The organism is Hydrotalea sp. AMD, from assembly GCF_004100315.1.
Taxonomy (GTDB): Bacteria; Bacteroidota; Bacteroidia; order Chitinophagales; family Chitinophagaceae; genus Hydrotalea; species Hydrotalea flava.
This window is the reverse complement of record NZ_SCKY01000008.1, coordinates 1-57,671: the sequence shown is the minus strand read 5'-3', so window position 1 is coordinate 57,671 and position 57,671 is coordinate 1. Positions and strand designations below refer to the sequence as shown.

The 57,671-nt window shown below is 36.0% G+C and carries 55 protein-coding genes (1 of these 55 running past the window's edge); 23 read left to right on the top strand and 32 right to left on the bottom strand.

Features of this window, described 5'->3' with window-relative positions; genetic code table 11:
• Positions 1–456, top strand: partial view of a Gfo/Idh/MocA family protein gene (locus EO766_RS07545; RefSeq protein ID WP_074421192.1) — the 3' end only. Its footprint begins 546 nt before the window's first position; only the last 456 of its 1,002 coding nucleotides appear in the window; the start codon falls outside the window, past its left edge; its stop codon occupies positions 454–456.
• Positions 457–557: 101 nt separating this feature from the next.
• Complete coding sequence (locus tag EO766_RS07540; RefSeq protein WP_081299136.1) at positions 558–926, top strand: hypothetical protein; 369 nt, start codon at positions 558–560, stop codon at positions 924–926.
• A gap of 49 nt (positions 927–975) precedes the next feature.
• On the opposite strand, the gene EO766_RS07535 is transcribed toward EO766_RS07540, so the two are convergent.
• Positions 976–1,899 carry a LysR family transcriptional regulator gene (locus EO766_RS07535; protein WP_074420568.1) on the bottom strand — a complete coding sequence of 308 codons (924 nt, stop codon included), beginning with the start codon at positions 1,897–1,899 and terminating at the stop codon, positions 976–978.
• Between the two features lie 86 nt (positions 1,900–1,985).
• Here EO766_RS07535 and EO766_RS07530 point away from each other — a divergent pair, with 86 nt between their 5' ends.
• From EO766_RS07530 to leuB, 5 genes are all read left to right on the top strand, one after another.
• Positions 1,986–3,422 (top strand): NADP-dependent isocitrate dehydrogenase, encoded by a 1,437-nt coding sequence (locus EO766_RS07530; RefSeq protein ID WP_074420567.1) that lies wholly within the window; start codon positions 1,986–1,988, stop codon positions 3,420–3,422.
• A gap of 303 nt (positions 3,423–3,725) precedes the next feature.
• Positions 3,726–5,132 carry a 3-isopropylmalate dehydratase large subunit gene (gene leuC / locus EO766_RS07525; protein WP_074420394.1) on the top strand — a complete coding sequence of 469 codons (1,407 nt, stop codon included), beginning with the start codon at positions 3,726–3,728 and terminating at the stop codon, positions 5,130–5,132.
• A 21-nt stretch (positions 5,133–5,153) separates the two neighbouring features.
• Positions 5,154–5,750, top strand: coding sequence for a 3-isopropylmalate dehydratase small subunit (gene leuD / locus EO766_RS07520; protein WP_074420395.1), 597 nt, complete (start codon positions 5,154–5,156; stop codon positions 5,748–5,750).
• Positions 5,751–5,805: 55 nt separating this feature from the next.
• Positions 5,806–7,332: a hydroxymethylglutaryl-CoA lyase-like TIM-barrel protein gene (locus tag EO766_RS07515; protein ID WP_074420396.1), complete on the top strand. Its 1,527-nt coding sequence runs from the start codon at positions 5,806–5,808 to the stop codon at positions 7,330–7,332.
• A 15-nt stretch (positions 7,333–7,347) separates the two neighbouring features.
• Positions 7,348–8,427 carry a 3-isopropylmalate dehydrogenase gene (gene leuB, locus EO766_RS07510; RefSeq protein WP_218836751.1) on the top strand — a complete coding sequence of 360 codons (1,080 nt, stop codon included), beginning with the start codon at positions 7,348–7,350 and terminating at the stop codon, positions 8,425–8,427.
• 93 nt (positions 8,428–8,520) lie between these two features.
• Here leuB and EO766_RS07505 read toward each other — a convergent pair whose 3' ends face one another.
• From EO766_RS07505 to recA, 3 genes are all read right to left on the bottom strand, one after another.
• Positions 8,521–9,030: a GNAT family N-acetyltransferase gene (locus EO766_RS07505; protein WP_074419617.1), complete on the bottom strand. Its 510-nt coding sequence runs from the start codon at positions 9,028–9,030 to the stop codon at positions 8,521–8,523.
• A 57-nt stretch (positions 9,031–9,087) separates the two neighbouring features.
• Positions 9,088–9,555 carry a methylglyoxal synthase gene (locus EO766_RS07500; RefSeq protein ID WP_074419618.1) on the bottom strand — a complete coding sequence of 156 codons (468 nt, stop codon included), beginning with the start codon at positions 9,553–9,555 and terminating at the stop codon, positions 9,088–9,090.
• 133 nt (positions 9,556–9,688) lie between these two features.
• A complete protein-coding gene (gene recA / locus EO766_RS07495; RefSeq protein ID WP_074420397.1) occupies positions 9,689–10,714 on the bottom strand; it encodes a recombinase RecA in 1,026 nt (341 codons plus the stop codon).
• Positions 10,715–10,957: 243 nt separating this feature from the next.
• Here recA and EO766_RS07490 point away from each other — a divergent pair, with 243 nt between their 5' ends.
• From EO766_RS07490 to pdxH, 5 genes are all read left to right on the top strand, one after another.
• The gene (locus EO766_RS07490; protein ID WP_074419620.1) at positions 10,958–11,935 is read left to right on the top strand and encodes a c-type cytochrome; all 978 of its coding nucleotides are present in this window, start codon (positions 10,958–10,960) and stop codon (positions 11,933–11,935) included.
• A 318-nt stretch (positions 11,936–12,253) separates the two neighbouring features.
• On the top strand, positions 12,254–13,228 hold the full coding sequence (locus EO766_RS07485; RefSeq protein WP_074420398.1) for a nitrilase family protein: 975 nt from the start codon (positions 12,254–12,256) through the stop codon (positions 13,226–13,228).
• A gap of 180 nt (positions 13,229–13,408) precedes the next feature.
• Positions 13,409–14,467, top strand: coding sequence for an efflux RND transporter periplasmic adaptor subunit (locus tag EO766_RS07480; protein ID WP_074419621.1), 1,059 nt, complete (start codon positions 13,409–13,411; stop codon positions 14,465–14,467).
• A 47-nt stretch (positions 14,468–14,514) separates the two neighbouring features.
• Positions 14,515–17,580, top strand: a complete 3,066-nt coding sequence (locus EO766_RS07475; RefSeq protein WP_287100830.1) for an efflux RND transporter permease subunit — start codon at positions 14,515–14,517, stop codon at positions 17,578–17,580.
• Positions 17,581–17,667: 87 nt separating this feature from the next.
• Positions 17,668–18,312: a pyridoxamine 5'-phosphate oxidase gene (gene pdxH, locus EO766_RS07470; protein ID WP_074420538.1), complete on the top strand. Its 645-nt coding sequence runs from the start codon at positions 17,668–17,670 to the stop codon at positions 18,310–18,312.
• A 90-nt stretch (positions 18,313–18,402) separates the two neighbouring features.
• On the opposite strand, the gene EO766_RS07465 is transcribed toward pdxH, so the two are convergent.
• From EO766_RS07465 to EO766_RS18420, 4 genes are all read right to left on the bottom strand, one after another.
• The gene (locus EO766_RS07465; RefSeq protein ID WP_081301339.1) at positions 18,403–18,966 is read right to left on the bottom strand and encodes a TlpA family protein disulfide reductase; all 564 of its coding nucleotides are present in this window, start codon (positions 18,964–18,966) and stop codon (positions 18,403–18,405) included.
• Positions 18,967–19,024: 58 nt separating this feature from the next.
• Complete coding sequence (locus EO766_RS07460) at positions 19,025–19,444, bottom strand: Fur family transcriptional regulator (RefSeq protein WP_218331254.1); 420 nt, start codon at positions 19,442–19,444, stop codon at positions 19,025–19,027.
• Between the two features lie 16 nt (positions 19,445–19,460).
• A complete protein-coding gene (locus EO766_RS07455; RefSeq protein WP_218331255.1) occupies positions 19,461–20,096 on the bottom strand; it encodes an SCO family protein in 636 nt (211 codons plus the stop codon).
• A 612-nt stretch (positions 20,097–20,708) separates the two neighbouring features.
• A complete protein-coding gene (locus EO766_RS18420) occupies positions 20,709–20,861 on the bottom strand; it encodes a DUF4160 domain-containing protein (protein ID WP_353744831.1) in 153 nt (50 codons plus the stop codon).
• A 126-nt stretch (positions 20,862–20,987) separates the two neighbouring features.
• Between EO766_RS18420 and EO766_RS07450 the strand changes: the two genes are divergently transcribed.
• Positions 20,988–21,419: a MerC domain-containing protein gene (locus EO766_RS07450; protein ID WP_287100829.1), complete on the top strand. Its 432-nt coding sequence runs from the start codon at positions 20,988–20,990 to the stop codon at positions 21,417–21,419.
• 58 nt (positions 21,420–21,477) lie between these two features.
• Here the strand turns inward: EO766_RS07450 and EO766_RS07445 are convergent, their stop codons facing one another.
• From EO766_RS07445 to EO766_RS07405, 9 genes are all read right to left on the bottom strand, one after another.
• Positions 21,478–22,266, bottom strand: a complete 789-nt coding sequence (locus EO766_RS07445; protein WP_167517125.1) for a peptidase associated/transthyretin-like domain-containing protein — start codon at positions 22,264–22,266, stop codon at positions 21,478–21,480.
• A gap of 102 nt (positions 22,267–22,368) precedes the next feature.
• The gene (locus tag EO766_RS07440) at positions 22,369–23,100 is read right to left on the bottom strand and encodes an esterase family protein (RefSeq protein WP_287100828.1); all 732 of its coding nucleotides are present in this window, start codon (positions 23,098–23,100) and stop codon (positions 22,369–22,371) included.
• Between the two features lie 15 nt (positions 23,101–23,115).
• A complete protein-coding gene (locus EO766_RS07435) occupies positions 23,116–23,856 on the bottom strand; it encodes a ParA family protein (protein ID WP_218331260.1) in 741 nt (246 codons plus the stop codon).
• Positions 23,857–24,028: 172 nt separating this feature from the next.
• Positions 24,029–25,309: a chloride channel protein gene (locus tag EO766_RS07430; protein WP_218331261.1), complete on the bottom strand. Its 1,281-nt coding sequence runs from the start codon at positions 25,307–25,309 to the stop codon at positions 24,029–24,031.
• Positions 25,310–25,503: 194 nt separating this feature from the next.
• Complete coding sequence (locus EO766_RS07425; protein WP_287100827.1) at positions 25,504–26,130, bottom strand: response regulator; 627 nt, start codon at positions 26,128–26,130, stop codon at positions 25,504–25,506.
• A 589-nt stretch (positions 26,131–26,719) separates the two neighbouring features.
• Complete coding sequence (locus tag EO766_RS07420) at positions 26,720–27,337, bottom strand: response regulator (protein ID WP_287100826.1); 618 nt, start codon at positions 27,335–27,337, stop codon at positions 26,720–26,722.
• The gene (locus EO766_RS07415) at positions 27,330–29,291 is read right to left on the bottom strand and encodes a histidine kinase dimerization/phosphoacceptor domain -containing protein (RefSeq protein ID WP_074421292.1); all 1,962 of its coding nucleotides are present in this window, start codon (positions 29,289–29,291) and stop codon (positions 27,330–27,332) included. The genes EO766_RS07420 and EO766_RS07415 overlap by 8 nt, the downstream gene beginning before the upstream one ends.
• 224 nt (positions 29,292–29,515) lie before the next feature.
• A complete protein-coding gene (gene uvrB, locus EO766_RS07410; protein ID WP_218331959.1) occupies positions 29,516–31,561 on the bottom strand; it encodes an excinuclease ABC subunit UvrB in 2,046 nt (681 codons plus the stop codon).
• Positions 31,562–31,694: 133 nt separating this feature from the next.
• Positions 31,695–32,099, bottom strand: a complete 405-nt coding sequence (locus EO766_RS07405; RefSeq protein ID WP_287100825.1) for a hypothetical protein — start codon at positions 32,097–32,099, stop codon at positions 31,695–31,697.
• Between the two features lie 74 nt (positions 32,100–32,173).
• On the opposite strand from EO766_RS07405, the gene katG reads away from it, so the two are divergent.
• Complete coding sequence (gene katG / locus EO766_RS07400) at positions 32,174–34,417, top strand: catalase/peroxidase HPI (RefSeq protein WP_228733256.1); 2,244 nt, start codon at positions 32,174–32,176, stop codon at positions 34,415–34,417.
• Between the two features lie 286 nt (positions 34,418–34,703).
• Here the strand turns inward: katG and EO766_RS07395 are convergent, their stop codons facing one another.
• The 13 genes from EO766_RS07395 to EO766_RS07335 all read right to left on the bottom strand — a co-directional run bounded on the left by EO766_RS07395 (position 34,704) and on the right by EO766_RS07335 (position 46,805).
• Complete coding sequence (locus tag EO766_RS07395) at positions 34,704–35,543, bottom strand: oxidoreductase (protein ID WP_074421243.1); 840 nt, start codon at positions 35,541–35,543, stop codon at positions 34,704–34,706.
• 51 nt (positions 35,544–35,594) lie between these two features.
• On the bottom strand, positions 35,595–36,290 hold the full coding sequence (locus EO766_RS07390; protein ID WP_074421237.1) for a DsbA family oxidoreductase: 696 nt from the start codon (positions 36,288–36,290) through the stop codon (positions 35,595–35,597).
• 17 nt (positions 36,291–36,307) lie between these two features.
• Positions 36,308–37,024: a 3-ketoacyl-ACP reductase gene (locus EO766_RS07385; protein ID WP_074421238.1), complete on the bottom strand. Its 717-nt coding sequence runs from the start codon at positions 37,022–37,024 to the stop codon at positions 36,308–36,310.
• Positions 37,025–37,067: 43 nt separating this feature from the next.
• A complete protein-coding gene (locus EO766_RS07380) occupies positions 37,068–38,177 on the bottom strand; it encodes an alkene reductase (protein WP_074421239.1) in 1,110 nt (369 codons plus the stop codon).
• Positions 38,178–38,249: 72 nt separating this feature from the next.
• Positions 38,250–38,750, bottom strand: a complete 501-nt coding sequence (locus EO766_RS07375) for a 2-dehydropantoate 2-reductase N-terminal domain-containing protein (RefSeq protein WP_074421240.1) — start codon at positions 38,748–38,750, stop codon at positions 38,250–38,252.
• A gap of 76 nt (positions 38,751–38,826) precedes the next feature.
• The gene (locus EO766_RS07370) at positions 38,827–39,408 is read right to left on the bottom strand and encodes a Crp/Fnr family transcriptional regulator (RefSeq protein ID WP_074421241.1); all 582 of its coding nucleotides are present in this window, start codon (positions 39,406–39,408) and stop codon (positions 38,827–38,829) included.
• A gap of 97 nt (positions 39,409–39,505) precedes the next feature.
• Positions 39,506–39,979, bottom strand: a complete 474-nt coding sequence (locus tag EO766_RS07365) for a TlpA family protein disulfide reductase (RefSeq protein ID WP_218331965.1) — start codon at positions 39,977–39,979, stop codon at positions 39,506–39,508.
• Positions 39,980–40,064: 85 nt separating this feature from the next.
• On the bottom strand, positions 40,065–41,144 hold the full coding sequence (locus EO766_RS07360) for a hypothetical protein (protein ID WP_287100824.1): 1,080 nt from the start codon (positions 41,142–41,144) through the stop codon (positions 40,065–40,067).
• A gap of 161 nt (positions 41,145–41,305) precedes the next feature.
• Positions 41,306–41,773: a hypothetical protein gene (locus EO766_RS07355; RefSeq protein WP_287100823.1), complete on the bottom strand. Its 468-nt coding sequence runs from the start codon at positions 41,771–41,773 to the stop codon at positions 41,306–41,308.
• 290 nt (positions 41,774–42,063) lie between these two features.
• On the bottom strand, positions 42,064–43,398 hold the full coding sequence (locus EO766_RS07350) for an alpha-L-fucosidase (RefSeq protein WP_287100822.1): 1,335 nt from the start codon (positions 43,396–43,398) through the stop codon (positions 42,064–42,066).
• Between the two features lie 290 nt (positions 43,399–43,688).
• Entirely contained in the window at positions 43,689–44,882 is a 1,194-nt protein-coding gene (locus EO766_RS07345) for a hypothetical protein (RefSeq protein WP_074421145.1), read from the bottom strand.
• 471 nt (positions 44,883–45,353) lie between these two features.
• Positions 45,354–45,845 carry a hypothetical protein gene (locus EO766_RS07340; protein ID WP_074421146.1) on the bottom strand — a complete coding sequence of 164 codons (492 nt, stop codon included), beginning with the start codon at positions 45,843–45,845 and terminating at the stop codon, positions 45,354–45,356.
• A gap of 9 nt (positions 45,846–45,854) precedes the next feature.
• Positions 45,855–46,805, bottom strand: a complete 951-nt coding sequence (locus tag EO766_RS07335; RefSeq protein WP_074421147.1) for a heme-binding domain-containing protein — start codon at positions 46,803–46,805, stop codon at positions 45,855–45,857.
• A gap of 218 nt (positions 46,806–47,023) precedes the next feature.
• Here EO766_RS07335 and EO766_RS07330 point away from each other — a divergent pair, with 218 nt between their 5' ends.
• Positions 47,024–47,917 (top strand): LysR family transcriptional regulator, encoded by an 894-nt coding sequence (locus tag EO766_RS07330; protein WP_074421148.1) that lies wholly within the window; start codon positions 47,024–47,026, stop codon positions 47,915–47,917.
• A gap of 39 nt (positions 47,918–47,956) precedes the next feature.
• Here the strand turns inward: EO766_RS07330 and EO766_RS07325 are convergent, their stop codons facing one another.
• The gene (locus EO766_RS07325) at positions 47,957–49,345 is read right to left on the bottom strand and encodes a hypothetical protein (protein ID WP_074421149.1); all 1,389 of its coding nucleotides are present in this window, start codon (positions 49,343–49,345) and stop codon (positions 47,957–47,959) included.
• Between the two features lie 11 nt (positions 49,346–49,356).
• On the bottom strand, positions 49,357–49,917 hold the full coding sequence (locus tag EO766_RS07320; RefSeq protein ID WP_074420549.1) for an RNA polymerase sigma factor: 561 nt from the start codon (positions 49,915–49,917) through the stop codon (positions 49,357–49,359).
• A gap of 628 nt (positions 49,918–50,545) precedes the next feature.
• Between EO766_RS07320 and EO766_RS07315 the strand changes: the two genes are divergently transcribed.
• The 8 genes from EO766_RS07315 to EO766_RS07280 all read left to right on the top strand — a co-directional run bounded on the left by EO766_RS07315 (position 50,546) and on the right by EO766_RS07280 (position 57,317).
• A complete protein-coding gene (locus EO766_RS07315; RefSeq protein WP_287100821.1) occupies positions 50,546–51,637 on the top strand; it encodes a YeiH family protein in 1,092 nt (363 codons plus the stop codon).
• An 81-nt stretch (positions 51,638–51,718) separates the two neighbouring features.
• Positions 51,719–52,837, top strand: coding sequence for a TIGR03118 family protein (locus EO766_RS07310; RefSeq protein ID WP_074420551.1), 1,119 nt, complete (start codon positions 51,719–51,721; stop codon positions 52,835–52,837).
• A 233-nt stretch (positions 52,838–53,070) separates the two neighbouring features.
• The gene (locus EO766_RS07305; RefSeq protein WP_143439639.1) at positions 53,071–53,442 is read left to right on the top strand and encodes a hypothetical protein; all 372 of its coding nucleotides are present in this window, start codon (positions 53,071–53,073) and stop codon (positions 53,440–53,442) included.
• 31 nt (positions 53,443–53,473) lie between these two features.
• On the top strand, positions 53,474–54,475 hold the full coding sequence (locus EO766_RS07300) for a c-type cytochrome (RefSeq protein ID WP_081301343.1): 1,002 nt from the start codon (positions 53,474–53,476) through the stop codon (positions 54,473–54,475).
• 138 nt (positions 54,476–54,613) lie between these two features.
• Entirely contained in the window at positions 54,614–55,087 is a 474-nt protein-coding gene (locus EO766_RS07295; protein ID WP_074420543.1) for a DsrE family protein, read from the top strand.
• A gap of 55 nt (positions 55,088–55,142) precedes the next feature.
• Positions 55,143–56,054: a molybdate ABC transporter substrate-binding protein gene (locus EO766_RS07290; RefSeq protein ID WP_074420544.1), complete on the top strand. Its 912-nt coding sequence runs from the start codon at positions 55,143–55,145 to the stop codon at positions 56,052–56,054.
• A 7-nt stretch (positions 56,055–56,061) separates the two neighbouring features.
• Positions 56,062–56,811 carry a substrate-binding domain-containing protein gene (locus EO766_RS07285; protein ID WP_074420545.1) on the top strand — a complete coding sequence of 250 codons (750 nt, stop codon included), beginning with the start codon at positions 56,062–56,064 and terminating at the stop codon, positions 56,809–56,811.
• Between the two features lie 35 nt (positions 56,812–56,846).
• Positions 56,847–57,317, top strand: coding sequence for a hypothetical protein (locus EO766_RS07280; protein WP_143439460.1), 471 nt, complete (start codon positions 56,847–56,849; stop codon positions 57,315–57,317).
• Positions 57,318–57,671 lie beyond the last annotated feature (354 nt).

Below are 57,671 nucleotides of genomic sequence, written 5' to 3'. Positions count from 1 at the left end.
AATGTTTTTATGGCATTAAGTATATTGGGTAAGCCTCAGCAAATTCAGGCTGTAATGGTGCCTCATGCTGCAACGGGTGTAGATGAGCAATGTGCAGTTTTGTTTACCTATCCCAATGGTGCAATGGCACAATTGTTCTCTTCATTTGTAACAACATTACCTACCGAGGCAGAAATTGCAGGAACCGCCGGTAGTATTCGTTTAACATCCAGATTTTATGAGCCTTCGGCAACCATTCAATACTATCATTTCACTATTCGTGAAACAACTGAAATTCTGGTGCCAAAAGAATCCGGTTTCGGGTATCAATACGAAGCACGGCATGTAAACCAATGCCTGCAGAAGGGTTTAACAGAGAGCCCGGTTATGGCACATGCTGACACTTTGTTATTGATGGAAACGCTTGATGCCATTCGCAAAACAGCAGGCATACGCTATCCGGAAGACGCTTATTAGTAACAAAGTAGTAACCATAAAAAATTGTTGGTGAAATAATTCGAAATGTCTTTTTTAATTGATAATTTGTAAACAATTATTGTTTCACCAAAAAATCTTGTATGAAAAAATTAATGATGGGTCTGTTAATGGTTATAGCAACCCTAATGGCTGTACCTACAGCAACAACTGCGCAAACTGTTGCCAAAAAAACCATAGAAGCAAAAAAAGAAGCTACTACTAAAAAAACAAAAACAGCTACAGCTGCAGCAAAACAACAAACTGCAGCAGCACCTGCTACTAACACACCAGCAAAGCTTATGGCTAAGCCGGCTAAAAGTTATTCAAAACCTGCACCGTCAACCGCAGCAGCCGGTAACGACAAAGTAATTGGTAAAGATGATAAAGGAAGAACCATTTATGAAGGGAAACGTGGCGGCCATTATTATATCAATTCAAATGGCAATAAAACGTACATTAAAAAAAATTAATCTAATTTTCACTGCTTCATCTGTTTACAAAAGAAAGATGAAGTAGTGATTAATATTGTTCATACCAATTGAAATATTTTTCAATAATCTGATCTTTTTCACGGGCAATATAGCTTAACAATGCTTTTCCAATTGCGGAATGTTTTTTTCCTTTCAGCCAAATTAACTGCCAGTTTGTAATAATTGGGAAATGTTGTAGTGGAACAATTTGAAGACTTCCATTCAATAACTCATTTTTTATACCAATTAATGGCATAATAGAACTGCCTAATCCTGCTAAAACTGCCTGCTTTACTGCTTCATTCGATGTTAGCTCTAATTTTTGTTTCACTTTTAGTTGTTGTTTTTCAAAAAATAATTCCATGGTTAAACGGGTACCGCTGCCTTGTTCTCTGAAAATGAGGGGCATTTTTTCCAATATAGATATATTGTGTTTTTTTTGTTTGAAGTTTTGTGCAGTATTGTTTACAAGGTATAATTTGTTTTGAAGTAATTGGATGTTTTCAATGGCCATATTTTCCGGCAATACAGAAACCATTGCAAAGTCAATGGCATTATTTTCTAAACTTTCCAATACTTTGGCTTTGTTGGTAACATCTAATGAAAGTTCAATTTCAGGATGCTGTTGCATAAATCCATCTAAAAAATAAGGCATTACATAAATGCCGGTAGATACAACGGCAATTTTAAGTTTGCCACTCAACAAGCCTTTATATGAAAGTGTTTTGTAATTAATGGCATACACTTCTTCTAAAATATTATTGGCTGCTGCTGCAATTTCTTTTCCAAAATCAGTCACAAATAATTTCCTGCCAATAATTTCAGTTAAGGGTAATTCAAACTGATCCTGAAAATTTTTTAATTGAATGGAAACTGCCGGCTGGGTTAAATTTAATTCTTCAGCAGCTTTTGTTATACTCTTTGTTTTTGCAATAATTGAAAACACCATGAGTTGATGTAAAGTGTAATTCATAAACATTATTTATGTATTTCATTATAAAGATAAATAAAACACAATGAAAAGCTACCAATACTTTTGCGCCGTTAAATGAAACAGATATGAAAAAAATAACAGTAGCAAAAGGCGATGGCATCGGCCCCGAAATTATGGATGCCACGTTAAAAATTATGATGGCAGCCGGTGCACAATTAGAAATTGAAGAAATAAAGATTGGTGAAAAAGTATATTTGGCGGGAAACAGCTCTGGAATTGATCAGCAGGCATGGCAAAGCATCAGAAACAATAAAATTTTATTGAAAGCGCCCATTACAACCCCACAGGGTGGCGGTTACAAAAGTTTGAATGTTAGTATCCGAAAAACATTAGGCCTGTATGCAAATGTGCGTCCATGTAAAAGCATGTTTCCCTATGTTAGCACAAAACATCCGGAAATGGATTTGGTAATTATTCGTGAAAATGAAGAAGATTTGTATGGAGGTATTGAGCATCAGCAAACAGATGAAGTGGTCCAATGCCTGAAATTAATTTCCAGACCCGGCTGTGAACAAATTATCCGATATGCTTTTGAATATGCTAAACAATACGGCAGAAAAAAGGTTACCTGCTTTACAAAAGATAATATTATGAAACAAACAGATGGGTTGTTTCATCGGGTATTTAATGAAATTGCACAGGAATACGCTGATATTGAAAATCAACATTTGATTGTTGATATTGGTGCAGCAAAATTGGCCAATAGCCCTGAATTGTTTGATGTAGTTGTAATGCCCAATTTATATGGCGATATTTTATCGGATGTGGCTGCTGAAATAGCAGGCTCAGTAGGTTTGGCAGGCTCTGCCAATATAGGTGCTACCTGCGCCATGTTTGAAGCCATTCATGGCTCTGCACCGGATATTGCCGGTAAGAATATAGCCAACCCATCCGGGTTAATTCAGGGTGCCATTTTAATGTTAAACCATATTGGTCAGAATGAGGTAGCAGAAAAAATACAAAACGCATGGCTTGCTACCATTGAAGAAGGAATACATACATTTGACATTTATAAGGCAGGATTCAGTACTCAAAAGACAGGTACTGCCGAATTTGCCAATGCTGTTATTGAAAGGCTTGGAAAAAAACCAAAACTGCTTCCATCTGTTTCCTACGCAAAGGGTATTACGTTAAAAATTCCTCCCTATCAGCGAAAATTGCCTGCTCAAAAAATATTGGTAGGTATTGATGCATTTGTTGATTTTCCTGATATTGAGCCTAATGACCTTGCCATACGCTTGCAAAAACTGAATTCAGCTGCATTAGAATTGATCATGATTACTAATAGAGGTACAAAAGTTTGGCCCAATGGTTTTGATGAAACGTTTTGTACCGACCACTGGCGTTGCCGTTTTTATGCTAAAGCCAGTCAGTCTGTTCAAAAATCAGACATTCTTCAATTACTACAAGCTGCAGCAGAGCAGGGAATTGATTTTATTAAAATGGAAAATCTGTACACTTTCAATGGGATAAGGGGTTTTTCATTGGGGCAGGGTGAATAGGTTTTGGGAATTTACTTACAATATTTTTTTAGTTCTGGATTCAAGTTGCTTTTAATTAAGCAACTTTTTTGCTTACAGATATTTTTTATTTTGCTGAATTGGTATTTTTTAAACAGTTCTGTATTGTGCAGAAAGCTTAATTATAAATTTAATTTCCAATATAATTACACAAACATTCGTTAGTATTTAATAAAAATGTCAATATTTAAATAAATTTTTAAAAAAACCAGCCAAATCGCTAAAAATTGTCGAATTTTGCGTTCTTGTTTTTAATTGCTTGATTTGTATTTAAAATTAAATTCCATGAGCACTACACCTACTACCTTGTTCGATAAAGTTTGGGATGCACACGTTGTTCAACATATAGATGATGGCCCTGATGTTCTGTTTATTGATCGTCACTTTATACATGAAGTAACCAGTCCTGTTGCCTTTTTAGGTTTAAAAAACAGAGGGCTTTCTGTTATGTTTCCTGAAAAAACATTTGCCACTGCTGATCATAATACACCTACCATTAACCAACATATGCCGGTGCAGGATCCACTTTCTGCCAATCAGTTGAAAGCTTTGGAAGATAATGCTGCCAAATATGGTATCTCACATTGGGGTTTGGGCAATCCTAAAAATGGTATTGTGCATGTTGTTGGTCCGGAAAATGGCATAACGTTACCCGGAATGACGATAGTGTGTGGCGATTCACATACCTCTACCCATGGTGCTTTTGGTTGCATTGCTTTTGGTATAGGTACTTCTGAGGTAGAAATGGTGCTTTCATCGCAATGTATTATGCAACCCAAACCTAAAAAAATGCACATCAATGTGTATGGAAAATTAGGAAAAGGCGTGTTGCCTAAAGATGTTGCTTTATATATCATCTCTCAAATTACTGCCAGTGGTGCCACCGGTTATTTTGTAGAATATGCCGGCGAAGTGTTTGAAAACATGAGTATGGAAGGCAGAATGACCGTTTGTAATATGTCTATTGAAATGGGGGCACGTGGCGGTATGATTGCACCTGACGATACCACATTTGCGTATTTAAAAGGAAGAGAAAAATCGCCCAAAGGTGCTGCATGGGATTCGGCTTTGGCTTATTGGAAAACTTTAAAAACAGATAAGGATGCAACATTCGATAAAGAACTGAATTTTAATGCTGCTGATATTGAACCGCAAATTACTTATGGCACCAACCCCGGTTTAGGTACCGGGATATCTAAAAAAATACCTGCTGCTGCCGAAATTGGCGGCAGTGAAAACTCTTACAAAAAATCGTTAGAGTATATGGGCTTTCAGGAAAATGAACCCATACTTGGTAAGAAAGTAGATTATGTGTTTCTGGGAAGTTGTACCAATGGGCGTATTGAAGATTTTCGTGCATTTGCCTCATTAGTAAAAGGCCGTAAAAAAGCTGATAACATTACTGCCTGGTTAGTACCTGGTTCGCATATAGTTGAACAACAAATTAAAGAAGAAGGTATTTTAGATATTTTAACGGAAGCAGGTTTTCAATTACGTCAGCCCGGTTGCTCAGCCTGTTTGGCAATGAATGATGATAAAATTCCTGCAGGTAAATATGCTGTTAGTACCAGCAATAGAAATTTTGAAGGCCGGCAAGGGCCCGGTAGCAGAACTTTATTGGCCAGCCCATTGGTAGCGGCCGCCGCTGCTGTTACAGGTGTAGTTACCGATCCAAGAACTTTAATGCAATAATCGTTTACAAATAATCAATTTATGGCTTACGATAAATTTACCGTTTTAAAAAGTACAGCTGTTCCCATGCCCATGGAGAACATTGATACCGATCAAATTATTCCTGCACGCTTTTTAAAAGCAACCGAAAGAACCGGCTTTGGCGATAATCTGTTTCGCGACTGGCGTTATAATGCTGATAATACGCCTAAAAAAGAATTCGTGCTAAATAATCCCTTATACTCCGGTAAAATTTTAGTGGGTGGAAAAAATTTCGGTAGTGGTAGTAGCCGCGAACATGCTGCCTGGGCCATTTACGATTACGGTTTTCGTTGTGTGGTATCCAGTTTTTTTGCAGATATTTTTAAGAACAATGCATTGAATATTGGTATTCTTCCCGTTCAGGTAAGTCCCGAATTTTTAGAAAAAATTTTCAAGTCAATTGAAACAGATCCTAAAGCTCAGTTTATCGTTGATCTGCCGGCTCAAACATTCACTATTGCAGCAACCGGTGAAATAGCTGCTTTCGATATTAATACATATAAAAAATATAATATGCTAAATGGGTTTGATGATATAGATTATCTGCAATCCATTAAACCGACAATTCAGGCATTTACTGAAAAAAGTTTTTATTAATTGACAATAATGGGTTGTATGCGAATAGTTTACAACCGGAAAGGATAGGTATCGTATGCATGAAAATAAACTGCGGCACATTGAAATAATGGATACTACCCTGCGGGATGGTGAACAAACCAGTAGTGTATCTTTTTCTGCTTCAGAAAAATTAACGATCGCACAATTATTATTAACCGAAGTAAAAGTAGATAGAATTGAAATTGCCTCTGCACGTGTATCAGAGGGTGAATTTCAGGCAGTAAAAAAAATTACACAATGGGCAAGTGATAATGGCTATCTCGATAAAATTGAAGTACTCACTTTTGTGGATGGCACTACTTCAATTGAGTGGATGATGGAAGCCGGGGCTAAAGTGATGAACCTGCTTACCAAAGGTTCGCTGAATCATTTAACCCATCAGTTAAAGAAAACACCCCAACAACATTTTAAAGAAGTTGGTGAAGTAATTGCATTGGCGCAACAGCATAAAATTGATTGTAATGTGTATTTAGAAGACTGGAGTAACGGGATGCGCCATTCTAAAGATTATGTTTTTGAATATCTTGACTTTCTGGCAACACAACCAATCAAAAGAATTTTATTGCCCGATACACTCGGTGTTTTAATTCCTTCTGAAACTAAAGAATACATTTCTTCAATTGTTCAGCGCTATCCTGATATACATTTCGATTTTCATGCCCATAACGATTATGATTTAAGCATAGCCAATGTATTAGAAGCAGTGAATGCCGGCGCCAAAGGCGTACATTTAACAGTAAATGGGATGGGCGAGCGGGCAGGTAATGCACCTTTAGCCAGTGCAATTGCTGTTTTGAATGATTATGTAAAAGATGTAAAAACTTCTGTAGCTGAAAAATCGTTGTATACCGTAAGCAAATTGGTTGAAACATTTTCGGGTTTCAGAATTCCGGTTAACAAACCTGTGGTTGGCGAAAATGTATTTACACAAACTGCCGGAATACATGCCGATGGCGACAAAAAAAACAATTTATATTTTAACGATTTAATGCCCGAACGCTTTGGACGTCAGAGAAAATATGCATTGGGTAAAACCAGCGGTAAGGCAAATATTGAAAACAACTTACAACAATTAGGGATTCAGTTATCGGATGAAGATTTGAAAAAAATAACCCAGCGTATTATTGAACTGGGTGACAAAAAAGAAGTGGTTACACAATCTGATCTTCCTTACATTCTTTCAGATGTATTAGACAGTAATTCTATTGAAGAAAAAGTACATATTGAAAATTATGTTTTAACACATTCAAAAAATCTGCGCCCATCGGTTACCCTGAAAATAAATATGGAAGGGGAAATATTTGAAGAACATGCACAGGGAGATGGGCAATATGATGCTTTTATGAATGCATTAAAAAACATTTATGCATTAAAGAAAAAGGAACTGCCGCAATTAACTGATTATGCAGTGCGTATTCCCCCCGGCGGAAAATCAGATGCTTTATGTGAAACCATTATAACCTGGTGCTATCAGAACCGCGAATTTAAAACCAGAGGATTGGATAGCGATCAAACAGTATCTGCTATAAAAGCCACCCAAAAAATGTTAAACCAGATTTAAAGCAAGTAAATAATTATGGTGCAAAAAAAAATTTTAATAGTTCCCGGCGATGGTATTGGACAGGAAGTAACCACAGTAGGAAAAAAAGTATTAGATACTATTGCAACCAAATTTTCTCATCAATTTACCTACGATACTGCTTTAATTGGGCATGTGGCTATAGAGGCTACCGGTACCCCCTTGCCGGAGGAATCATTAGTTAAAATGAAAGCGTCTGACGCGGTTTTGTTTGGTGCTGTGGGTCATCCTAAATATGATAACGATCCAACAGCAAAAGTGCGTCCGGAGCAGGGTTTATTGAAAATGCGTAAAGAGCTTGGTTTATATGCCAATATTCGCCCCATTAAATTGTTTGATGAATTACTATACGCCTCCAGCATTAAACCTGAAATTTTAAGAGGTGCCGATATTTTATTTTTTAGAGAGCTAACTGGCGATATTTATTTTGGCGAAAAGGGAAGAAAAAATAATGGCGATACTGCTTACGATGTAGCCGAATACAGCCGTTATGAAATTGAACGTATTGCCCGGAAAGCATTTGAGGCTGCAAGAACACGGCGTAAAAAATTATGTTCGGTTGATAAAGCCAATGTTATTGAAACCAGCCGTTTGTGGCGTGAAGTAGTACAACAGGTAGCATTAGATTATCCTGATGTAACTGTAGAACATCAGTTTGTAGATGCTACAGCTATGTTGCTGATTAAAGATCCTAAACAATTTGATGTGGTTGTAACCGCAAATTTGTTTGGCGATATATTAACCGATGAAGCTTCACAAATTGCCGGTTCAATGGGTATGCTGGCCTCTGCTTCCATTGGCGATGGTACCGGGGTTTATGAACCTATTCATGGTTCTGCACACGATATTACCGGTAAAGGCGTTGCCAATCCGTTAGCTTCCATCCTTTCTGTGGCATTAATGTTAGATATTTCTTTTGGATTGAAAGAAGAAGCAAATACAATTATAAAGGCTGTTGATGCGGTATTGAAAGCTGGTTTTAGAACCCGTGATATTGCTGATGCAACAACAGTTGCTGATAAAATTTTGGGTACTCAGCAAATGGGAGATATAGTGCTGCAACAGCTTAATGCTTAATTATTTCAAATTGTAAAATGAAAAGTATTCTATAGCAAAGTAAACAGATGAATGAGCATACATTTTTAAAAACTGAATGTTGATGCAACTTGTTTATTTTGGTTGTAAAAACTTTACCCATATATAAATGTCTAACATAACGTTGTTTTTAATGGCTGCCTTGTGTTGTATGCCTTCTAAGTAAAATTTATTTTTTTGCAGCACTTTCATTGATGCTGTGTTTTTGGAAAATACACATGCCTCTATTCTTAAATATGTTTTGTTTTGTTCAAGCAGTTGCAAAAGCTTTTCTATTGCTGCTGTTGCTATGCCCTTACCCCAAAAAGGTTCTCCAATAAAATAGCCAATTTCAACAACATGCCCGCGCTCATGTTCCTGTGGCACAAAACCGATACTTCCTACTAATTGATCATCTACCCAAATTGCATAATTCTGATAAGGATTTTTTGAACCATGTATTTCAATCCATTTTAATGCATCGGTAACAGTATAGGGTTGTGGAAAAGAATCTCTTACCTGATTAAATATATTTCTGTTATTGGCAATCACAGCTAATGCAGCAGCATCTGTTTTGTGCCAAATTTTTAATGTTACCGGTAACATGACATGTGTATTTAATAATTTTAAAATGCATGTATTAGAAGCGAAAGGAATTAAAAATTAATTTTCCGATGTTTCTATTTTTCTAGTTAAATAATTCGTATAATCCGGTAGTGTAAGTTCATATGGTTCATGCATAAAAGGCGATGTCATAATGAAATCTGCTGTTGAACGATCGCATGCCATGGGTATGTTCCAGGCTACACAAAGTCGTAACAAAGCTTTTACATCACTGTCATGTGGTTGCGCTTCCATAGGATCCCAAAAAAAAATCATGATATCAATTTCGCCGGTTGCAATCATACTGCCAATTTGCTGATCACCGCCTAAAGGGCCACTTAATAATTTTTTTACAGGCCGATCTAAGGCTGTTTCTATTAATTTACCGGTGGTACCGGTTGCAATTAACTCGTGTTTGGCCAATACTGTTTTATTGTATTCAGCCCACGCCATTAAATCTGCTTTCTTATTATCATGTGCTACCAATGCAATTCTTTTTCTTTTTGTCAATAATCTAAACTCGGCCATATTGTTTGTTTTTATTTGGAGCTTTGAAGATACAATTTGCGCATAAACTTTGGGTATTGGTTATAAAAAAAGCCATCCCCCAGAAGAGAGATGACTTTACACTTACTAACCTGTTAAATCCAAAAATACTTATTTATGATTTTGCCGGAATGGGTTCAGCCGGAGTTGCTGCTTCTAATATTTTAGCTCTAATTTTAGCTTCAATTTCATTGGCCAAATCAGGATTATCGAGCAGCAATTGTTTAACGGCATCACGACCCTGACCTAATTTATTACTATCATAACTAAACCAGCTACCGCTTTTTTGCACAATACCTAATTCAACACCCATATCAATAATTTCCCCAATTTTACTAATACCCTGTCCAAAAATGATATCGAATTCGGCAGAACGGAAAGGTGGTGCCACTTTATTTTTCACCACTTTTACTTTTACACGGTTGCCAATGGCTTCGTCTCCATCTTTTATTTGAGAAATTCTGCGAATATCTAAACGAACGGAAGAATAAAATTTCAAGGCGTTACCGCCTGTGGTTGTTTCCGGATTGCCGAACATTACCCCAATTTTTTCGCGGAGCTGATTAATAAAAATACAAATGGTATTGGTTTTACTGATTGTTGCTGTTAATTTTCGCAAAGCCTGGCTCATTAAACGGGCTTGCAAGCCCATTTTGCTATCGCCCATTTCACCTTCCAATTCGCTTTTCGGCACCAATGCAGCAACAGAGTCAATGACTACTACGTCTAAGGCTCCGGATAGGATTAATCGGTCTGCAATTTCTAAAGCCTGTTCGCCATAATCGGGTTGAGAAATTAAAAGATTATCTACATCTACCCCTAATTTCTGCGCATATACACTATCAAAAGCGTGTTCCGCATCTATAATGGCGCAAATACCTCCTTTTTTCTGTGCTTCAGCAATAACGTGTGTGGCAATGGTTGTTTTACCTGATGATTCCGGGCCATAAATTTCAATCACTCTTCCTTTGGGTAAACCACCAATTCCCAGCGCAATATCTAATCCAATGGAACCGGTAGAAACCACTTCATTCAATCTTTCGGGTTTTTCATTCATCATCATTACACTACCTTTGCCATAGTCTTTATCAATCTTATCCATGGTTAGCTTCAGCGCTTTCAATTTATCTGCATTACTCATAACTGGTTATTTTCTTTCAAAATTAATGATACCACGAAGTTAAAGAAATAAAATTACACACACTAATAAATTTAGCAAATTTTGCTAAAAAAATTACTTAAAACTTATTTCAAAATTTTTTTGGCTTTTCTTGCACTAATGAAAACCATGTCATATTTTTCGTAATAGTTTAAGTAACTTCATAGGCTATTCTGCAAAATCCCATACCCTGTATCCGTTTGTATTTAATTAAATCTGCTGAACATGAAAAAAATATTGCTTCGGGTAGGGTTGTTTTTGCTATTGCTGATAGTAGGATTATTGGTTTACCTTAAATTTTTTTTTCCAAATGTGGGCAATGCACCTATAATAACAGTAGAAATTACACCTGAAAGGGTACAACATGGCGCCTATTTGGCCAATCATGTTACGGTGTGTATGGATTGCCATTCTACCCGCAATTGGAAGAAGTATACCGGGCCATTGACTCCCGGCACAGAAGGAAAAGGGGGCGAATATTTTGGAGAAGAATCTGGTTTCCCGGGTAAATTTTATTCCAAAAATATTACACCTGTTAATTTAAAAAACTGGACCGATGGCGAAATTTACAGGGTGATGACTACGGGTGTTGATAAAAATGGGAATGCCATTTTCCCGGTAATGCCCTACACTTATTTTGGAAAGATGGATAAAGAAGACGTGTTTGATATCATTGCCTACATTAGAACGCTGCATCCTATTGAAAATGATATTCAACCCCGTTCCATCAACTTCCCCATGAATTTTATTTTAAATACACTGCCTCAAAAAGCAGTACCACTTAAAAAACCTGCTAAATCAGACACACTTGCTTACGGGCATTATTTGGTGAGTATTGCCGCTTGTATGGAATGCCATACACAAAACGATAAAGGAAATTTGAGGATGGAATTGACTTTTGCAGGCGGACGAGTCTTTAAAATGCCCAACGGAAACGTAATTTCTGCCAATATTACGCCGGATGCAGAAACAGGTATTGGTAACTGGTCTAAAGAAAGTTTTATTGCCCGGTTTAAAACCTATAGTAATATCGCTAATTTGGAAAATATGACACCAAATAAAGTAAATACAATTATGCCCTGGTCTATGTATGGTGGAATGGATACCAGCGATTTGATAGCGATTTATGTTTACTTAAAATCCTTACCACCTATCAAAAACAAAGTGCAGCATTTTGAATTGAATGTTATTCAAAATAAATAGTGAAAAAAAATATATTTATTGGGGGGACAGAGCTTCCGGGGTTTTAATTGAATAGCCGTTGTATCATAATTTGTCTGTTAAAGATGAATACAAAAAATGTTAACTGTCGCCGAGTTTAACTTATAATTGTGGCAGATCTCTCTATAATTCTGACAAAATTTTTTAATTTGAATTGTAAATCAGGTACTTACAACGGAAATACTGAATATGAACTTTATAAAAACTACAATAACTTTTGATGATTTTTATGGTATAGCAACGCATAATTAGATCGATACAGATTTTTTTAACATGATAATTTTTTAAAAAATGTTATAAATGAAAAAATTTAAAATATCTACTGCTCAATTTGAGAACAAAAGTGGTGATAAGAATTACAATCTTTCAATTATTGAAAAACTATCGGAAAAGGCATCTCAAGAAGGTTCTAATGTAATTGCATTTCATGAATGTTCTATTACTGGATATACATTTGCACGACAACTTACAAAAAAGCAAATGCTTGATTTAGCTGAGTTCATCCCTGAAGGTCAAAGTATTTTAAAATTGAAAAAAATTGCAAATAAATTTGATATAATTATATTAGCAGGTTTGTTTGAGAAAGACAAAAATGATAATTTATTTAATGCCTATGTTTGTGTTGATAAAAATGGTATGGTTGCAAAATATAGAAAACTGCACCCTTTCATTAACCCTTATTTAACTGAAGGAAAAGCTTATTGCATTTTTGAAATTCATGGATGGAAATGTGGAATCCTGATTTGTTATGATAATAATGTAATAGAGAACGTAAGAGCTACAACACTTTTAGGAGCTAATATCATTTTTATGCCGCATGTTACTATGTGTACCCCTTCCACACGACCTGGTTCGGGATTTGTTGACCCAAAACTTTGGAAAAACAGAGAAGCTGATCCAACATCATTACGATTAGAATTTGACGGAATGAAAGGACGAGATTGGTTAATGAAATGGTTGCCCGCAAGAGCATATGATAACGGGGTATATGTCGTTTTTTCAAATCCAGTAGGAATGGACGATGACCAATTAAAAAATGGATATTCTATGATAATTGACCCTTTCGGAGATATTCTTGCAGAGTGTTGCACTTTTGAAGACAGTCTGGTAACATCCACTATCACGCCAGAAAAACTTATTCAAGCTGGTGGGCATCGTTATATTAATGCAAGGAGACCAGAATTGTATAAGGACATTATTGGGCAAAATCACAAATCGGAACAGACAGTTGTATGGCTAAACACTAATGAAAAAAATAAAATATACCGCAAATAACTATAATAGGGTATCCAATGTACAGTTGAATAGAATTAACCCCTTTATAGCACTACTTCGCATTTTCAAATACCCTCTTTTGAATCTAAGATTCAATGGTTTCATCCATTCATCCCTGATTTACGTTCCCACCTTTTATTTTTGGCTATATTAGCAACCAAACTTTAACCCACTGCTTCAATGATAAAACCCATTCTTGTAGTAATTGTATCACTTGCTATTTTTATATATGGATGCCATAGCAAAAGAGAAAACAATGCTGCCCAAACACCACCATCGGTTATACCGGTTGTAGATGTATTAATTGCAAGGCCGCAAAGTATTGTTTCGCAAATTGAAGCCAATGGAACTGTTGTTGCTAATGAATATGTTGAACTAAAACCCGAAGTAAGTGGCCGATTAACCTATTTGAATGTGCCCGAAGGTAAATATGTTACCAAAGGCACTGTTATTGCTACTATGAATGATGCCGATTTACAGGCACAATTGGCTAAATCGAAAGTATTGTTGCAGTTGGCAGAAATAACAGAGGCTCGCAATAAAAAATTACTCGCCATTAATGGCATTAATCAAAGCGATTATGATGCATCACTAAACCAGGTACAAAGCATACGGGCAGATATGGCGTATACCCGGGCGCTGATTGATAAAACTGTAATCAAAGCTCCATTTGATGGTGTAATGGGATTGCGACAGGTAAGTCTGGGTGCATATTTAACACCTGCCAATACCATTGCCACTTTGCAACAATTGAATCAGGTTAAAATAGATTTTACCCTGCCGGAAGAGTATGCCCGTTATATTCGCAAAGGCAATACCGTTATGGTGCAAAGCGATGCCGCTGTTAAACCGATACAAAAAGCCACTATTATTGCCGCTGAACCACAAATTAATACAGCTACCCGTAACATTAAGGTAAGAGCTGTATTGGAAGAAGGAGGGGTTAATCCCGGCGCTTTTGTAAAAGTACTGGTAGCTACTAATCAGGATAAAAAAGCCATTTTAGTACCTACCAATGCACTGATACCCGATGATAAAAATAAACAGGCAGTATTAGTGAAGCATGGAAAAGCTTTTTTTGTAAATGTAGAAACAGGTTTACGGCAAGCCGATGCTATTGAAATTACAAAAGGTATTCAGCCTGGCGATTCTGTTGTGGTAACAGGCGTTTTATTTGCCCGTCCGCAAAATGCAGTTCAGGTGAGAAGCATTAAACAACTGACTGATTTTAGTAATTAATGCTACCCGGATTTCTGCTATTGTTCAACTTATAGATACACCGATACATGAATATATCTGTTTTATCGTTAAAACGTCCGGTATTAGCTACTGTGATGAACCTCATTATTATTTTATTCGGAATAGTGGGGTATACTTTTTTGGCTGTTCGCGATTATCCGGCAATCGATCCTCCGATTATTACCGTTTCCACCAACTATACCGGTGCTAATGCCGATATTATTGAGAGCCAGATAACAGAACCACTCGAAAAACAGATTAATGGCATTCCCGGTATTCGATCTATTTCTTCTTCCAGTAGTTTGGGCAGCAGCCAAATTACCGTTGAATTTAATTTGGGTACCGATTTAGAAGCTGCTGCCAGTGATGTACGCGATAAGGTAGGGCAGGCACAACGGGGACTTCCGCAAGATATAGATGCACCACCAACAGTTTCAAAAGCCGATGCCAACAGCGATTTTATTTTAATATTGGCCGTACAAAGCCGCACTAAAAGCTTATTAGAACTAAGTGATTATGCCGAAACAGTTTTGCAACAGCAATTGCAAACCATTAAAGATGTAAGTTCCATTAATATATTCGGACAGAAAAGATATGCGATGCGACTATGGCTGAATCCGGCTAAAATGTTGGCACATAATATAGCATTTACTGATATTGGCAATGCACTACAAACTGAAAATATAGAATTGCCCCCCGGAAAAATTTATGGGAATAATACCGAAATGGTGATAAGAACCATGGGGCGTTTAACCAATGAACAACAATTTCGAGATTTAATTATAAAAGAAGATTCAACAGGTATTGTTCGGCTGAACGATGTAGCAAAAGTTGAATTAGGGCCTGAAAATATAGAGCAATCCTGGAAGTACAATGGCGTCAATGCAGTAGGGTTAGCTATTATTCCACAACCCGGCGCCAATAATATTGAAATTGCGAATGAGTTTTATCGCCGTCTTAAACAAATAGAATCTTCCAACAAATCTGATATTCAGTTTCATGTATTAATAGATAATACCATCAATATCCGAAAAAGTTTGGCCGAGGTAAAAGAAACATTACTCATTTCTTTTGCCTTGGTGGTATTGGTTATTTTCTTCTTTTTCAGAAACTGGCTAATTGCATTGCGACCGTTAATCGATATTCCCATTTCATTAATCGGAACTTTCTTTGTAATGTATATTGCCGGCTTTTCCATCAATATTCTAACCCTGTTAAGTATTGTACTGGCAACGGGTTTGGTGGTGGATGATGGTATTGTAGTAACAGAAAATATCTTTCGGAAGTTAGAGGAAGGCATGCCGATAAGAAAGGCTGCTTTAGAAGGCAGTAAAGAAATTTTCTTTGCAGTAATATCTACTTCCATTACGTTGGCTGTAGTATTTCTGCCGGTTATTTTCTTAGAAGGATTTGTGGGCCGCCTGTTTAGAGAGTTTGGGGTAACGCTGGCTGCTGCGGTTTTAATTTCTGCTTTTGTTTCCTTAACTATTACACCCGTTCTGAATGTGTATTTAAATACCAAAAATGCGCATGAAGGTTGGTTTTATAAAAAAACAGAACCTTTTTTTACCGGAATGGAGGCTTTATACCAACGTACATTGCAAGGCTTCATGAAAATAAGATGGATGGCCTGGGTTATTGTTGGTATATGTTTGGTATTAATTGGTTTTTTAATTAAAAACCTGCAAACAGAACTGGCACCAGTTGAAGACCGCAGCAGTATACGCTTTGTGGTAACTGCACCGGAAGGCACCAGTTATAATTATATGGTAAACTTTGTAGATAAGTTTGCCAATTATTTGTATGACTCTATACCAGAAAGAGATTTTGTTTTTGCCAGAACACCTGCCGGTCCGGGAAGCAACACATCACAGCCACGTTTGGGCTTAATTGATCCTACATTAAGAACCCGTAGCCAGGCAGATATAGCTAATGAACTCCAAAAAAAATTAGGCCAGTTTAATGATGCCCGCATTTTTGCTATTCAGGAGCAAACTATTTCTGTTGGTTTGGGTTCAAGAGGTTCTTTGCCTATTCAATTTATTTTGCAAAATCAGGATTTGAATAAACTGAAAAATATAATCCCTAAATTTTTAGAAGAGGTTCGGAAGGATAAAACTTTTGCCAATGCAGATGTTAATATCAAGTTCAATAAACCGGAAGTACAACTTACAGTTGATAGGATGAAAGTAAAAGACCTGGGCTTAAGTACTGCCGATGTGGTTGGTGCCATTCAGGCTGCATTCAGTGGTGGACGATTGGCTTATTTTATCATGAATGGTTATCAGTATCAGGTAATTGCACAGATTAATCGGTCAGGAAGGAATAATCCTGATGATATTAAAAATGTATTTCTTCGTTCTAAAACAGGCGAAATTATTCCTTTGGATGCGGTAGTTCATTTAGAAGAAAACAGTAACCCGGCTACGTTATATCACTTCAATCGCTATAAGTCGGCTACTATTTCTGCTTCATTGGCTGAAGGTAAAACCATTGGTGATGGTATTAATGCCATGCAGGCAATTTCAAATCAGTTGTTAGATGAAACTTATCACACGGCGCTGAATGGCCCGTCCCGGGATTATGCAGAAAGTTCTTCTAACATTCTGTTTGCTTTTATCTTAGCATTAATACTGATTTATTTGGTATTGTCGGCTCAGTTCGAAAGTTTTCTGGATCCGTTTACCATTATGTTAACTGTACCACTGGCGCTGGCAGGTGCTTTGCTTAGTTTGTTTCTTTTTCACCAAACACTCAATATATTTTCTGAGATTGGTATGATTATGTTGATTGGCCTTGTTACTAAAAATGGTATTTTGATTGTAGAATTTGCCAATCAAAAAAGAGGCAATGGGTTAGAAAAAGAAGCAGCAGTTGTGCAGGCTGCTACTCAACGCTTAAGGCCTATTTTAATGACGAGTCTGGCTACTTCATTAGGCGCTTTGCCTATTGCACTGAGTTTAGGGGCAGCTTCAACCAGTCGTATTCCCTTAGGTATTGTTGTGGTAGGCGGTATTTTGTTTTCACTAATTCTTACCCTGTTTGTTATTCCTGCTGTATACACATATATTTCCGGAAAACACAAGCGTAAAGAGTTTGAGATTATTGAATAAGGCAGGTGCTTTTAATTTGTCAATTTGTATGAACTGATGAAAATCAGTACATGTATTGTATACTTACCATTAATTTTGTACAAAAAAATGCGTTTAGATATTGCGAATATCCGGAAAGATTATAAGTTGCAATCTTTTGACGAATCAGATTGTGCTGATAATCCGTTTACTCAGTTTGAAGCTTGGTGGAACCAGGCTATAGAAAGTGAAATTGATGAAGTCAATGCCATGACGTTAGCTACTGCTTCAAAAACAGGGTTACCTTCGGCTCGTATTGTATTGTTGAAAGATTATAGTGAAAAAGGCTTTGTTTTCTACACCAATTACAATAGCTATAAAGGCAGGGAGTTAGAAGAAAATCCACATGCTGCATTGGTATTTTTTTGGAAAGAATTAGAGCGACAGGTGCGTATACAGGGTTTGGTAGAAAAAGTTCCTGCGTCAGAAAGTGATGTCTATTTTCAACAAAGGCCTGTGGGCAGCCGTATTGGTGCCTGGGCATCGCCTCAAAGTGCTGTTATAGCCAATCGGTCAATTTTAGAAAATGAGGTATTGTTGTTTGAAAATAAATTTAAAGAAACTGCTATTCCACGCCCTCAGCACTGGGGTGGATATGTGGTAAAGCCTACTGCCATTGAATTTTGGCAGGGTAGAAGCAGTAGGCTACACGACAGAATTCAGTATACTTTACAACCCGGTGGCAGCTGGAAAAAAGTTCGACTGGCACCATAACGGTAATGGGTTTACTGTTTCTGTTGGCTATGCTTTGGTTTTTTATAATTGAGTACCATTTAATTGCACAATTATTCCGAAAGTTTTATTTTATTGAAGTAATTGTTTTATTTCCGGACTGTTATAATCGCCCATACCGGTTTGCTGGTGAATAATTTTCCCATCTGCATCAAAAATAAAAGTGGTAGGAATCCCCTCTACATTAAATAAAGCAGGAAGTTCCTGCGCAGGATAATACACGGGCATGGTATATCTTTTATCTTTCATAAACTGGATGGCTTTGCTAAAATCATCATCCATTGAAAGAAATACAAAAGCCACTTTACTGCTGTCGGTGCTGCTGTATAAAGTTTGTAAAGAAGGCATTTCGGCACGGCAGGGCGGGCACCAGGTGGCCCAAAGATTTACTAAAACTTTTTTTCCTTTGAATGCATCTTTGATGTTGATTACATTTCCGGCTGCATTTTTTATATTGAATATTGGTAATGCACTGGCATTGCTGTTAACAGCAGGTGGTGGAGGCGACGGAACTGAGTTGCTACCTGGAGCCTGCATATTTTCATTATTCCCACTATTTTTACAGCCTGTAAATGTGATAAAACTTGTAACAAATACAAGTATTAAAAATTTGGTTATTATTTGTTTTATTGACATGAATCTATAGTTTTAAATTTAAAAAATTTTTTTATTTTATTTATTTTTTTTGATATGTTTACTGATTACAATGTGCACACAAACCTTTAATGAGTACATCGGTTTGATTGGTTTGAAAACCTTTGGGCAATACAATGGCCGGCGATGTAATATGGTCCAGGCAATATGTGGTGCCGCATTTGTCGCAGATAAAATGAATGTGGTTATCATGGTGATGCCCTTCGGAACAATCATCTTTACACAATGCATATAAAATGGAATTATCCGGACTGGGAATGGTGTGAATTAAACCTTTCTCAACAAAAATCTGCAATGTACGGTAAATAGTTACCCTATCAAACTGATCGCCGGTTTTTTCTTCAATTGCAGCATGGGTTAGTGCACCGTTCGATTGATGAAACAGTTGCAAAATAGCCAGTCTGCTGGGGGTAATACTTAAACTGTTTTTTTTTAATATTGAATTGATTGCATTGGGCATATTGCAAATAGGTATTTTATTTCGCCTTGTTATTATCGGGTTGTTCTTTTAATAATTCCTCAATATCGTGTTTTAATTTATCTAATTCATCTTTTTTCAGCGTATCATACACCTGGCCGCGTACAATGCCGTTTTTATCTACCAGTGCTACAAATTGGGTATGAATAAAATCATCTTTTATGTCGTTTACAGCATTTTTAGGATCATCAATGCCATAACTGTAGCGTGCCATTTTATACAAACTGTCTTTTCTTCCCGTTAAAAATTCCCATTGTTGGGTATTTACCTGCATTGAGTCTGCATACCTTCTCATTCTTGGCACTGAATCTGTTTCAGGATCGCAGGTGTGTGAAAGTATCATAAAATCTGGTCGTCCTTTAAACGTTTCATAAATGGATTTTAAATTGTTGTTCATTCTTGGGCAAATGCCTTTACAAGTGGTAAAAAAATAATTAACAACACATACCTTGCCTGCAACATCTGCATTGGTAATATCTTTCCCATCCTGATTGGCAAAACGGAAAGGTTGCACCGTACTTCTTTCCGTTAAGGTACTTCGCTTAAACATGTCGGTTACTCTTGAAATAACAAACATGAAAACAGCAATTAATGCAATAAAAAACAAACCATAACCTAAAGCCTTCTTATTCATCTGCTCAAATTTAGACTACAAATTTACGGTAACGTTCAGATAAATGTATTTTGTGTAATAGTGCCATCATTCAATTTCTAAATAGATCGTATATTCTTCGTAAACTTTAACAATTCAGCTGTTTTTAAAAAAGAATTTAGTTGGTTACAAAATTTAAGATAATTGTAAAGCAAACGGTAATAAAATTGTCAGCCCAATTGAACAAAATGGAGAAGAAATTACTCAATTATTCAAGAATTACTTAAAATTTATTACTGCAAATGAAAAGGTTACAGTAAAGCAGTATGCAATTAGTTTCCGTATGTTTTAAGAATTGATGCAACTGATAAATCCTCATCAAATCAATAAGTGGCCAATGAGTACCATACCCGGAAGGTGATACCTGATAAAAATTTCTTTGAAGATTGTTGGCTGATTTTAATTTAGGTGATATTTTTTCCAACGATATTTTTAGTTGTTTCCCATCAATACTTATAATCATTGATGTTTCATCGAACGTGATGTCTTGTCCTGTATGGTATACATTGCAATCATGGTACTAATTTTTAAAGTATTGGTTCCAGGTGTCTACAATCAGATCGAAGTGCTGGTAGATAATTTTTTTTAATTTCTCTATTTGCTGACGGTGTCATAATTATGTGCGAAAGCTTCTTTTATTTTAACCTGATCAACCCAAAACCAGAATTTACATTCCATGTCACCTTTTTCTGCATGAATATGAATGGGTTCATTCCCCTTGTTAGAGTAGAAAAAAGTTGCAACCAAAAATGTAAAAGACAGTAGGCAAACTATGCAAGTTTACTGAATTTGTTGGACAGATTTTACCAGATTTTATATCCTTCTTTGAAATATTTTTTTTGCAACAAAGTTGCATTATATTATCTTTGCAGCATGCAATTCAAAAAGGTAAACTGGGACATGTTGGGCATTGTTACTTCGGTAGCCTGCGCCATTCATTGCGCTTTATTACCCATTGTATTAACCAGTTTACCCCTGTTTGGAATAGAAATTATTCACAACCGGGCTTTTGAATTCTTCATGATTTTTTTAGCATTTGTAATTGGGGCTTTTTCACTGCTAAGGGGCTATTTATACAAGCACCATCAATTAAAGCCGCTCATTATTTTTTCGGTAGGCATTCTGTTCTTGCTGGCAAAGCAAATATGGCATCACTGGGAAATTGTTTTATTAATACCGGCGGTTATTTTAATTGTATATGGGCATTTGTTAAACAATAGAACCTGCAGTTACCGTTCGGCCAGTGCCAATGATGCTGCAAAAGTAATGGTACCAACAGATCATTTGCATCAAAAAGCAGTATAAAATTCATTGAATTTTTGAATAAAGCAGCCATTTAAAATTGCATGAGCCCTGTCAGGCTTTAAAAGGGAGTATCTTCTTTTCTAAAATAATATTTGTCTAATCCCAAACGGTTCATGTATTGGCGGTAACATTGTTCAATATAATATCCAAATTCCAGATCGTTCAGCATTTTTAATATATCATAATCAGGCCTGTATTTAACCATAAAACTGTCTAATTGCGGAGAAGAAAGCCCGGTAATTTTTTTTACAAAACCCTTATTGAAACGATGGTCAATATAGGCATCCTGCTCCTGCTGAATTAATCTGCGTTGTAATGATTCTATACTTTGATTGCGTTTGCGGCGAAAAAGGTTAATAATTTCATCTAAATCTAAACCTACAGTAACACTGCCTGGGTTATAACCCGATGGTCCATCACTTAAACGAAGGCCCGGTTTTCTAAAGTTAAAAATTTTGGCATAGTCCTGTCTGTTTTGAATTGAATCTAATCGATAATTACGATTCCGAACACTTACATCGGGCAAATTATATGCGTTTAGAAAAATTTGAATATTGAATGCGTCTGTATTAGAAATGGTGTCAACCGGATATTTCATGGTGGTTTTATTCAGTAATGAAAACCAGATAGAGTCATGTGGATTGACCATTATACTGTAATGCCCCAGCGAATCGGTAAGTGTACCCCTGCCGGAAGAGGTAATTACAGCCACTGCTTCTATAGGCCTTCTGGCAGAAATATCATAAACAGTACCACGTATCGGAAAAGCTTTAGCGGGTTGCTGGCCATGCAATTCGGCTATTCCACAAAAAAATAATATGGTAAGTAAGTAAAAATATTTAGTCAAACTGTTCAATTGGTGCTGTAATATTAAAGCCAAATCTATAAAGCAGCGCTGCTTTAAGCAGGAATTAACATGTTATTTGAAGATTTTTTTAAAACAGCCTCGTTAAAATTTATTTTCTATAATATAAGGCAGCATATTGCGCCAGGTTGGCCAGTCATGTACCACATCGGGGCCCCATATTTCCAAATCGTTCCAAATACCTTTATCCCATAAAACTTTCGAGAATCTTTTTCCAGACTCGGGGTCTTCATGTGTACCGGCACCGGAATAAATATGAATATGATGGCTGGCTTTAATTTTATCTAAATACCAGTGATCAGCCAGATTGAGTATGTAATGAATAGGGCTGTTATAATACACTTGCTCATCCCAATAACCTTTTGTATATTCTGTTAAATCATATACGCCACTCATGCTAATGGCTCCATTGATGATATCAGGTCTTTTTAAAAATAAATTCATGGCATGCAGGGCACCAAAACTGGCACCACAGGTAAAAATATGTGTATTGGCACTGGTGTGGTTCCGAATATAAGGCACCACTTCATTGTGTACATATTCATTGAACTGATTTTGGCGAATGGCTTTGTGGGCTGGTTCCATTTCATTATTCATCCAACTTTGTTTATTCATGCTATTGATACTGAATACTTTAATTTTTCCGGCATAAATAAATGGTGAAAGGGCTTCAATTAACTGAAAGCGTTCATATTCCAAAAAATCGGCGGCGGCAGTGGGTATTAATAAAACCGCAAATCCAAAATAACCATAAACGGCAATGGGCATTTCTTCCTGCAATGCCGGACTATACCAGGAAGTTATTTCTTTTACCATACAGGAATTATCAGTTTACAGGCAGTTTCTTTTTATTTCTTTCCAAACATCTCTAAAACACTGGGCTGCATAAGTGTTGGCTGCATAGGTTTCTAAAGGAGCCTGATGTATGCCCATTTTTTCAATATCACTAAGATAAGGGATATAATTTTTTAGAAATAGCTTGTCTTTATAAAATTCGTTCATGGTTTCGTGATGCAAATTTTTTCGGTGGTCTACCATGCTGAAAAAACATTTTATTTTTTCGATATTTAAATCATTGTCTTTAAAATATTGCAAAACAGTTTCAAATGAGCGAATGGATAAAGTGGTAGGGATATTGGGCATTAAAATCCAGTCGGCCGTAAAGAAAATAGCTTCATGCAGAATAGATAATCCCGGCGGGCAGTCAATCATCACCAGGTCATATTCTTTTTTAAAACTGTTAATGAGCGCCGCAAATTTCTTTTTAAACTGTTTCATTTCATTCAATAAAACATCTGCATAACGGGCAGAAAGATCGGCAGGTATTACCGATAAATGTTCATAGGCCGAAGGCATTACCGCATCGGCAATATCCATTTCCTGTAATAAAATTTTTTTCGACTCATTTTTTGTGCCGGGTGTAACAGCAAGGTAAAAGGAGGCAGAACCCTGGGGGTCTAAATCCCATACCAATGTTTTTTTACCTTCTTTAGCAGCTAAATAAGCCAGATTAACGGCGGCGGCAGTTTTGCCAACACCTCCTTTCAGATTGTAAAATGCTAATGTGACCATACCTTAAATATACAAAACATTTGAATGCATGAAATATTCTATACACTTTTTTTGCAAAAGAATGGCCGGAAAAATGAAAGAATGATTTGTGATAAAATTATACTGACAAAATTAGCCAAAGATACTGAAGATGGGAATCAGAATGGGAGGATGCCAATCAGGTTATATAATTTTATGCAACTCTTTTAAGTGTTTGCGCAGGTGATTGATAGCTGTATACAGTGTAACCACAAATCCATTGTGCGGCATATTTTGCTATAAAACTACCCAAAAGAATGGGGATAAAGAGGCTATAGCCGCCTGCTACCAAACCACAGGTTAAAAACAGTGAGGTGAGCGGTGCATCAATTGCAGCACTGAGCATAGCAGCAGCACCTACCAATGCAAAATTAATGACAATAAGATGTAGACTAAAATAGTGATTCAATACCAAGGCCACCAACATACCCAGAACGGCACCGGTTACAATACTGGGTGCAAATACACCACCATCGCCGCCGGCACCCAATGTTAAAGAGGCGACCAACGGTTTTAAAAGCACAATAGTCAGAAGTATACAGGCAAAAGTGATGGAAAAAGCCGCTTCATTGGCTTTGTTGATTAACGCAGGTAAAGCATGATAACTATCACCATATAATTGAGGAAAAAACAGGATGGCAATACCTACCAAAATGGCACCCACATTCACACGGATAAAATTATTGTTGATTTTTGCGAAACGTGCCTTGGTAAAAATGACCAACTTGGTAAAACACACCGCCACAAAGCCGGAAATAATGCTCAGTAAAACAAAATAGGGGATGGCTTCCATTTTCCATCCGGCCACAGAAAATTTAAATAACTTTTCTCCTTCCATGGCTTGCAACATGAGCCAGGAAACACCGGCTGCAATACCACTACTCAATACTATGGTTTTTGAAATCTTTCTTGCTATTACCTCAATCGCAAACAGAAATCCTGCCAAAGGGCTGCCAAATAAAGTGGCGATACCTGCCGCAACACCAGCAGTTATTAACTCGGTTTTATAAATATTTGCAATACTGCCCTTTTTGTGTGCAGTGGCACCCACTGCTGCAGTTGCCACCACGGTAGATACTTCTACACCGGTAGATCCGCCAAAAATAACTGTTAAAAAACCATTGAAATAATGCGAGGGTATTTTATAGGTGGGCAATTCATTTTTTCTATTGGAAATGGTAGTATAAATTTCTTTAATGCCTTTGTTTTGTTTGCCTTTAAAAAGGTATTTTCTTAAAAAATAAATCAGTGTAATGCCAACCGAAGGTAAAATGAAGAAAGCGAACTTAAAATGACTTGCAGTTTTAAAAATTTGTGTTTCATAGTGTGCAGTAATCATTTTTAAAGAATCGGCCAGTAATATAGAAAGTAACGATACAATTATGGTAGTAATCAATAATTTTAAATAGTGAATGAGTATAATATTATAACGCATGCAGTGCAGAATTTAATGAATACATTTCAACAGATTGGTAAACAAGGTGCATGTACCAAATTGATTGCAAAATTAAATATAAGTGATGCAGGTATTTGTTAAAATGCTAATAATCCGGTTAAATACAGGCTGCACATCAAACTGCAATTGATGAAGAAACAATTATTGCAATGCTGAAATTATTGAAGGGCAGGTTACAACAAATTATTTTCAATAGCATATTTAATCAGTTCTGCATTGTTGTGAACATGCATTTTACTTAGAATACGTGCCTTATATGTACTAATGGTATTTACGCTAAGTGATAGGGCCTCAGATATTTCTGAAATTGTTTTTCCTTTAATAATGAGCTGTAAAACCTGAAATTCACGATCTGAGAGTTGTTCGTGTGGTGCTTTTTCAAAATCATCGCCATAAGCTTCGGCTAATATTTCAGCTACTTCCGGGGTAATGTATTTTTTCCCTCTTAATAATGTATTAATGGCTGTTACCAATTCTTCGGGGGCGCTTTCTTTGGTTAAATAGCCGGAGGCGCCGGCACGTATGGCCCTAAGTGCATATTGTTCAGGCGCATGGGTACTGAGCACCAGAATGGGTATGTGCGGACTAATATCTTTAACTTGTTTAATGGCATCTATACCCGATAACCCAGGCATGGAAATATCAGAAATTATGATATCCCACTTTTGTTTCCTCACTTTTTTAATTAAATCGGTACCTTCTGAAACCTCTTCTATTTCTGCAGAAGGGAAAGATTTTTCCAATATCATGATTAACCCTTTTCTCAACACATTGTGGTCGTCGGCTAAAATTATTTTCATGTGAATATTTTATTTTCTAAATTTTCAATATAAAATTCACACATAAAATTTTCTTTGCTGAGCAATGCAATCGCAAGAAAGTTTTATGGTTCATTTCATAGGAATTTATCCAATCCGTTTTTTGCTTTTTTAATGGACCTTGTTGCAAATATATCTACTTCATGAAAAAACACCCTGAAAGATTATGCAACTGGTAAGATAGACTTTTTTTTGATACTACAAAGCGCAGGTTAAAATGATTACAAAGGGTGGTATTAAAAGTACATCAAAAAAATGGCATCCCTGGAAAGGGACGCCCATAAATCCTATATCCTATGAAAAACCAAAACGTTTTTAACCCCCTAACCCAGAAAACATTCTGTAATTCAATACAGCAAATGTGAGGTTTTTTAACCAATCACCACTTCACCCATTAGTATGATTTTTTCTAATAGAATTGGAAGAATATGACGCCATAAAGCAGCTTTATAATCCATAAATGGCAAATAGTTGCAAAGTAGGCTGCGGCTATATTTTATTGGCATAAAATGGCAATAATTTCAAAGCAGTTTTTTTCAACCACATTTATGCGGTTTTTTATTGCAATTACCTACAGCCAGTTGCGCAATTTGGCAATGGCTGCAGTGCGGGAAGTAACTTCCAGTTTGCCATATATATTGGCAATATGTGTTTTAATGGTATTCACAGATAAATAAAATGCTTCTGCCATTTGCTGGTTGGTTTTGCCATCATAAATGGCATTTAAAATTTCAAATTCCCGTTCACTCATGGGTTTTACCAAATGCCTGTTAATGGCTTTTAGTGAAAGTATGGGGTAGGCGGCTTTGTGTTGCTGCGCATGGTTGTGCAGGGCAATTTCCAGATTTACCAGTACATCTTTTTCATCGAAGGGTTTTACAATATAGCCCGCAGGTATGGTTTTAATGGCACGTTCCAAAGTAAGCCTGTCGGCATGTGAGGTAAGGAATACAAAGGGTAATTTGTATTTGGCATTAATTACTCCGGCCAGATCAATGCCATCTCTTTCTTCATGCAAATTAATATCCAATAAAATAGCATCAGGTAAATTGGTCTCTAATTCCTGTAAGGCATCAGAGGTATTATAGGCAATACCGGATACACAAAAATCAAGATTGGTTAGGCATTGTGCAATATCAGCAGCAATCAGCGGCTCATCTTCAATAATTAATATTTTAATTTCACTCATATACAGCAGTTGCTTTTTTGTACGAAGGAATGATAAGGGTTACCGTGGTTCCTTTTGTGCCGTCAATATACAAATCTGCTTTCAATTTTTGAATAAATGAATGTATTAACTGATAACCCATTGTAGTGAATTGGTGGTGTTGAAAATCATCGGCAAGCCCAACACCATCATCTTTTACCTGTAAAATTAATTTATCCTGCCACGTGTGGAGTGAAACCCAAAGATGTCCGGAATCCCTACCCTCAAATGCATATTTTAAAGCATTGCTGATAAGTTCATTTAAAATAAGCCCAATGGGTATCAGGTTGTCTATTTCTAACTGAACCGGGTCTATTTGCATGTTGAGGTGAATTTGCCCTTCATTTACTTTATAAGAGTTAAACAGATTGGTGGTTAACTTTTCAATATATTCCTGCATATTTATGCCAGCAAAATTTCCTTCAACATATAAATTTTGATGGATCAATGCCATTGCTTTTACCCGGTCTCTGGCTTCTTTAATGGCAGCAACGGCTTTTTCGTCCTGTATGGTTTTGCTTTGCAGGTTTAACAGGCTGCTAATTACCTGAAGGTTGTTTTTTACACGATGGTGTATTTCTTTTAAAAGTACCTCTTTATCAGCCAGTGATTGTGTAATGATGGTATTTTTATGGGCCAACTCATTATTTAGTTTTTCTTTGTTGTGATACAATATTAAGATGGTACCTAAACTGAAAGTAAGCATAATTAAACCAATACTGTAAAAAATAATAATATTTTTTTTGTCTTTCAACGCCAGGCTCTTTAGCTCATTGTCTTTATTCAAAATTTCAATTTGCTGGTCTTTTTGTTTGGATTCGTATTTTGCAGATAAATCATTGATGTTTCGTATGTTTTCTTCTGTTCTTAATGAGTCTGCATTTTCTTTGTAGGCTTTATAATAAATCAGTGCTTTTTCAGAATCGCCAGTAGCTTCATAGGCGTCGGTTAGTATTTTGTAGAAATAGCAGTTGAGTTCTATTTTATTGTTATCGCCCACTGAAGGCAGGTGTAAGCCCTGTTCCGCATAATTAATGGCGATGGGATATTCTTTTTTGCCCAAATAAGCTTCGCCTAAACCTACCAGCAAATAGGAATAAACGGTTACATCCTTATTGATATTTGGTATAACAGCAATTTTATTAAAATAACCCAGGGCACGGTTGTACTGATTTTTCCCATTGTAACAGAAACCCATGTTTAAATAGGCGTTGTGTAACAGGTTGGGTGACGAAGCTTTTTCTGCAAAACGGATAGATTTGTTTAGAAAATAAATGGCACTATCGTATTTTTTTTGGCGTTGGTATACATCGGCCATGTTACTGTAAATATTGGCCAAATCGTCGGTATCTTTTCTATCAGTATAAATTTGTAAAGCTTCATTCAGGTAATAAATGGCATTCGTATAACTTTTGGTAAGACTATACAGTATACCAATGTTATTATAAGTGTCTGCTACCTGTAATTTATTGTCTAATTTATTGCGGGTTTCCAATGCTCTGAAATGCCAAAACAATGCACTGTCTAAACGCCCTTCCAAATAATAAGAAAGTGCCATATTATTTTGTGCATTGCCCAATCCTGCTTCATCATTGTGTTTTAAATTAATGTAAATAGCTTTTTGTAATAAAAATCTCGATTTGTAAAATTCATGTTGTAAATCATAGGCCTGCGCCAGATTATTAAATACTTTGGCCTGTAATAATTCATTGGGCAATTGATTGCAAAGTAATAAAGCTTTTTCGCCATATAAAACAGCTTTTTGCGGGTCAATGGAAAGATAGCTAAAGCATAATTTGTACAATCCTTCTATTTTAATACTGTCTGTAGTACCATTATAGACCATTTCTTCCAGTGAATCTAAAGTGGGCAACTGGCCAAATGAATGGATGGTAAAGGCGAAGGTAAAAAGTACAAAAGCAGCAAATGACTTCATTCTTCAAAAATAAAGGTATATAGGCAAGTGATTGTACTAAACAATATACTCTATTTTATTCGGAAAAAGAAAAAATAGAAGGGCTGCCAGATGAGTTTTTTGAATAGCGATTTAAAAAAAGTTGCCTTGGTATTTTAAAATAAGCTTATCTGCCGCGCTTGAAGGTTAAAAAAATATTTTTTTTGAAAGGTGAGGCGTATTTTAAATAATACAAAAGTTACCTGCTATTGGGTTTTTGCATTTTTTAATGTTTCTAATTGTTCCTGTAAAGCAAACATTTTATCGCGCAGATGGGCGGCTTCAATAAACTCTAAATCTCTGGCTGCTTTTTCCATTTGTTTTTTGATTTGCTGAATGGCTTTCTCCATTTGTGGAATGGTTTGATAAGTAACTTCAGCTTCTGCAGCTACTAATGTGTTCAACTGAGCTGCATCATCTGTACCTGTATTTTCTTCATTCTTAATATCCAAAACAGCGGTTTGCTGCATAATTTGCGCAATTGATTTTTTTATGGTGGTGGGGGTAATATTGTGTTCAATATTGTAGGTAATTTGTTTTTCTCTTCTGCGGTTGGTTTCATCAATGGTGCGTTGCATGCTTTCGGTAATCTTGTCTGCATAAAAAATTACCAGCCCGTCTACATTTCTGGCTGCACGACCTGCTGTTTGTGTTAATGATTTTTCGTTACGTAAAAAGCCTTCTTTATCTGCATCTAATATCGCTACCAAAGAAACTTCCGGTAAGTCAAGCCCTTCCCGTAATAAGTTTACACCTACCAAAACATCAATTTCTCCGAGGCGCAGTTGCCGGAGTATTTCAACACGGTCTAATGTATCTACATCACTGTGAATGTATTTTGATTTGATGTTAATGCGGTGCAGGTATTTATCCATTTCCTCTGCCATACGCTTGGTAAGGGTAGTTACTAAAACGCGGTCGCCTTTGCGTACACGCTTATCAATTTCATCTAATAAATCATCAATCTGGTTAACAGATGGGCGTACTTCAATGGGTGGGTCTAATAAACCTGTAGGCCGCACCACTTGTTCAATTACTACACCGCCCGTCTTTTCCAGCTCATACTCTCCTGGGGTAGCACTTACAAAAATGGTTTGTCCAATTAAATTTTCAAATTCATGAAAATTCAATGGGCGGTTATCTAAAGCGCTGGGTAAACGAAAACCATATTCTACCAACACAAGTTTCCTGCTTCTGTCGCCTCCATACATGCCTGCTATTTGTGGAATGGTTTGGTGGCTTTCATCAATAACACATAAAAAATCTTTAGGGAAATAATCTAATAAGCAAAACGGACGGGTACCGGGTTGACGACGATCAAAAAAACGAGAATAATTTTCAATACCATTACAATAACCCAGTTCACGAACCATTTCCAGATCATACTCCACCCGCTCTTTAATACGTTGAGCTTCAATAAACTTACCAATACGGTTAAAATATTCTACCTGCTCACGCATCTCATCCTGAATTTCATAAATTACCTGTTGCAAAATATCTTTTGGTGCCAGGTATAAATTTGCCGGGAAGATGGCTGCATTTTCCAATGTGCCTATTCTTTTTCCGGAAATCAAATCCAGACTTTCAATGGTTTCAATTTCATCGCCAAAAAAACAAACCCGGTAACCATAATCGGCGTAGGGTAAATTGATATCAACGGTATCGCCTTTTACACGGAAAGTTCCTCTGCTAAATTCAACCTGCGAACGGCTGTATAATGCATTGACCAAAGCATGTAAAAAGCCTTGACGAGAAATTACCTGACCTTGCTGAATACGAATAATACCATTTTCATAATCGGTTGGGTTTCCCATGCCATAAATACAGCTAACGCTCGCCACCACAATAATATCTCGCCGGCCGGTTAACAGTTGTGAGGTAGCCTGTAGGCGCAGTTTGTCTAACTCCTCATTAATGCTTAAATCTTTTTCAATATAAGTATCACTCACTGGCATATATGCTTCCGGCTGATAGTAATCATAGTAGCTAACAAAATAACCAACGGCATTATTGGGGAAAAACTGTTTAAACTCGCCATACAGTTGTGCTACCAGTGTTTTATTGTGCGTTAGCACCAACGTAGGGCGTTGCACTTGATGAATAACATTGGCAATGGTAAATGTTTTACCGCTACCGGTAACACCCAGTAAGGTTTGATAGGTTTCGCCGGCTTGTAACCCATTTACCAATTGTTGAATGGCTTCAGGCTGATCGCCGCTGGGTTGATAAGGTGCATTTAACTGAAAAGGCATGTTGCAAATTACTGCAAAGCCTTAAGAAAAAGCATTTTTGTTCAGGTAGATGTAAGAATGAAATTTTTTTGAAAAGCAATATGGATAAAAAAATAGTGCAGTAATAGCAAGTGAAATAAAACGAATTGAACCATTAATCCTCCAGCTTTTTAAAATTTAAACGGATGTTTTCATATTCTTTTGTACTGGTGTAGGTTAATGTTTTTCTTCGAATTCTGAATGGAACTTTATCTAATTCATACAACCTTTCTACAGGATAAATTCTGGTAATATAGCCGTGTTTTTGATTCAATGTGTTTGGAATGTGTAAAGCAATAAAGTTGTAGGTTTGTACAATCATTGAATCAAAATCATGGGTAAAAATTTGTACAACATTTTTTGATTTAGAAAAATTTACGTCATATAAAATAGCGTTGTTTTTAAACAGGCTCACTGCTTCAATATAAATAGGATCTTCTTTGTCGGCCAATAATGAAATTTTATATACCATTAAAAATGTTGGTACACAGGCATGATTATAGATATTGTCTATAGTCACATAAAGGTTATAAATAAAAATTATTTTCTGATTGTTGTAAATTTGGTTTTTCTAAACACTGAAAACGATTAAAAATGGAAAATATCACAAATCACGAAACAGCAACACACAAAATGAATGGTGAATTCAAATGTCCCTTTACCAATGGAATGCTGAAGAAAGGTGCGGGTGGTGGCACCAGTATTCATGACTGGTGGCCTAACCAGTTGAAACTAAATATTCTCCGCCAGCATTCTTCCCACTCCAACCCTATGGGTGATAAGTATAAGTATGCAGAGGAATTTAAAACACTCGATTTAGCTGCAGTAAAAAAAGATATTTTCGAGCTGATGACCACCTCTCAGGACTGGTGGCCGGCCGATTATGGCCATTATGGCCCGTTCTTTATTCGCATGGCCTGGCATAGTGCCGGCACATATCGTATTCACGATGGCCGCGGAGGGGCAGGCTCCGGCTCTCAAAGATTCGCACCTTTGAACAGTTGGCCCGATAATGCCAATCTGGATAAAGCACGCAGGTTGTTATGGCCCATTAAACAGAAATATGGTAAAAAAATATCTTGGGCCGATTTGATGGTACTTGCGGGTAACTGTGCACTTGAATCAATGGGTTTCAAAACCTTTGGTTTTGGTGGCGGCAGAGAAGATGTGTGGGAGCCTGAGCAAGACATTTATTGGGGCTCAGAAACCGAATGGTTGGGCGATAAGCGTTACACCGGCGATCGTGAACTGGAAAATCCGCTGGCAGCCGTTCAAATGGGCCTAATTTATGTAAACCCGGAAGGTCCTAACGGTAATCCCGATCCGTTAGCTGCTGCTCGTGACATTCGCGAAACGTTTGGTCGTATGGCTATGAACGATTATGAAACAGTGGCATTGATTGCTGGTGGGCATACTTTCGGTAAAACACATGGTGCGGCTGATCCTTCTAAATATGTTGGGCGTGAACCAGCAGGTGCAGATATTGAAGAACAAGGGTTAGGCTGGAAGAATACTTTTGGAACGGGCAACGGAACAGATACCATTACCAGTGGTTTAGAGGGAGCCTGGACAAAAACACCAACAAAATGGGATAATAATTTTTTTGAAACGTTGTTTGGATATGAATGGGAACTCACCAAGAGTCCGGCCGGTGCATATCAATGGAAGCCCAAAAATAATGCAGGTGCCGGAACGGTGCCAGATGCACAGGACCCCTCAAAAGGCCACGCTCCATTTATGCTAACCACCGATTTGGCATTGCGTTTAGACCCTGTGTATGAAAAAATATCCAGACATTTCTATGAAAATCCCGATGAGTTTGCAGATGCTTTTGCAAAAGCCTGGTTCAAATTAACACATCGTGATATGGGGCCAATTGCACGCTATCTCGGCTCTGAGGTACCTAAGGAAGTGCTCATCTGGCAAGATCCCATCCCTGCTATTACATTTCAATTAATAGACGATAAAGATATTGCTGCACTCAAGGTTACAATACTGAATTCCGGCTTGTCTGTTTCTGAACTGGTATCTACCGCCTGGGCATCTGCATCCACTTTCCGTGGCTCTGATAAACGTGGTGGTGCTAATGGTGCCCGCATTCGTTTGGCGCCACAGAAATACTGGGAAGTGAACAACCCTGCTCAGTTGAATAAAGTGCTGGATATATTTGAAAGCATTCAAAATAAATTCAATGCTTCACAATCGGGCAATAAAAAAGTTTCACTGGCAGATTTGATTGTTTTGGGTGGATGTGCTGCTGTGGAGAAAGCAGCAAAAGATGCCGGATTTACAATCACTGTTCCTTTTACACCCGGACGTAATGATGCTGCACAAGCGCACACCGATGTGGAATCATTTGCAGTATTAGAGCCTGTTGCTGATGGATTTCGCAATTATAAAAAAGCAAACGCTGCCTATGCTGCATCGGTAGAAGAAATGTTGATTGATAAGGCACAATTGCTTACACTTACTGCTCCTGAAATGACGGTGTTGGTTGGTGGAATGCGTGTTCTGAATACGAATTACGATCATTCAAAACATGGGGTATTTACCAACAGACCCGAAACATTAACCAATGATTTCTTCCTTCATTTGCTGGATATGCGCAATATGTGGAAGCCAACTTCTGATGCTAGAGAATTTTTTGAAGTTCGTGACAGAAAAACAGGGGAGGTGAAGTTTACTGCAACCCGTGTAGATCTCATTTTTGGATCAAACTCAGAACTCAGAGCTATTGCTGAAGTGTATGGATGTGATGATGGAAAAGAAAAGTTTGTGCATGATTTTGTAGCAGCCTGGAATAAGGTGATGAACCTTGACCGTTTTGATTTGGCCTGATTACAAAACCATGATAGATAGTTTAAAAAGGTAGTCTGAAAAAGGCTACCTTTTTCCTGACTTCCGCACTTTGTATTAAACAAAACACATATAATTAATAATCAGTGATTTAGGTTGCCAAAAATGCTTGTTTTGGGTGTTAATTTGAGTGATTACTTTTGATTTATGTTTATTCGAAGAGTTGGGGCTAAAAATAATCGCACCTATATTCATGTTATAGACAAAAGCTCTGGGGTTTGTAAAGTTGTGCAAACATTCGGAGGAGTTTCATCATTTTCACCATCCACTATGCTTCTTTCGGGAAATCGGCTCCTTCAGTTACCGATGCCCAAGTATCAAAATCATGTTGTAACTCTGCTAACTTAGCTCTTGCGCCGCGTAATGCGGCAGCACCTAATAACAGGCGCAAGGGTGGATGTTCCGCTTCCGTAACCTGTATCATGGCTTTGGCTGCCCGTACAGGATCGCCGGGCTGATGGCCACTATAACCCCTGATATCGCCCATATTCTTCCAGGCAGTTCCTGCATAATCTTCTATTTGAATAGATGTGTTTTTGGCTGATCGGCCGGCCCAATCGGTTCTAAAACCACTTGGCGCAATAATGGTTACATGTATGCCCAATGGCGCTACTTCTTTATACAAAGCTTCACTTAAACCATCTACTGCATATTTGGTAGCATTATAAAAACCAACACCCGGAAAAGAACGCAAGCCTCCTATGGATGCAATATTTAAAATATGACCGCTTCGGCGTTTCCGCATATACGGTAATACAGCCTGCGTTACCTTCGCCAATCCAAATATGTTAATTTCAAACATCTTTCTTACTTCAGCTTCCTCGCTTTCTTCTATCGCAGCAAAATAGCCAATGCCGGCATTGTTCACCAATACATCTATTTGTCCGAATTGATGGATGGCTGTTGTAACTGTACGCATAATCTCTTCCTGTTTCGTTACATCCAATGGCAATGCAATGGCCGTTCCCGGATGCTTACTTACCAAATCTTCAATATCGGCTGTTTTGCGTGCAGTAATCACTGCCCGGTAACCTTTTGCCAGTACTTCCTGCGCCAATGAGCGACCAAAGCCGGTAGAACAACCGGTAATCAACCAAACTTTTTCCATTATTTTTTCATTGTATGTGTGAATAAATTGTTGTTGTATGCAGTGATGCATTTATAAACAAACCCCATCGGTAGTACAAAATCTGCCCGTGGTTTCATTTGTTGCAACAGGCTGCTCTTCTTCCTGAACTTTTTTAAATACTTTCAGAAAAGTGGCCGGTTCCTGCGCACCAGATACGGCATACTTTTGATTGAACACAAAAAAGGGCACACCCTGCACACCGATTTGCTGTGCTGTATACTGATCGGCCCTAACAGCATCCACCAGTGCATCTGATTGTAACATGGCCAGTACGGTTGCTTTTGTTATCCCTGCTTTTTCACCAATATCGGCCAGAACAATTGCATTGCCTATATCCTTTCCCTCCGTAAAATAAGCAGCCAGCAATAATTCTTTTACCTTGCTCTGCACACCATACTCTTTTGCTAAATGCAACAGGCGATGCGCATTGAATGTATTATTTACAATCGCTTTATCGAATTGAAAATCCAATCCAACGGCTTTTGCCAGGTCTTGCATATAATTATTCATCTCCTTTCCTTTTTCTAACGGCACGCCCTTTCTGTTAGCCAAATATTCATGAACCGAAGTACCTGCTGTAGGTTTAAAATCGGCATCTAACTGAAAACTGCGCCAGATGATTTCAACTGTATCTTTCCCATCAAATGATGCGAATGCTTTTTCAAATTTTCGTTTGCCGATATAACAAAACGGGCAAACCACATCACTCCAAATTTCTACTTGCATGGCTTTCTGTTTTAGCTTTATGGGTTGGTTGACCAGATGGAAGCATCTTTTACAAACACCCTCCTGTTTAATTTTAATTGTGCTATCGCCAATTCGGCAAAATCTTCCGGATGCATCAGTTTTTCTTCATTGTTATTAATGAGGTTGGATTTTATGGCCAGTTCTGTAACCACCGTACTGGGTGCCATTGCCGTAACGCGAATATTGTGTTTGCGAACTTCCTGCATCAACGATTCGGTTAACCCCATTACCCCAAATTTAGAAGCGCTATAGGCACTGGTAAGCGCCGAACCTTTTAAACCTGCAGTGGAAGATACATTTACAATATCGCCTGTTTGGCGTTCTATCATTTCAGGCAAAACGGCACGGGTTACATAATATACCCCAAATAAATTTACTTTTATTTGTTGCTCCCATTCCTCAGGTACCAGTTCTAAAAACTTGCCGAATTTTCCGGTACCTGCATTGTTAATTAAAATATCAATAGGCCCTAATGCCGTATGTATTTGCGCTACAGCATTTTCCACGGCAACGCGGTTACTTACATCGGCAGTGGCGATAGCGGTATTTACACCCAATGCGTTTAATTCATCGGCTACCTGTTGTATGTCTTTTTCTGTTCTGGCCATCAGGCCAACATGCACACCCTCTTGTGCTAAGGCTAACGCTAGTGCCTTGCCGATGCCTTTACCTGCACCGGTTATCAGTGCTGTTTTCCCTTTTAAAGATTCCATAGTCTAAATAAATTTAAATGATGATAATACTTATAAAAAAATATTATGATAATAATTCAGATGTTTGCAAAAACGGATAATCGGTATATCCTTTTGTGCCGGGTGTATAAAAAGTGCTTTGATCGGGTGCATTCAAAGGTGCATCTTGTTGAAACCTTTCTACCAAATCAGGGTTAGCCAGGAAAGGTACACCAAATGATACCAAATCGGCATCACCTGCATCCAGTACCGCATTCGCACTTGCCTTATTAAATCCTTTATTAATCATCAATGTGCCTTGATACAAAGGTCTGAAATGTTTGGCTACCTGTGTTACGGCAAAAGGCAAATGATCAACCGGTGCAAAAGGCTCGGTTAAATGCAGGTATGCCAATGGATAGTTGTTTAATTTTTTTACAATGTATTCAAAAGTAGGTATGGTGTTTTCATCCATGGTAATTCCAAACAATCCGTTTAAGGAAGGGCTTAGTCTGATACCTACACGTTGTATATCAATTACCTCTTTCATAGCTTCCAGTATATCAAACAAAATACGGGCATGGTTTTCAATGCTGCCGCCATAAGCATCGGTACGATGGTTAGCAGTGCTATTAAAAAACTGGTGCAACAAATAACCATTGGCACCATGAATTTCCACTCCATCAAAACCTGCTGCTACTGCATTAGCAGCGGCTTGTTTAAAATCCTGAATGGTTTGCTGAATGTCTGCCAAAGTCATTTCTTTTGGAACAACAGTATCCACAAATCCGTTAACGGTATATGATTTCTCATTGGGATTAATAGCAGAAGGCGCATGTGGCAACTCGCCATTATGAAAATCCGGGTGCGATATACGGCCCACATGCCAAAGCTGCACAAATATTTTTCCACCTTCTTGGTGTACTGCTTTGGTTACCAGTTTCCAACCCTCCACCTGCGCTGCACTATAAATACCGGGTACATTGATATAACCCACACCCTTTTTATTAACGGGTGCCCCTTCAGTAATCAGTAAACCGGCGCTTGCCCTTTGTGCATAATACTCGGCAATTAATGCGGTGGGCGCATTTTCGGCATTATCGGCTCTGCTCCGCGTCATTGGTGCCATTACTATTCTGTTGTTTAAACTAAGTCCTGCTAAATTGTACGGTGTAAATAAAATGTCTTGTTTCATTGTTAAATGGTTTACTTTTTGTTTGTTGAATGATTGATATTGTGTTATATAAAAATGTATGGGTATTAACTGCTATGCTTCATCTGCTGCAGATTGTACCACAACATGCAGTCCGGTTAATGCCATTAAATGGCTTGCCAATTGTATAGCTGCCTCATCTTGCCCATCAATGATGGCTGTTGCTGCAACAATACTTACTGATACTACTTTTGAATGTGGCAGCAACAATTGTATGGGCGCATTTTGTCCCTCGCCGTTTTTTATTTGCAGCACGGTTTTACAGGTAGATACTTCGGCAATTTTTTGGGCAACATATTCCTGTTCGGCCAAAGGCACGGTAATAATTATTACATCGGCCTCCCAAGATGCCTCCTTACTACAGGTAAGTATTTCTGCAGTATGCAACTGTTGATTGATTTCCTGAATTTCATGGAATAATGTTGCTGTTTGCAGTTGGTCATTATCCATTAATAATAGCCTGTATTGTTTGCAAATTGATTTTGCAATCATTGTACCCGCTTTGCTATTTACACCAATAACGGCTACGGTATTGTTATAGCCCTTTGTCTTCATGCTGCAAAGCTACAGCATTGTTTTATGGAGGCACTTGCGCCAGAACAAGAAAAACACTTGATGTAGATCAAGCCGTTTATTTAGATTTCATTAATTTTTTACGGATACGGCTCAGGGTTTCGGGTGTTATGCCCAGATAAGAAGCAATGAGATTTTGGGGAATACGTTGCAGCAACTGCGGATTGGCAGCTGCCAGCCGGGTATATTTTTCTTCGGCAGAATAGCTGATGGTATTGACCAATCTTTTTTCTTTAGAAATAATGTTGTTTTGAAAAAGTATGCGGAAATAGCGTTCCATTACCGGTACTTGCAATAACAATGCTTCAAAATTATCGAGCGTAATCATCAATAATTCAGCATCTTCAATGGCATCAATATTGTATTCAGAAACATCTCCCGATAAAAAGCTGTACGTATCGGCCATCCACCAGCCTTCCCATGCAAATTGTATCATGTGTTCCGTACCTTTTTCATCTACATGGTACATCCGCAATAATCCCTTCTCTACAAATAACAGGTATTTACATACATCCCCTTCCTGTAATAAATACTGCCGTTTACGCAGTTTTTTGGGAATGAAAAAAGATTTTAATACCGCAACATCAGTTGCCGAAAGGGTTACTTTTTCCTGAATATGCGCCAATAAAACATCGAACATCTATACAAAAATACAAAGAAAATAAGGGTAATTCATATAATTACACAAGAGAAATAAGCAATGTTTATATATTATAACGCTAAAAATAAATGATTAATTACAATAATTTATTTTTTAAAAATTCATATAATTGATCTTTATTTAAATTATGTGCAATTATCCTCCCTTCTTGATCAACTAAGAAAGTATCTGGAATATACTTTACCTGCCAGGAAATAGCTATTTTATTATTCCAGTCATTCACTTCTATCCAATGTGGTTGATCTTCATTCAAGGCCTGCACCCAATCATTCTTGTTAGTATCTAATGAAATACCATAAATTTCTAAACCCAAGGAATGATATTTTTGATAAAGCTTTTGTAAATCTCGTATACTTTTTCGACAGGGTCCACACCAACTAGCCCAAAAATCTATTAGAATGAATTTAGCTTTTATTGAAGTTAATTTTATTTTTTTTCCGTTTATGTCAGGAAGTTTTATTTCTGTTACTTTATTACCAATAGTAGGTAGTTGTGCATGCAACGAATGGGTATAGGCTAAAAAATAAAATAGGAATATATAATTTTTCATGTGTATAATTTTTAAAAACAGCTAAAAGAAGGAGGTGCTATTAAAATTTCAAACTCCTTTTAGCTGCATAATAGTTTATATTTTCTTAGAAGTGAACATTCATGCCAATATCTAATGCATAATCTGAAAAAGCTGCATCACCATGTGTATAAATCCCTGTTATCATTGTTTGGTTTTTATCGGGTACACTTTGCGTCCTATCGCGAATAAGCGCAATAGGAATGTAAGCATATAATGAAACTTTATGTAATCGATAAGTAAATCCTGGTTCAGCAGAAATAATAAACCCGGGTCTTCTAAAACCATCACTTCCACCAATTAAATCATGAACAGGTAAACATTCGTCTCTTAATCCTAATGATGCAGAAAATTGATGTGTCATATAATTAAGTCCACCTCTAACCATATATTGATCAGGCACACTCATCACATCACTCCCAACTTTTACACTCATTGCAGGAGGCAGCCCTCCTCTTGCAGTTGATACACCATTTTGATCTCTTGGATTAGATAAATAATAAAAATTGCCATAAAGGCTCCACTTACTATTAAAATTATAATACCCATTAATTTCTAATGTAATCCCGGTTCCGCCATCCCCTAATTGAATTGATTGATCAACAGGACCTAATACTTTTGTTGAGTCTGAAGTATGAAAATAATCCTGGAATCTATAATCTCCGGTTGGCAGTTTTAGCCCAAGTCCTGCTTGTAAATTTCCTTTACTAAATTTATCAGGATTGAATAACCAACGGTAAACAGCAAAACGAATATCGCCAACCCCAAATGAATGGGTAACATATCGATGAATTTTATCGTGTTCATATAAAGATGATCTTGAATTAGCTTCTAATGGTATATCTAACATAAATGACCACCTTCTATCAATATTTCGAACAATTGCCACATCCATTGTATATTGATGATTAATAACATTAGTTCCATTTTCAACACGTTGTTTTTGCTGATCCGTGCCTATAAAGTGTTTATAAGATTTAAAATAACGATTATTTACAATCATGTCCCAATTGGAAAGTGTATCTGCATCATCATGGCTTATTGTATAACTTCCAGAACTCCGAATAGCTACACAACCTTGTGCATTTAACTGATTCGTAAAATTAAAAAAATTAACAAACAGCAATAAATATATAATAAATTTCATTTTAGAAGATTTATATTTGATAGAATAATAAATACAAGTATCATATGCCGATTATTCAGCAATGATTTTAGATTTTTACTTTCAAAAAATTCAAAAATGTTTACAATTTGGACAATAAAATATATTGCCAAAAAAATAATTAAAAGTAAAAGAAATAAAAGTTAAGCTATTTGTGGAGGCTCATCAGGAACTCGAATATTTGGGCAGATAATTTTTTCATTTATCTCATAAGAGTAATGAAATAATATTCTATGGAACAGATCTATTTTAAAGTTCGTCGAATAATTGTCGTAATCACCTACACCTTTTTTAACTGAGAAATTTTTTGTGGAAGTTGAATGAGTTGTTTTTTCATTAGACTGAAAAACCAAATCATTAGCAAGGTTTGCGAATTCTTCTTTTGCATTCAGCACTTTCACCATTTGTTCATTGGGCAAACATTTTACTTCCAAAGTATCATGATAAAATCGCATTTTTACATAATTATATTGTATCCCTTTCACCATAACCTTTCCTTGAATACTTTGAAAGGTATTTGTTTTTTCTACATAAGGAGGTAATGTTGTTGAAATTTTAAAAGTTACTAAGTCTACTTCATTATAATTAACTTTATTTAATTTATTTTCCATGGAAATATTTGATCGCCATTCCATATATTGAAACAGAACCCGATATCCTATCAGGTTAAACCAAAATAGGAATAGTAGCAGTATGGCAGCAATTTTCCTAAGCATGAAAATACAAAGTAATGAATTTTTCTTGTTTATAAAAACAGCTAATAATTTTATTAGCTGTTTTTGAATTTGAATTAAGATTAAAGAGTTAAGAATTTGCTTGTTCTTGAATACTTTTAAGTTTTTTTAAATTATAAATTTTGCAACAAGTAAGTAGCATTCATATAAGATTTAGCCGCTTAATCCTACTCCCCTTCCACTACAAATACCCTATCAGGCTCATCTTGCTGTTGCTGAATATCAGTTAATAACAAAACATTATTTTGCAACTGTGCCAGTACCGGCTGCCCGGATTTTAAAGCATACACTTTCTTTATTTTGTTAAAAGGGAATTGTGGAAGCTGCAATGTGGTTACACTATCACTTAGTATATGCACAAATAACTTACCATTGGTTTGGGTAATGGCACCCCAGTTTTGCGGACGCAAATACCCTCCCTGTGTACCATAAATACTACTGCCGTATGTTTGCAGCCATTGGCCCATATAGGCCAACCGCTCCTGAAATTCAGGTTGTACTGCTCCATTAGGCATAGGGCCAATATTCAATAAAAAATTAGCTCCAAAACCTGCTGCCCTCACCAGATAATGCACTAACTGAGCGGTTGATTTATAATTGGTATCGGCCAAATTAAAGCCCCATGAATCATTAATGGTTTCGCAGGTTTCTAATGGCAAATGCGATACGGACGCACCGCCAAAACCACTGGTATTACCACCGGGCAAATCTTTCTCAAACATCTGAAAATCTTCGCCGGGCAGGGGTTGCATGTGGTGGTTATTACCAATTAAACAGGCCGGTTGTAAGGTATGAATGAGGCAGTAAATTTCATTCAAATGCCAGTCAACGGCAGGCCGTTGGTTTTTATTCGTATCATTTTTTAACTGATCCCAATACCCGTCAAACCAAATACCGGCTACCGGGCCATATTGGGTTAATAATTCGGTTAACTGGTTTTTCATGAATTGAATATAATGGTTCCAATCTTCCTGTTTGGTTCTTCCGGTGCCTTTGCCCGTGCGGCCGGTGCTCCAGGAATAATCATCTCTTCTCCAGTCTAATAACGAATAATAAAAAAACAAGGGCATACCTTGTTCATGGCAGGCATCGGCCATCATTTTCACAATATCCTGATGGTAGGGCGTGTTCATGATGTTAAAATCAGATTGCCGGGTATTCCACATGCTAAAACCATCGTGGTGGCGGGTAATAAGGGTAATGTATTGCATACCTGCCTTTTTTGCCATCTTCACCCAGGCATTGGCATCAAACGCAATGGGATTAAAGAAATCCATTAAACGGGTATAATTTTTTACGGTAATGTTGCGGTTATTCATCACCCATTCCCCATTGCCTGGGATACTAAATGGGCCCCAATGAATAAACAAACCGAATTTTGCCTCTTGAAACCATTGCCGGGCTTTCAGATTTTGGGGTGTGGGTGTATAGTTTCCGGTAGTTTGCGCCATGGTAAACCCGCAACAAAACAGGGCAATCCAAAACAATGTTTGTTTATACATATACAAATTTTTAAGCTGCAATTTGTAGATAGATGATAAAATAAACCGACCAATTTAACTGTTCACCGTACTTTGGTTTAAAGTTAACAGTAAAATACCATAAAAAACAACTGGCAATCCTGCTTTAAAAATTTGTTTTGAAGGTATTAAACAGGGGGATAAGCCATAGTTAAGCCGCTGAAAAGCCCCATTATTAATAAAAGCGGGTTATGGGTGAATTACCACCGAATAACACCGCTTAAATAGTTGGTTTTAATTGGAAGAAACAGGAAGCCAGCCGGCTTTGTTGATTACATTACTTTGTACATTTTAGAGGCCGAATTAATATAATCAAGCGGATCGAATGCTTTGTCGAACGTATCTTTTAATTCATTCAGCTTGTTTTGAAGTGCAGTCATTTTTCCACCTATATCCTCATCATCTTTATACTTGTTAAATACATCAGCATATTTTACAATGTTTTCATTGATGCGAAAAGTAAGTTGCCCAAAACGCATTTTCAATGATTGAATCGCCATCATTTCATTGTACACATTTTCTTTCCAGTCTTTGGGCGATTTGCTTTTTTGTTCAGCCACATAATCGCTGGCCTTTTGGCGCAATGCCGTTAAATACTGGTATCTTTTTTCTGCATCACTTTCCTGAGAAAAATTTTGATTAAAATCGTTGGCATCTACCAGTAACATATTCAGGTTTTTTTCGAGCGATTTACTGTATATTTTTTGCAGGTTATTCAGCTCATCGGTAATTAATTTCCATTCATGTTCTACTTCACTTTTATCATAATCAAACTGACCAACTTTGGCAGTAAGTGTAATCATTTTTTCACTTTCTGTTCTAAGCTCTTTTTCTTTTTTACCTAATGAATTGACATAGGTTGACATGCCGGAAAACAATACGGAAGAAATTGGACCCACTACCGGAACAGCCTGTGCAGCAGACCCTGAAAAACTTAATAAGTTATTACTGACCGTAAGCATAGATTCTTTTTGCTTATTGGCTTTTACAAAATCTTTAAACTGATTAAACCACTTGGTATAACCGGCATAATTCATGGGGTTGCCGGCATCAGTTAATTGCGTAAAAAATTCACGAGTGGTATTAAATAATATCAATGGCTTAATTTCTCTTTGCATGGAAACTAAGTTTACAATAGCACTTTGGTAATTAGCCTGGTAAATATTCATTTCATTCAGGTCTTGCGCCTTTTGTTTATCTTCCAATGCCTGAACCCGCTCTACCAGCTTATCGGCTTTTACTTTTACACTGGTGGTTACTTTAATAGCACTATCCAGATTATCTACTCTTTCATTAATGTGCAGAATAGTAGAATCAAACACCTGATTTTTCTTTTCTAAATTTTGCTGAATATCATTGAGTATTTTTTCGCGGAGTAATTTTTCGTTGTTTAAAGAATCGGTTATCTGGCTGTTGGCTGCAATTGTTATTGCCATTAAAAAGAGCATTATTGAAATATGTTTCATAAAAGATGAATTAAATTAAATATGAAATTATATATGCTTATTGCATTTAAAATTAACAACATAAAGAAACAACAAAAGCAAAGTTGTTGTATGAATAACAGATTAGGAGTTGATTAAAAAATTGGGAGAACCCTCTTATTTGTTTAAGTGAAGATTTTTTAACAAATTATTGCAAACGCAATGAATTGGTTTACAAAATTTTGATACTGCTTCTAAATTTTAAAATTATATCTTTTAAGGAGTACTGGATGAAGAGGAATTTTCGTTTAAATAATCTACCGAACTTTAATTTTACTTTGATACTTCTTCAACGTAAATAGTTTACGCTTCAGTAAGCTGAAATAGTTTAATTAATTTATATATATTTTTAATGCACATAAACGATACCTGCTACATACGTACCACAAAGCAATTATTTCTACAAAAAATGAATCAGTTCATATAACAAATGATACATCAGGAATATCAAAATTATGGAAGTACAGAAGCATCCTGAGAAATTATATAATTGATGCGTTGAGCCGTAAAAGCTGAATCGAGTTCGTTTAACTTTCGCAATGGTTTCCCAGCATATTTTTCATAAATTCTTGAAGAGCTGCCATTGATTATGTTATTAAATGTTATCAATTCTATTGAGATGATTTGGTAAGGTATTTTTGCACCAAACCAATGTTTATCGTTTTGTTGGCTCCAGGTTACAAAACATAATTTTGAACCGGGCGGATATTTCTTTGCTGCATTTGACCTTGCATAACCAACGGCTATATCATTTCCATACAATATTGATTGGGTATTATTAGCATGATTGATTGATGAGGTTACTACTTTCCATTTAAGTGGATTGAATGAAATTGAATCAATCTGGGAAGCAGAAATATTGATTAGAGTATCAACTTTATTTTCAGTACGACCGCAACTAAGTAACAATAAAAAAATTAAATATACACTATATGATTTTTTCATTTTTTTTATTTAAAAAGTTAATGGCATGGTAAACACAAAGTCATTATTTTTCATAGGCTGGTGACAACCCATACATTCAGTTGTGAATAATTTGTTCTTCCCATAAGGCATCAAAGAAACACCCTTCCATCTTGCAAAACCCCAACCATTCGTTGATGCATACTTTCGAGCATCTTTAATCATAAATTCAACTTGTATAAATTGTCCGGTATGTACATTACCTAAAGAGTCTCTAACCTGTGCCCAGGCAGCTTTAGCAAAAATAGTTCCATCAGGCCATGGATTAATATTTTTATTTGAAATTGCTTTTACAGCAATGTCATTCCCAAAAACAATCCGCATCGTTCCATTATCTAACCTATCGGTTGAACTAATTGCTTTCCAGTTTTTGTATGCAGGAATAAATTCTATACCATTTGGCGAAGGTGCTGTTGCAAAATTCAACGCCTGATGCTGCAACCAGTCATTATATTGCCTATTTGCACTATTTATAACCGAAGAATCGGAGGGATTGTTTGTTATAAGAGTAGAAAGATATTTTTCAATTTCAGATACTTCGCTTGAACTTACTTTTGAGCCCGGATGAATTTTTTCATAAGAATCTAATGGCATTGTACCAAATTGAATTTGGTTAAGAGATTCGAATAACACGCCTTTTTGTATTGTCATAGGCATACTGTCCCACCGAGAAAAATTTAAATATTGCCTGCCTGTTTTAACATGTTGAGCAACTAACCAGTAAGCGGGTTGAATTTTATCAAACCACGAAAGATTGGTTTCATTTGAATGACAATCGTAGCAGGTCCTTTTAAAAATTTTCTTTACGGCAGGGTTCAATGAAAGATCATTGCTTTGATTTGAAATTTCTAATTTTGGTTTGATAAACTGGATAGCTAAAAAAATAAATATAATTGTAAATAGTGCTATCCTAAACAATTTATTTTGAAATAAATGTTTCATAATTACCTTTTTACTAAGTTAAAAAAAAAATTTAAACCCAATTAAATATTTGATACTTCATTACTAATACTATAAATATTGCTTAAATTTGTTTAGCTGTTTAGTTATTACAATAACTTTAATAACACTAAAATTATAACAATAATCACTGTTTCACGGTTATTTTCACGCAATTTTCAATTTAAAGTTTACTTTATAAAAATTTTAACTGAATTATTATGTTCGATTTCAGACTTCAGGTATTTCATACTGTTGCCAAGCGCCTCAACTTTACAAAAGCCGCAGATGAATTGTTTATTACACAACCAGCAGTTACCAAACATATTCACGAAATAGAACACTACTTTAAAATAAAACTTTTTGATAGAAATGGGACAAAAATAAAGTTAACGCCTGCAGGCGAAACCTTATTACAACATACTGAGCAGTTGTTTGTCATTTACCGAACTCTTGAATTTGAAATGAACACGCTATCGCAAAGCCATACCGGGAAATTACGTTTAGGGGCCAGTACTACCGTTGCACAATATGTTTTACCGCCTGTATTAGCCGCATTTCATAAAAAATTTCCTGAGATAACAATTACCTTATTGACCAATAATACCGAGCAAATTGAATTGGCTTTACAAGAAAAGGTGATTGATATAGGAATTATTGAAGGTCAAAAAAAGAAATCTTATATAAAATATACTGAGTTTGTTAAAGATGAAATTGTACTGGTATCCCATATCAACAACCCATTGGCAAAAAAACTAACCATTCAACCTGAGGAATTAAAAAAGATTCCTTTACTATTAAGAGAACCGGGTTCAGGTACGCTCGAAGTGATTGCACATGCCCTAAAGCCATTAGGTATTAAAATTTCACAATTAAAAAGTGAAATGCAATTAGGCAGTACAGAAAGCATGAAGCTTTATTTAATGCATAGTAACTGCATGGCATTTCTTTCTATTCATTCGGTTTTAAAGGAATTGCAAAACAAAGATTGCTGTATTATAGATATAAAAGGATTAAGCATTGAACGTTTTTTTTATTTTATACAACAGCAGGGTCCTGCTGAAAAACTAGCCGAACTGTTTGTGAAATTTGCTAATTTTCATTCGGTCAGATAGTGTCAGTTCTATTTGAAGATTTAAAAATAGTCTGGCTTACTATTTAATCTTTAACCTGGCTGTTAACAACACTCCCATATTATACAATTTTATTTTTCCTACCCCAATACCATTAATCGGCAATTGAAAGAATGGCTCGGCCTGAATTGAAAAACGGGATGAAATATTTTTTTCTGCTATTGCCGATAAATTTATGGAAGAAAAATAATGCTGGCTATTATTTACAAAAGTAGCAGTTCGGGTGGTATCGTTACCAGATGGTCCTTTAAAATAAAACTGATATTGTTCCCGCTTCATAAAGTATGTGGAAGATCCAACAGATACAAATAAGCTCCCTGTTTTAAAGGTCTTAACTTTAAAAGCAACACTTAATGGAATTTCGATTACACTGCAATCAGCCTTAATATTTTTAAAGACAACACCTGATGCCCAGCTGCCTGTAGGGGCATGATAATCTTCATTCCGTGCTATATAATTCTTTTGCTGCTGCATTATACTTCCGCGCACAGCCCATTTTTTCCCGAAAGTATATTGCAGCCCAATACCATAAACTGGTTCTATTGTTCCAAGTGCAGCAAGTCTGGTACCATTGGTCTGCAATCCGGATATAGCCATTAGGGAAAGTTCATTTTTTTTACTTGTTTTAATGACTGATTTTGGTAATTTGTTTTCTATAAAAGAACTGTTAGCATTTTGTTTGTCTTTATTTTCTACATTATTCTCATTTTGTTTCTTGAATTCTGAAATTGCAACAATAGGTTCTGGTTTCATTGTATCAGTACCAGTCTTATTATTCTCTGAAACAAACCCATATTTTTGTTCCTCAGCAACTACTTTAAGATTATTATTAATTTTGGGGACTGCATTGGTTTTTACAATTGCAGTTGTTGAACTGTTGCCTGTATTATTCAATACTTCATCACTTTTAGTGGAATTTTTCTGTTGGGTGAATACCTGTTTATAGTTTAGTTTGTGGGAAGAATTTGTTATTGGGATATTATAGAAGCCCTTCCGATTTATTAGTTTCATTGTTTCTGGTACAATTTTATTTTGAGCAAGTGTTTTGCTTGTATCATATTGCGCTTCATTTAATTTTAATTTGCCATCCATTTGCTCATGTTCAGTGGTTGGTTTATCAAACGAATTTGGTTTGTTTTTTTCATACTGTTGTTCAATTACAGATGCTTCTTTATTTTGAAATTTACTTTGAATTAAGACAGCATGATAGTAGTTATAAATAAAATAAGTGGAAGATAATCCAATCAGAAAAAGGGGTATCCAAAAAAATAAAGGGGGTATCCGCCGTTTATTTTGCGGTAATTCCTTATCCAGCAATGCCTCCATCTTTTTCCATTCGTTTTCCTCAAACAATGGTATATTGTTTTGCATGGCCTTTTTAATTTTATCATCAAAGTCTTCAATCGGCATTGACTTATTTTTTAAGTTAAATGAGGCAACAAGATTTTTTGAAGAAATGCTCTGGCCTTTGATAAATTAGACTTAGAAGTTCCTTCAGAAATATTTAAGTATGCTGCCACCTCTTTGTGACTCAATCCGTCTACCACATAAAGATTAAATACAAGCCTGTAACCAGGTGGCAGGGTTTTTATTGCTTTCATAATCTCATCGTGAGACATCTTATCCAGACCATTTTCAATTACATTAGTAACTTCCTCATGTTGTACATCCAATTCGGTAAATACTGCTTCTTTTTTTTGTTTCCTATAATAGTCTATAGCAGTAAAAATCATAATCTTTTTTAGCCAGGCAGTAAATGTAGGAATCACAATTTGTGTATCGGTACTGAAATGGTAAAGTTCCTTAAATATTTTTAAAAAGCCATCATGCACTGCCTCAACAGCCTCTTCGTGATTATTTACGTATTTAAAACATATAGACATGGCAAAACCATAGTAAGAAGCATATAATTTTTCCTGACTTCTCCTATCGTTTTTTTTACAACCCTCAAGACATTTTATTAAGTCGTCCTTTGTAAGCAAATACTAATGCTTTAAATGTTATAATCGCAAAAATATTTCATTTAGTTGCCCCATTCCTTCATTTTTATTAAAAACTATCCAAAAAATTAGTTCCTCAATAAAAAGAGCATACTATCTTTTTAAAAGCATCTAACCCATTTCAAACCACTAAAGCTAAAATTTTTTTGAAAGGATGATATACATTTCTTAATGAACTTAAAATAAAATAATTGAACTGCCTGCCTGTATTAAAGAAAAATTAAAATATAGGCATTACTAAAATTTTTTAGAGAGGCAACCTTATCTAATGTTTTTTCGATGTTTAGCAAACAGTTGATTGTATTAAATGTAAAAGTTAAAAAATACTTTTAAAAAAACATGTTGAAAATGTTTATATAATTATTTCTGCTAAACATTTTGCGGTTCTTCAACAGCAATAATGCAAAGAATACAAAAAAATATATTCAAACTGAATGAGTAAAAAATATCTGACAAAAAAGCAGGATAAGTTAATCTCAATCATATAGTTTCAATATATCAATTTTATGTATGTGAATAATAATACATTTTTTATATTAAAAATATACTTAATAAATATAAATATTTTTACGTTAAGGAAAAGTAATTTATTTAATGATATGAATTTTTTATGATGCAGATTTATACATTACCTGAAGTTATTGACCATCACTTTTTTCAATTTAATTACAATTCATTTAAAGATAAGCTTTGTATTCTTAAAAACAAAGAAATCAATATGAAAGAAACAGCACAAGCAGCCACAACACAAAAAAAGGTTAAAGGTATATTAGACCGAAGTATAACTACAAGAGAAGTTATTTTTTTATTAGCGGTTGTATTTTGTCTATCACCATTTATTTCTCCACCAATTGCATTATTAATGGGTTTGGTAATTGCTCAGTTTATCGGGCATCCATATTTACACCTCAATCATAAAGCAACACACATATTATTACAAATTTCAGTAGTGGGTTTAGGTTTTGGAATGAACGTAAGTAGTGCCTTAAAGGCTGGAAAAGAAGGTGTTTTATTTACTATTGTATCAATAACAGGAACTTTAATCATTGGTTTTTTAATGGGTAAATTTTTAAAAATAGAGAAGAAAACCTCTTATCTCATTTCTACCGGTACTGCTATTTGTGGAGGCAGTGCAATAGCTGCTATTTCCCCCGTTATTAAAGCACAAGAGAAACAAATATCTGTCGCACTTGGCACTATTTTTATTTTAAATTCTATTGCACTATTTCTCTTCCCTATTATTGGCCATGCCCTGAATTTGTCTCAAACTCAATTTGGTATGTGGTGTGCTATTGCAATACATGATACAAGCTCTGTTGTTGGAGCGGCAAATAAATATGGATCGAATGCATTAGAAGTAGCAACTACCGTAAAATTAGCAAGAGCACTTTGGATTATACCTGTTGCATTTTTATCGGCATTTGCATTTAATTCAAAATCTGGTAACATCAAAATTCCATGGTTTATTGGCCTTTTTATTCTTGCAATGATCGCAAATACTTACCTGCCCTTTGGCAGCCATATTAGCCACTACCTTGTAAATATTGCTAAATCAGGCTTAACGCTTACTTTATTTTTAATTGGTTGTGGTTTATCGAGAAAGGTATTAGTATCAGTAGGTTTTAAGCCACTTATTCAGGGTATAGTATTATGGGTTATTATATCTGTTGCCGCACTTTGGGCAGTTACAATGTTAGCTTAAACTAAAAATCAATATACATATTAAATATATAAATAAATTATTTTCAGAAAAATTTTTTCAAACAATTAAACTCAAATGAAAATGAAAACAATCAAATCAAAATCCTCCTCTCTAATTTTAAAAGGAGGTATTACTTTATTAGCACTTGGATTGATTATTACTGGCTGCAAAAAAAGTTCACAAGGTTATGGTACACCACAACTTCCTGTAACGGGGTTACAAAATTTTAATCAGGTTAACCTGGTAGCCAATACATCTGCCTACAATGCAGTGCGAGTAGACACCATTTTGCAGGATGCATGGGGTATTTCATTTAGTCCTGCTGGTAATATCTGGTTAAGTGCCAATGTTACCGGATATGCACCTGTGTACGACAAGGAGGGCAATCAATTATTATCACCTGTAGCTATTCCTTCGCCCAATAGTGCTAATGGTGGGCATATAACCGGGCAAGTTTTTGCCGGTAATTCTAACTTTATACTGCCCAATGGCTCTCCTGCCATATTTATTTTTGCGAGCCAGGATGGAATTATTTCCGGTTGGAACAAAGGTAACCTGACACATGCCATTACAAAAATTAATAATTCTGCAACCGCCTCTTATTTTGGCCTTGCCTTGGCATCCAACATGGGTTATAATTATTTATATGCGGCAAATTTTAAAAAAGGTACTATAGATGTTTTTGATAATAACTGGAACAGTGTTAATATTAATTTTACAGATCCTAACCTGCCTGCGCAGTATTCCCCTTTCAATGTTCAAACAATTGATAATCAATTGTATGTATTATATGCAAAAGTTGGGCCCGATGGAAACGAAGTGCACGCAAGTGGTTTAGGAATTGTTGATATATTCAATCCCGATGGAACATTTGTTAAACGTTTGGTTTCAAATGGTGGACAGTTGAATTCGCCCTGGGGAATTGCAAAAGCGCCCGGCAGTTTCTTTGGTGCTGACTCTACCAGTTATGCCAATACTATTTTAGTAGGAAATTTTGGCGATGGGCATATCAATGCCTATAAAAATGATGGTACGTATTTAGGACAATTACAGTCAAAAGGTCAACCATTGATAATTGACGGATTGTGGGCACTTTCATTCCCTCCCGTAACAGCAACTACAATTGACCCTACTCGTCTTTATTTTGAGGCAGGACCAAATTATGAAAAAGATGGTTTATTTGGATATATAAAAAAATAATTATTTTTTTATATTAATTAACTCGAAACCCTGGTTTACTACAAGCCGGGATTTTGTTTTAAAGCATAAATGCAATATAGAATATTGCTAAATGAACTTATCTGTTAAATTTAAATTTCTTCTCAAAAAGAAATCCATAATCATCCTTATTACTTAAAGTTATTGACTATCTGAATTAGTGATTTCTTTTGTGTTTTTTTTCTTCCGAAATTTGTATTATAAAATTTATGAAAATGAAAAATAACACAACGGCAGTTTCGAAGAAAATTTTTCTTTCCGCCACTGAAAAAAAATTATCCGTTACTCAGTTCAATGATAATTCAGAATTGAATAAAAAAAAGCAATCAAACGACATAAAATTAAATGTAAATTTTGGTGAAAGTATACTCAGGGTTTTCATTGCTATTTTTATACCCTGGCCAATAATGTTTATTAATCCTGATTTATTATTATATGCTGCACCTGTAATGTTTTATTTCTTTATAAGTGGCTTATTACATTTTTGCATATTCAAATTTGCCTGGAAGCGCTGGATAAAAAAGGATGTTGAGCCTTACATATGCGACTTTGCAATAGAGTTACATATTCCGGTAGAAACAATATAAAATATCAATATAAGTTTGTAAATTCTTTATTATGAAAAATAATTGGTTTCCTCTGGTATTAGTGATTATTATAGCATTTGTGCTTATCAATAAAGTAATTAATGGATTACAGGAGAAAAAGGAGGAAGAAAATAAAATAGCAGCACTTCTAAATTCAGAACCTGTAGATACAGTTTGGAGAGGTTGGAATAAATACCAGATTCCTATAGATAGTGATAGCGGAAAATTAATTTGGTATGGATATGAACTTATCGCAAATACATCCTATTACTTAGGCCCAAAAGGTGTTGTAGCGCATACTACCAACGGAATGAATTGTCAAAACTGCCATTTAGCAGGTGGAACAGTTCCTTATGGAAATAACTTTGGTAAAGTTTATGCTACTTATCCCCAATTTAGGGCACGCAACAACGGTATGCAAACCATTTATGATAGAGTAAACGATTGTTTTGAAAGAAGTTTAAATGGTAAGTCAATGGATTCAAGTACTCTCGAAATGCGTGCTATCTATGCTTATATGAAATGGCTGGGCAATGGTATTCCTAAAGGTATAAAAAGAGGAGGAACCAGTATGATGAAACTTACATATCTTGACAGGGCTGCCAGTCCTGAAAAGGGGATGAAAGTATATATGGCGAATTGCCAAAGCTGCCATGGGCACAATGGAGAAGGTCAACCTAATATTGAAGGCACTGGTTATACTTATCCGCCACTTTGGGGTGAACATAGCTACAATGATGGTGCTGGTTTATACCGAATCAGCAGCTTTGCATCATTTGTTAAAAACAATATGCCATTTGGAACTGACTATCATCATCCAAAATTAACCAATGATGAAGCCTGGGATGTAGCTGCATTTGTTAATAGCCAACCAAGGCCTCATAAAGATCAAAGTATGGATTGGAAAAATATTACTAAAAAACCTATTGACTTTCCCTTTGGTCCTTATTTTGATACATTTAGTGAAAAACAACACAAATTTGGTCCATTCCAACCAATTAAAGCAGCAAGATTAACTGCAGCAACACAATAACTGAATAAAAAGTTATGGCATCACTAATTTATTGGGGTTACATGAAAATTGCGCTATATATTTTATCAACCTTTTTTTAAAAAAATTTTAAACACAAGTACTATTTCATTTTTTTTATTCATCATAAAAACACCTATCATGAAACAATTATCAACATTTTTACTGGGCTTTGTATTACTCATTACAACCGCCTTTGCGCAGACAAACGAAAAGAATAATGCTCTGGAAAAAAACAGAGCTTTTACCGGCGCTAAAGCTACCCTGAAACATTATAATGCTATTTATCAGCTGGATAATAATGATCCTAAAATTATTCAAAAGGCATTTAGAAATATTAATAACGCATTAAATGACCCCAGGCTTGCAGGAAAAATAAAAATTGAGTTAATAGCCTTTGGTGGAGGTACAGATGCCTATCTGAAAGGGAGCCCATATGAAAACGATTTAAAAAATTTGGTTGAGAAAGGAGTTATTGTAGCCCAGTGTAATAATACGTTAAAAGAAAGAAAAATAAGCCGCGATCAGCTGTATGATTTTATAGGGATTGTACCCAGTGGTAATGGCGAACTAATTATCAGACAGGCAGAAGGCTGGTCAATTATAAAACCATAAAACATAATTTTTCTTTTAGTAAAACAAATATTGTAAAAATTAAAACAAATACACAATGAAAAAAATATTAATGTTTATCGCATTTTTCGCCTTAATAATGACTGAAGCATTTACCCAAGATCATCGTTTTGATCCTCCATGGAATATACCACCTAAAAGTAAAGTAATGTTCACTATTCCGGGTGTAGACAATGTGCCCGATTTATTTGGAGATATCAACAATCCACAACTCGTAGTTTTTTTTGCAGGAAATCAGTTTATGTGTCTCGACGATTTGGTAGCCGCTTTCAAAAAACAATATCCACAATACCAACGGATTTTTGCGGAAACTTTACCTCCTGGTATTTTAGCAAAACAAATTGAAGGGGGTTCGATTACAATTGGTAATATGCGCATTACCCTGCAACCGGATGTTTACACTGCAGGTAAAAGCCGAATAGATAAAATGGCAAACTATTTTGTTGATACTACCGCCTACGCATATAACAAATTAGCGATTATGGTACCGAAGGGGAATCCCAAAAATATCCATGGACTGAAAGATTTGGGGAGAAAAGACATAAAAGTAAGTATGCCTAATCCTGAATGGGAAGGTATAGGGAGACGCATTGAGGAGGCATATATTAAAGCAGGCGGAGTTGCTCTAAAAAATGAAATTATGGATGTAAAAGTAAAGAACCAAACTACCTATTTAACACAAATTCATCACCGCCAAACACCTATGCGCATCTTATATGCACAGAGCGATGCCGGTCCTGTTTGGTATTCTGAAGCTTATTATCAACAAATGATAAATCATCCAATTGAAATGGTAACAATTCCTGATAATGAAAACATTACAGCTACTTATATGGCAGGGCTAATGAAAAATGCCCCACACAAACAGGCTGCAAAAGACTTCATGACTTTTTTAACCAGCCCTACTGCAAAAACAATTTATAGAAAATATGGATTTACCACAAAATAGGTAGCATATGAAAGTAAAATTTATAATAATATCAGTTTATTGTTTGTTTGCATCCACGCTTCTATGGGCACAATCCAATGACACCTTAATGATTTATGGTCCGGGTGGTCCAGCCGCTGCCATGAAAGAATGTGCCGGTTTATACACACTGAAGTATTCAACACCAATAAAAATAATAGCAGGCCCTGAAGGAAAATGGATAAATGATGCTCATAAAAACGCAGATTTAGTATTTGGCGGTGCAGAATACATGCTCACTCAATTTGATAAAAATCATCCTGGGTTAATCGACAATACTACACGAACTGAACTATATAAACGGGCTGCCGGTATATTGGTTCGTCCTGGTAATCCCAAAAATATACATTCCCTTAAAGACTTGACTTTACCTGGAGTAAATATACTTGAAGTAATTGGAGCCGGACAATTGGGAATGTGGGAAGATTTAGCAGGGAAACAAAATATTATTGGAGACATCCAAAAAAATATTAAAGGTGCTGCTGCAAATACAGCATTAGCCATTGATACATGGAAAAAAGATGATAAATTTGATGCAATAATAATTTTTTCGTCCTGGTATTACAGACTAAAAGATGTATCATCACTTGTTACAATACCAAGCTCACAAACTGTTTACCGGGGTACACCCATTGCGATCACTTCTATCACTAAACATAAACAAACAGCAGCACATTTTATAGAGTTTCTTTTATCAGAAGAAGGGCATAACATTTTTAAAAAATGGGGATGGGAGTAATTTAACTGCTAATTTTAATTAAAATGATAATGAGCATGCTTAAAAAAAAAATTTCAATAGCCAGAATATTTGTTATTGGATTTATTGCAATAACAATCAATACTATAATATTAAAAGCCGCCCCCCTGTTACATATAGAAGCTGAAAGTGGCGGATTGCTAAAATTATTTATTTTGAAAACCCGGACAATTTTAACTCCGGGTTTATTACTATACTTAAAAAGTTTTATTTTTTTCATTATATTTCATTATGCTACCGGCATGGCCATGGTTTTAATTTATGTTTTTATCAATAATAAGTTTCTACCCGGCAAAGGTCTTGTAAAGGGGAGTGTTTTTTCTCTAATCCCTTGGGCTATAAATGCTTTTATTGTACTACCACTTTTAGGACAGGGCATTGCCGGTATAAACAGTATTTCAACAGCCGGTATTTTATATTTTTTTATAGCCAACTGGGCATTTGGAGCTATTCTAGGATTGCTTTATGAAAAATGGCAAACAGTATAGAAAGATATTTTTGTATTAATATTAATAATTCATAAAATTTAATACGTTGTACTATTAAGCTCTAAAAAGCTTACGGAGCATGTGTTTCAATAAATTTGGTTCAACAAACTTAAATTTTACAGAGTTTACTCCTGTATTGTGCGATGGAACACCCAGGCATATAATTGTTTTTTGATTTTAAGATTAAACAGTTCAACAATATGCTTTTACTCTTTTGTTTTAATAAATAACCCAAGTTTCCTAAAATAGAAGCATTTGAAATAGGAATAATTTTGAGTTGCGAAAACAAAACTTCTACTCAAATGCTTCAGGACAAAGTTATTGGAATTTACTGTTTAGTGGATGATATATTGA

Bases quoted from the DNA above. Each gene is read 5' to 3' on its own strand.
- EO766_RS07335 (WP_074421147.1), bottom strand. From the start codon at position 46,805: ATGAAACATTTATTTCAAAATAAATTGTTTAGGATAGCACTATTTACA.
- EO766_RS07530 (WP_074420567.1), top strand. From the start codon at position 1,986: ATGAAAAAAATAACAGTAGCAAAAGGCGATGGCATCGGCCCCGAAATT.
- EO766_RS07465 (WP_081301339.1), bottom strand. From the start codon at position 18,966: ATGTCAATAAAACAAATAATAACCAAATTTTTAATACTTGTATTTGTT.
- EO766_RS07485 (WP_074420398.1), top strand. From the start codon at position 12,254: ATGAAAAAATTTAAAATATCTACTGCTCAATTTGAGAACAAAAGTGGT.
- uvrB (WP_218331959.1), bottom strand. From the start codon at position 31,561: ATGCCTTTTCAGTTAAATGCACCTTATCAACCCAGCGGCGATCAGCCT.
- EO766_RS07515 (WP_074420396.1), top strand. From the start codon at position 5,806: ATGCATGAAAATAAACTGCGGCACATTGAAATAATGGATACTACCCTG.
- EO766_RS07325 (WP_074421149.1), bottom strand. From the start codon at position 49,345: ATGCCGATTGAAGACTTTGATGATAAAATTAAAAAGGCCATGCAAAAC.
- EO766_RS07440 (WP_287100828.1), bottom strand. From the start codon at position 23,100: ATGGTAAAAGAAATAACTTCCTGGTATAGTCCGGCATTGCAGGAAGAA.
- EO766_RS07475 (WP_287100830.1), top strand. From the start codon at position 14,515: ATGAATATATCTGTTTTATCGTTAAAACGTCCGGTATTAGCTACTGTG.
- EO766_RS07450 (WP_287100829.1), top strand. From the start codon at position 20,988: ATGCAATTCAAAAAGGTAAACTGGGACATGTTGGGCATTGTTACTTCG.
- EO766_RS07330 (WP_074421148.1), top strand. From the start codon at position 47,024: ATGTTCGATTTCAGACTTCAGGTATTTCATACTGTTGCCAAGCGCCTC.
- EO766_RS07455 (WP_218331255.1), bottom strand. From the start codon at position 20,096: ATGAATAAGAAGGCTTTAGGTTATGGTTTGTTTTTTATTGCATTAATT.
- EO766_RS07290 (WP_074420544.1), top strand. From the start codon at position 55,143: ATGAAAAAAATATTAATGTTTATCGCATTTTTCGCCTTAATAATGACT.
- EO766_RS07355 (WP_287100823.1), bottom strand. From the start codon at position 41,773: ATGGAAAATAAATTAAATAAAGTTAATTATAATGAAGTAGACTTAGTA.
- recA (WP_074420397.1), bottom strand. From the start codon at position 10,714: ATGAGTAATGCAGATAAATTGAAAGCGCTGAAGCTAACCATGGATAAG.
- EO766_RS07375 (WP_074421240.1), bottom strand. From the start codon at position 38,750: ATGAAGACAAAGGGCTATAACAATACCGTAGCCGTTATTGGTGTAAAT.
- EO766_RS07415 (WP_074421292.1), bottom strand. From the start codon at position 29,291: ATGAAGTCATTTGCTGCTTTTGTACTTTTTACCTTCGCCTTTACCATC.
- EO766_RS07350 (WP_287100822.1), bottom strand. From the start codon at position 43,398: ATGTATAAACAAACATTGTTTTGGATTGCCCTGTTTTGTTGCGGGTTT.
- EO766_RS07370 (WP_074421241.1), bottom strand. From the start codon at position 39,408: ATGTTCGATGTTTTATTGGCGCATATTCAGGAAAAAGTAACCCTTTCG.
- EO766_RS07385 (WP_074421238.1), bottom strand. From the start codon at position 37,024: ATGGAATCTTTAAAAGGGAAAACAGCACTGATAACCGGTGCAGGTAAA.
- EO766_RS07420 (WP_287100826.1), bottom strand. From the start codon at position 27,337: ATGAGTGAAATTAAAATATTAATTATTGAAGATGAGCCGCTGATTGCT.
- EO766_RS07310 (WP_074420551.1), top strand. From the start codon at position 51,719: ATGAAAACAATCAAATCAAAATCCTCCTCTCTAATTTTAAAAGGAGGT.
- leuC (WP_074420394.1), top strand. From the start codon at position 3,726: ATGAGCACTACACCTACTACCTTGTTCGATAAAGTTTGGGATGCACAC.
- EO766_RS07540 (WP_081299136.1), top strand. From the start codon at position 558: ATGAAAAAATTAATGATGGGTCTGTTAATGGTTATAGCAACCCTAATG.
- EO766_RS07365 (WP_218331965.1), bottom strand. From the start codon at position 39,979: ATGAAAAATTATATATTCCTATTTTATTTTTTAGCCTATACCCATTCG.
- EO766_RS07345 (WP_074421145.1), bottom strand. From the start codon at position 44,882: ATGAAACATATTTCAATAATGCTCTTTTTAATGGCAATAACAATTGCA.
- EO766_RS07430 (WP_218331261.1), bottom strand. From the start codon at position 25,309: ATGCGTTATAATATTATACTCATTCACTATTTAAAATTATTGATTACT.
- EO766_RS07535 (WP_074420568.1), bottom strand. From the start codon at position 1,899: ATGAATTACACTTTACATCAACTCATGGTGTTTTCAATTATTGCAAAA.
- leuD (WP_074420395.1), top strand. From the start codon at position 5,154: ATGGCTTACGATAAATTTACCGTTTTAAAAAGTACAGCTGTTCCCATG.
- EO766_RS07295 (WP_074420543.1), top strand. From the start codon at position 54,614: ATGAAACAATTATCAACATTTTTACTGGGCTTTGTATTACTCATTACA.
- EO766_RS07380 (WP_074421239.1), bottom strand. From the start codon at position 38,177: ATGAAACAAGACATTTTATTTACACCGTACAATTTAGCAGGACTTAGT.
- EO766_RS07305 (WP_143439639.1), top strand. From the start codon at position 53,071: ATGAAAAATAACACAACGGCAGTTTCGAAGAAAATTTTTCTTTCCGCC.
- EO766_RS07340 (WP_074421146.1), bottom strand. From the start codon at position 45,845: ATGAAAAAATCATATAGTGTATATTTAATTTTTTTATTGTTACTTAGT.
- EO766_RS07360 (WP_287100824.1), bottom strand. From the start codon at position 41,144: ATGAAATTTATTATATATTTATTGCTGTTTGTTAATTTTTTTAATTTT.
- EO766_RS07285 (WP_074420545.1), top strand. From the start codon at position 56,062: ATGAAAGTAAAATTTATAATAATATCAGTTTATTGTTTGTTTGCATCC.
- leuB (WP_218836751.1), top strand. From the start codon at position 7,348: ATGGTGCAAAAAAAAATTTTAATAGTTCCCGGCGATGGTATTGGACAG.
- EO766_RS07300 (WP_081301343.1), top strand. From the start codon at position 53,474: ATGAAAAATAATTGGTTTCCTCTGGTATTAGTGATTATTATAGCATTT.
- EO766_RS07390 (WP_074421237.1), bottom strand. From the start codon at position 36,290: ATGCAAGTAGAAATTTGGAGTGATGTGGTTTGCCCGTTTTGTTATATC.
- EO766_RS07480 (WP_074419621.1), top strand. From the start codon at position 13,409: ATGATAAAACCCATTCTTGTAGTAATTGTATCACTTGCTATTTTTATA.
- EO766_RS07490 (WP_074419620.1), top strand. From the start codon at position 10,958: ATGAAAAAAATATTGCTTCGGGTAGGGTTGTTTTTGCTATTGCTGATA.
- EO766_RS07395 (WP_074421243.1), bottom strand. From the start codon at position 35,543: ATGGAAAAAGTTTGGTTGATTACCGGTTGTTCTACCGGCTTTGGTCGC.
- pdxH (WP_074420538.1), top strand. From the start codon at position 17,668: ATGCGTTTAGATATTGCGAATATCCGGAAAGATTATAAGTTGCAATCT.
- EO766_RS07315 (WP_287100821.1), top strand. From the start codon at position 50,546: ATGATGCAGATTTATACATTACCTGAAGTTATTGACCATCACTTTTTT.
- katG (WP_228733256.1), top strand. From the start codon at position 32,174: ATGGAAAATATCACAAATCACGAAACAGCAACACACAAAATGAATGGT.
- EO766_RS07435 (WP_218331260.1), bottom strand. From the start codon at position 23,856: ATGGTCACATTAGCATTTTACAATCTGAAAGGAGGTGTTGGCAAAACT.
- EO766_RS07500 (WP_074419618.1), bottom strand. From the start codon at position 9,555: ATGGCCGAGTTTAGATTATTGACAAAAAGAAAAAGAATTGCATTGGTA.
- EO766_RS07280 (WP_143439460.1), top strand. From the start codon at position 56,847: ATGCTTAAAAAAAAAATTTCAATAGCCAGAATATTTGTTATTGGATTT.
- EO766_RS07460 (WP_218331254.1), bottom strand. From the start codon at position 19,444: ATGCCCAATGCAATCAATTCAATATTAAAAAAAAACAGTTTAAGTATT.
- EO766_RS07425 (WP_287100827.1), bottom strand. From the start codon at position 26,130: ATGAAAATAATTTTAGCCGACGACCACAATGTGTTGAGAAAAGGGTTA.
- EO766_RS07505 (WP_074419617.1), bottom strand. From the start codon at position 9,030: ATGTTACCGGTAACATTAAAAATTTGGCACAAAACAGATGCTGCTGCA.